54 protein-coding genes and 5 pseudogenes are annotated in these 55633 nt (G+C 47.3%); 13 read left to right on the forward strand and 46 right to left on the reverse strand.

Features of this window, described 5'->3' with window-relative positions; translation table 11 throughout:
* From IPL71_RS21910 to IPL71_RS21950, 9 genes and pseudogenes are all read right to left on the reverse strand, one after another.
* A pseudogene (locus IPL71_RS21910) lies at nucleotides 1–187 on the reverse strand (hypothetical protein); the annotation flags it as partial.
* A 292-nt stretch (nucleotides 188–479) separates the two neighbouring features.
* Nucleotides 480–791 (reverse strand): hypothetical protein, encoded by a 312-nt coding sequence (locus IPL71_RS21915; protein WP_345325343.1) that lies wholly within the window; start codon nucleotides 789–791, stop codon nucleotides 480–482.
* 16 nt (nucleotides 792–807) lie between these two features.
* Nucleotides 808–1167 (reverse strand): ATP-binding cassette domain-containing protein, encoded by a 360-nt coding sequence (locus tag IPL71_RS21920; RefSeq protein WP_514130842.1) that lies wholly within the window; start codon nucleotides 1165–1167, stop codon nucleotides 808–810.
* Nucleotides 1168–1216: 49 nt separating this feature from the next.
* Nucleotides 1217–2059, reverse strand: a pseudogene (locus IPL71_RS21925) (ABC transporter transmembrane domain-containing protein).
* Nucleotides 2060–2065: 6 nt separating this feature from the next.
* Nucleotides 2066–2311 (reverse strand): hypothetical protein, encoded by a 246-nt coding sequence (locus IPL71_RS21930; protein ID WP_345325346.1) that lies wholly within the window; start codon nucleotides 2309–2311, stop codon nucleotides 2066–2068.
* 81 nt (nucleotides 2312–2392) lie between these two features.
* Nucleotides 2393–4213 (reverse strand): ABC transporter ATP-binding protein, encoded by a 1821-nt coding sequence (locus IPL71_RS21935; RefSeq protein WP_345325348.1) that lies wholly within the window; start codon nucleotides 4211–4213, stop codon nucleotides 2393–2395.
* A gap of 89 nt (nucleotides 4214–4302) precedes the next feature.
* Nucleotides 4303–5787: an acyltransferase family protein gene (locus IPL71_RS21940; protein WP_345325349.1), complete on the reverse strand. Its 1485-nt coding sequence runs from the start codon at nucleotides 5785–5787 to the stop codon at nucleotides 4303–4305.
* 37 nt (nucleotides 5788–5824) lie between these two features.
* A complete protein-coding gene (locus tag IPL71_RS21945; protein WP_345325351.1) occupies nucleotides 5825–6298 on the reverse strand; it encodes a LysM peptidoglycan-binding domain-containing protein in 474 nt (157 codons plus the stop codon).
* 59 nt (nucleotides 6299–6357) lie between these two features.
* Nucleotides 6358–6801, reverse strand: coding sequence for a CAP domain-containing protein (locus IPL71_RS21950; protein ID WP_345325352.1), 444 nt, complete (start codon nucleotides 6799–6801; stop codon nucleotides 6358–6360).
* Between the two features lie 81 nt (nucleotides 6802–6882).
* Here IPL71_RS21950 and IPL71_RS21955 point away from each other — a divergent pair, with 81 nt between their 5' ends.
* The 11 genes from IPL71_RS21955 (at nucleotide 6883) to IPL71_RS22010 (ending at nucleotide 15166) form a co-directional block, all read left to right on the forward strand.
* Complete coding sequence (locus IPL71_RS21955) at nucleotides 6883–8337, forward strand: methylenetetrahydrofolate reductase C-terminal domain-containing protein (protein ID WP_345325354.1); 1455 nt, start codon at nucleotides 6883–6885, stop codon at nucleotides 8335–8337.
* Nucleotides 8338–8339: 2 nt separating this feature from the next.
* A complete protein-coding gene (locus IPL71_RS21960) occupies nucleotides 8340–8636 on the forward strand; it encodes a hypothetical protein (RefSeq protein WP_345325356.1) in 297 nt (98 codons plus the stop codon).
* 336 nt (nucleotides 8637–8972) lie between these two features.
* Entirely contained in the window at nucleotides 8973–9704 is a 732-nt protein-coding gene (locus IPL71_RS21965; protein ID WP_345325358.1) for a polysaccharide deacetylase family protein, read from the forward strand.
* Nucleotides 9705–9793: 89 nt separating this feature from the next.
* Nucleotides 9794–10015, forward strand: a complete 222-nt coding sequence (locus IPL71_RS21970) for a VF530 family protein (RefSeq protein ID WP_345325360.1) — start codon at nucleotides 9794–9796, stop codon at nucleotides 10013–10015.
* A 133-nt stretch (nucleotides 10016–10148) separates the two neighbouring features.
* Nucleotides 10149–10952 (forward strand): polyphosphate kinase 2 family protein, encoded by an 804-nt coding sequence (locus tag IPL71_RS21975; protein WP_345325362.1) that lies wholly within the window; start codon nucleotides 10149–10151, stop codon nucleotides 10950–10952.
* 90 nt (nucleotides 10953–11042) lie between these two features.
* Complete coding sequence (locus tag IPL71_RS21980; protein WP_345325364.1) at nucleotides 11043–11708, forward strand: SH3 domain-containing C40 family peptidase; 666 nt, start codon at nucleotides 11043–11045, stop codon at nucleotides 11706–11708.
* Between the two features lie 90 nt (nucleotides 11709–11798).
* Complete coding sequence (locus IPL71_RS21985; protein ID WP_345325366.1) at nucleotides 11799–12629, forward strand: hypothetical protein; 831 nt, start codon at nucleotides 11799–11801, stop codon at nucleotides 12627–12629.
* Nucleotides 12630–12644: 15 nt separating this feature from the next.
* Nucleotides 12645–13622, forward strand: coding sequence for a multidrug resistance efflux transporter family protein (locus IPL71_RS26240; protein ID WP_514130837.1), 978 nt, complete (start codon nucleotides 12645–12647; stop codon nucleotides 13620–13622).
* A 289-nt stretch (nucleotides 13623–13911) separates the two neighbouring features.
* Nucleotides 13912–14058, forward strand: a complete 147-nt coding sequence (locus tag IPL71_RS22000) for an RNA methyltransferase (RefSeq protein ID WP_345325367.1) — start codon at nucleotides 13912–13914, stop codon at nucleotides 14056–14058.
* A 4-nt stretch (nucleotides 14059–14062) separates the two neighbouring features.
* Nucleotides 14063–14350, forward strand: coding sequence for a TrmH family RNA methyltransferase (locus tag IPL71_RS22005; RefSeq protein WP_345325368.1), 288 nt, complete (start codon nucleotides 14063–14065; stop codon nucleotides 14348–14350).
* Nucleotides 14351–14518: 168 nt separating this feature from the next.
* Nucleotides 14519–15166 carry a peptidylprolyl isomerase gene (locus tag IPL71_RS22010; RefSeq protein ID WP_345325370.1) on the forward strand — a complete coding sequence of 216 codons (648 nt, stop codon included), beginning with the start codon at nucleotides 14519–14521 and terminating at the stop codon, nucleotides 15164–15166.
* 260 nt (nucleotides 15167–15426) lie between these two features.
* On the opposite strand, the gene IPL71_RS22015 is transcribed toward IPL71_RS22010, so the two are convergent.
* The 10 genes and pseudogenes from IPL71_RS22015 to IPL71_RS22060 form a co-directional block, all read right to left on the reverse strand.
* The gene (locus IPL71_RS22015; protein ID WP_345325372.1) at nucleotides 15427–15777 is read right to left on the reverse strand and encodes a GNAT family N-acetyltransferase; all 351 of its coding nucleotides are present in this window, start codon (nucleotides 15775–15777) and stop codon (nucleotides 15427–15429) included.
* A 69-nt stretch (nucleotides 15778–15846) separates the two neighbouring features.
* A complete protein-coding gene (locus tag IPL71_RS22020; protein WP_345325374.1) occupies nucleotides 15847–16140 on the reverse strand; it encodes a YgjV family protein in 294 nt (97 codons plus the stop codon).
* Between the two features lie 120 nt (nucleotides 16141–16260).
* Nucleotides 16261–16497 carry a hypothetical protein gene (locus IPL71_RS22025; RefSeq protein WP_514130838.1) on the reverse strand — a complete coding sequence of 79 codons (237 nt, stop codon included), beginning with the start codon at nucleotides 16495–16497 and terminating at the stop codon, nucleotides 16261–16263.
* A 72-nt stretch (nucleotides 16498–16569) separates the two neighbouring features.
* On the reverse strand, nucleotides 16570–19176 hold the full coding sequence (locus IPL71_RS22030; RefSeq protein ID WP_345325375.1) for an FAD-binding and (Fe-S)-binding domain-containing protein: 2607 nt from the start codon (nucleotides 19174–19176) through the stop codon (nucleotides 16570–16572).
* A gap of 116 nt (nucleotides 19177–19292) precedes the next feature.
* Nucleotides 19293–20025: pseudogene (gene gpmA, locus IPL71_RS22035) on the reverse strand (2,3-diphosphoglycerate-dependent phosphoglycerate mutase).
* Between the two features lie 13 nt (nucleotides 20026–20038).
* Nucleotides 20039–20644, reverse strand: coding sequence for a sulfotransferase family protein (locus IPL71_RS22040; protein ID WP_345325377.1), 606 nt, complete (start codon nucleotides 20642–20644; stop codon nucleotides 20039–20041).
* A 1-nt stretch (nucleotide 20645) separates the two neighbouring features.
* Nucleotides 20646–22166 carry a sulfatase family protein gene (locus IPL71_RS22045; RefSeq protein WP_345325378.1) on the reverse strand — a complete coding sequence of 507 codons (1521 nt, stop codon included), beginning with the start codon at nucleotides 22164–22166 and terminating at the stop codon, nucleotides 20646–20648.
* Nucleotides 22167–22172: 6 nt separating this feature from the next.
* Nucleotides 22173–22706, reverse strand: coding sequence for a hypothetical protein (locus tag IPL71_RS22050; RefSeq protein WP_345325380.1), 534 nt, complete (start codon nucleotides 22704–22706; stop codon nucleotides 22173–22175).
* Entirely contained in the window at nucleotides 22649–24517 is a 1869-nt protein-coding gene (locus tag IPL71_RS22055; protein ID WP_345325382.1) for an alkaline phosphatase family protein, read from the reverse strand. Before IPL71_RS22055 ends, IPL71_RS22050 begins: the two co-directional genes overlap by 58 nt.
* Nucleotides 24518–24526: 9 nt before the next feature.
* A complete protein-coding gene (locus IPL71_RS22060) occupies nucleotides 24527–24688 on the reverse strand; it encodes a hypothetical protein (protein WP_345325384.1) in 162 nt (53 codons plus the stop codon).
* 84 nt (nucleotides 24689–24772) lie between these two features.
* Between IPL71_RS22060 and mutS the strand changes: the two genes are divergently transcribed.
* Entirely contained in the window at nucleotides 24773–27322 is a 2550-nt protein-coding gene (gene mutS, locus IPL71_RS22065; protein WP_345325385.1) for a DNA mismatch repair protein MutS, read from the forward strand.
* Here the strand turns inward: mutS and IPL71_RS22070 are convergent.
* From IPL71_RS22070 to IPL71_RS22195, 27 genes and pseudogenes are all read right to left on the reverse strand, one after another.
* Nucleotides 27312–28445, reverse strand: coding sequence for a glycosyltransferase 87 family protein (locus IPL71_RS22070; RefSeq protein ID WP_345325387.1), 1134 nt, complete (start codon nucleotides 28443–28445; stop codon nucleotides 27312–27314). The two genes, mutS and IPL71_RS22070, sit on opposite strands and share 11 nt — an antisense overlap.
* A 77-nt stretch (nucleotides 28446–28522) precedes the next feature.
* Nucleotides 28523–30574, reverse strand: coding sequence for a hypothetical protein (locus IPL71_RS22075; RefSeq protein ID WP_345325389.1), 2052 nt, complete (start codon nucleotides 30572–30574; stop codon nucleotides 28523–28525).
* Nucleotides 30575–30641: 67 nt separating this feature from the next.
* Nucleotides 30642–31451, reverse strand: a complete 810-nt coding sequence (locus IPL71_RS22080) for a hypothetical protein (protein ID WP_345325391.1) — start codon at nucleotides 31449–31451, stop codon at nucleotides 30642–30644.
* Nucleotides 31435–32703, reverse strand: coding sequence for a hypothetical protein (locus IPL71_RS22085; protein ID WP_345325392.1), 1269 nt, complete (start codon nucleotides 32701–32703; stop codon nucleotides 31435–31437). The genes IPL71_RS22080 and IPL71_RS22085 overlap by 17 nt, the downstream gene beginning before the upstream one ends.
* 60 nt (nucleotides 32704–32763) lie before the next feature.
* Nucleotides 32764–34284 (reverse strand): hypothetical protein, encoded by a 1521-nt coding sequence (locus tag IPL71_RS22090; protein ID WP_345325393.1) that lies wholly within the window; start codon nucleotides 34282–34284, stop codon nucleotides 32764–32766.
* A 542-nt stretch (nucleotides 34285–34826) separates the two neighbouring features.
* Nucleotides 34827–35321: a lysylphosphatidylglycerol synthase domain-containing protein gene (locus IPL71_RS22095; RefSeq protein ID WP_345325395.1), complete on the reverse strand. Its 495-nt coding sequence runs from the start codon at nucleotides 35319–35321 to the stop codon at nucleotides 34827–34829.
* Nucleotides 35221–35550, reverse strand: coding sequence for a lysylphosphatidylglycerol synthase domain-containing protein (locus IPL71_RS26245; RefSeq protein ID WP_514130839.1), 330 nt, complete (start codon nucleotides 35548–35550; stop codon nucleotides 35221–35223). The genes IPL71_RS22095 and IPL71_RS26245 overlap by 101 nt, the downstream gene beginning before the upstream one ends.
* Before the next feature lie 289 nt (nucleotides 35551–35839).
* A pseudogene (locus tag IPL71_RS22100) lies at nucleotides 35840–36773 on the reverse strand (glycosyltransferase family 2 protein).
* 15 nt (nucleotides 36774–36788) lie between these two features.
* Nucleotides 36789–37871 carry an N-acetylneuraminate synthase family protein gene (locus IPL71_RS22105; RefSeq protein ID WP_345325397.1) on the reverse strand — a complete coding sequence of 361 codons (1083 nt, stop codon included), beginning with the start codon at nucleotides 37869–37871 and terminating at the stop codon, nucleotides 36789–36791.
* A 48-nt stretch (nucleotides 37872–37919) separates the two neighbouring features.
* Nucleotides 37920–39716: a thiamine pyrophosphate-binding protein gene (locus IPL71_RS22110; protein ID WP_345325398.1), complete on the reverse strand. Its 1797-nt coding sequence runs from the start codon at nucleotides 39714–39716 to the stop codon at nucleotides 37920–37922.
* Entirely contained in the window at nucleotides 39716–40861 is a 1146-nt protein-coding gene (locus IPL71_RS22115; RefSeq protein ID WP_345325400.1) for an FkbM family methyltransferase, read from the reverse strand. Before IPL71_RS22115 ends, IPL71_RS22110 begins: the two co-directional genes overlap by 1 nt.
* Before the next feature lie 2 nt (nucleotides 40862–40863).
* On the reverse strand, nucleotides 40864–42051 hold the full coding sequence (locus tag IPL71_RS22120; RefSeq protein WP_345325401.1) for a class I SAM-dependent methyltransferase: 1188 nt from the start codon (nucleotides 42049–42051) through the stop codon (nucleotides 40864–40866).
* Nucleotides 42048–43094 (reverse strand): NAD-dependent epimerase/dehydratase family protein, encoded by a 1047-nt coding sequence (locus IPL71_RS22125; protein ID WP_345325402.1) that lies wholly within the window; start codon nucleotides 43092–43094, stop codon nucleotides 42048–42050. Before IPL71_RS22125 ends, IPL71_RS22120 begins: the two co-directional genes overlap by 4 nt.
* Nucleotides 43069–44388: a lipopolysaccharide biosynthesis protein RfbH gene (gene rfbH / locus IPL71_RS22130; RefSeq protein ID WP_345325404.1), complete on the reverse strand. Its 1320-nt coding sequence runs from the start codon at nucleotides 44386–44388 to the stop codon at nucleotides 43069–43071. The genes IPL71_RS22125 and rfbH overlap by 26 nt, the downstream gene beginning before the upstream one ends.
* Nucleotides 44372–45373, reverse strand: coding sequence for a GDP-mannose 4,6-dehydratase (locus IPL71_RS22135; protein WP_514130840.1), 1002 nt, complete (start codon nucleotides 45371–45373; stop codon nucleotides 44372–44374). The genes rfbH and IPL71_RS22135 overlap by 17 nt, the downstream gene beginning before the upstream one ends.
* Entirely contained in the window at nucleotides 45358–46125 is a 768-nt protein-coding gene (gene rfbF, locus IPL71_RS22140) for a glucose-1-phosphate cytidylyltransferase (RefSeq protein WP_345325406.1), read from the reverse strand. The genes IPL71_RS22135 and rfbF overlap by 16 nt, the downstream gene beginning before the upstream one ends.
* Nucleotides 46126–46310: 185 nt before the next feature.
* Nucleotides 46311–46862, reverse strand: coding sequence for a hydrogenase 3 maturation endopeptidase HyCI (locus IPL71_RS22145; protein ID WP_345325407.1), 552 nt, complete (start codon nucleotides 46860–46862; stop codon nucleotides 46311–46313).
* Nucleotides 46789–47211, reverse strand: coding sequence for a 4Fe-4S binding protein (locus IPL71_RS22150; protein WP_345325409.1), 423 nt, complete (start codon nucleotides 47209–47211; stop codon nucleotides 46789–46791). Before IPL71_RS22150 ends, IPL71_RS22145 begins: the two co-directional genes overlap by 74 nt.
* The gene (locus IPL71_RS22155) at nucleotides 47208–48131 is read right to left on the reverse strand and encodes a complex I subunit 1 family protein (protein WP_345325411.1); all 924 of its coding nucleotides are present in this window, start codon (nucleotides 48129–48131) and stop codon (nucleotides 47208–47210) included. Before IPL71_RS22155 ends, IPL71_RS22150 begins: the two co-directional genes overlap by 4 nt.
* Nucleotides 48128–49798, reverse strand: a complete 1671-nt coding sequence (locus IPL71_RS22160; RefSeq protein WP_345325412.1) for a hydrogenase large subunit — start codon at nucleotides 49796–49798, stop codon at nucleotides 48128–48130. Before IPL71_RS22160 ends, IPL71_RS22155 begins: the two co-directional genes overlap by 4 nt.
* Nucleotides 49795–50304 carry an NADH-quinone oxidoreductase subunit B family protein gene (locus tag IPL71_RS22165; protein ID WP_514130841.1) on the reverse strand — a complete coding sequence of 170 codons (510 nt, stop codon included), beginning with the start codon at nucleotides 50302–50304 and terminating at the stop codon, nucleotides 49795–49797. The genes IPL71_RS22160 and IPL71_RS22165 overlap by 4 nt, the downstream gene beginning before the upstream one ends.
* Nucleotides 50305–50316: 12 nt before the next feature.
* Nucleotides 50317–50631 (reverse strand): hypothetical protein, encoded by a 315-nt coding sequence (locus IPL71_RS22170; protein ID WP_345325413.1) that lies wholly within the window; start codon nucleotides 50629–50631, stop codon nucleotides 50317–50319.
* Nucleotides 50632–50635: 4 nt separating this feature from the next.
* Nucleotides 50636–52156: a complex I subunit 5 family protein gene (locus IPL71_RS22175; RefSeq protein WP_345325414.1), complete on the reverse strand. Its 1521-nt coding sequence runs from the start codon at nucleotides 52154–52156 to the stop codon at nucleotides 50636–50638.
* Nucleotides 52157–52300 carry a hypothetical protein gene (locus IPL71_RS22180; protein WP_345325415.1) on the reverse strand — a complete coding sequence of 48 codons (144 nt, stop codon included), beginning with the start codon at nucleotides 52298–52300 and terminating at the stop codon, nucleotides 52157–52159.
* Between the two features lie 4 nt (nucleotides 52301–52304).
* Nucleotides 52305–53906 carry an NADH-quinone oxidoreductase subunit 5 family protein gene (locus IPL71_RS22185; RefSeq protein WP_345325416.1) on the reverse strand — a complete coding sequence of 534 codons (1602 nt, stop codon included), beginning with the start codon at nucleotides 53904–53906 and terminating at the stop codon, nucleotides 52305–52307.
* Nucleotide 53907: 1 nt separating this feature from the next.
* On the reverse strand, nucleotides 53908–54219 hold the full coding sequence (locus IPL71_RS22190; protein WP_345325418.1) for an NADH-quinone oxidoreductase subunit NuoK: 312 nt from the start codon (nucleotides 54217–54219) through the stop codon (nucleotides 53908–53910).
* Nucleotides 54216–54710 carry a hydrogenase subunit MbhD domain-containing protein gene (locus IPL71_RS22195; RefSeq protein ID WP_345325420.1) on the reverse strand — a complete coding sequence of 165 codons (495 nt, stop codon included), beginning with the start codon at nucleotides 54708–54710 and terminating at the stop codon, nucleotides 54216–54218. Before IPL71_RS22195 ends, IPL71_RS22190 begins: the two co-directional genes overlap by 4 nt.
* Nucleotides 54711–55320: 610 nt before the next feature.
* Between IPL71_RS22195 and IPL71_RS22200 the strand changes: the two are divergent.
* Nucleotides 55321–55633, forward strand: a pseudogene (locus tag IPL71_RS22200) (pyridoxal-phosphate dependent enzyme); the annotation flags it as partial.

Below are 55633 nucleotides of genomic sequence, written 5' to 3' on the forward strand. Positions count from 1 at the left end.
CGTTATGGATCAAATTCAACAATATCTGCGAAAAGCGGATCGGGTCCGCTTCGATGGTGGGTAAATTCTCGGCAAAGTCATCTTCAAGCGTAATGCCTGATTTGGATTCAACCAATTGATCGGCGATGGTCATCACCCCGTCCAGGATTGCGTAAATATCCACATCCTGCAAATCTGTCAACTCCATGGGCCGGTGACTGTCTCGGCGTAATCCATGAAATCATTCACCTGTCCCACCAGAGGCGCGGAGTGAGGCTTGAATATACTCGATCGGGAGAATCCTTGACCCCGATATAGTCCTCCAACTCCTCGATGCGATACAACGCATTGACATGCTTCTGCACTTCGGCCAGTCCGCCGCGCAGAAAAGTGGATGTTTTATAAAAGGTACTCGCTTTGTTTATTATCGTCTGTCATTTTTTAGCTCCCAAGTTTTAAAAAAGATTACACACTTCAGATACCTCACACACATCGATACATCAGGCAATTCCCAAACCTCGTTCCCTATTCCAAAACCCGTCTTGTATAGCTCGTAATACGATACCCTGCTTCGTCAGCAGCTCACTGTGTTTTCCCTGCTCAATAATTTTACCATCGTGAATCACCACGATCCTATCCGCGCTGGTAATGGTTGACAAACGATGCGCGATGACAAAGGATGTGCGTCCCTTTAACAATTTTATAAGCGCGGCTTGAATCACCTGCTCGGTTTGAATATCCACCGATGATGTGGCTTCGTCCAAAATCAAAATGCGCGGATTCGCCAACAGCGCGCGCGCGAACGAGATCAACCTGTCTGCCCCACGCTCAACAGACGCCGCCTCCCTCCACCCGAAGTATCCTCGTACCATAGCGCAGTCCCAAAATAAACTCGTGCGCGCCCACTGCTTTTGCCGCAGCGAACACATCTGCATCACTGGCATCCAAACGCCCGAACAAAATATTTTCCTTCACCGTTCCGTTAAATAGAAACGGGTCTTGCAGCACCATGCCCATCTGCCGGCGCAGTGATTGCTGAGTCACCGTCCGCAAATCCACACCGTCCACGCGCACACAGCCGTCGGTTGGGTCATGGAAGCGCGTCAACAGCTTCACAATCGTCGTCTTTCCGGCACCCGTCTCACCCACAAAAGCGACAGTCTCACCCGCTTCGACATCCAGATCAATTTGATCGAGGACTAAAGTCGGGTCATCGGAATAATGAAAGGAGACGTTTTCAGATCCGGACTCCGCCGGTAATTGCTTCCCATCTCTTTTGCATTCTCTGCGTCCCGAACTTCGACCTCGGTCTTGAGCAAAGCGAGGATCCGTCTGCCCGCCATTGTGGACTGTAAGGTATCCCGAAGCGGCGGCTGAGATCGCGGATCGGCTCGAAGAAGCGGTCCACATACAATACGAAAGCGATCAACACACCCGGCGTGATCGACTCGCCCAACACAGCCGTCCCGCCGACATAGACCACCACAGCAGTCGCCACCGCGCCGAGCACATCCACTACCGGTGTGTACACCGAAGCCACCTTGGCCGCATCGAGACTGGTCTCATAAAAATAGCGATTAATATAATTCTTGAAATTTAAATAATTATGTTCCTGACGTGAAAAAGCCTGCACCACACGCACACCGTTGATATTTTCAGCCAGAGTCGAGTTTGCCCATGAAACCGCAGCGCACCTTGCGATAATTCTTGCGCGCAATATTTCGAAATGCGATCGTAGCCCAGATCATCAAGGGCAGCACCGCAAAGGTCAGCAGGGACAGTTTAAGATTCAGGTGTCAACATGGCAATGATCCGTACCAACGATTCCAGCAGGTTGCACGATCGCAAGCACCGCCCAGGTGATAAATTCGCGCAATGTGCCCACATCATTAATAACGCGGGTAATGACACGCCCCACGCTGTATCGGTTATAAAATCCCAGCGAAAGTTTTTGCAAATGATTGAACATCGCCGTGCGCACGTCATACAACACATGCTGCCCCACACGAGACATAATCCGCACACGCAGATAATTGATCACCAACTGCACAGCCGATACCGCAAAGAAGATCAGTACGATCTTCTTTTACATCGCCGGATCATTGGCTCTGACTCCATCGTCAATCGCCAGCTTCACAAAATACGGTCCTGAAACCGAAGCCGCCGCAACCAGCACCATAAAGAACAACGCGATCAACATTTGTCCCGTGTAAGGCTTCACGAATTGCAAAAGTCCACGGGCCACTTTGGGATCATAGCCCTTATCAAGAGCTTCTTCTGACTGGGTAATAAAATGTAGGGGAATAATTTTGGTGTCATAAGTTTTAACCACAGATTTACACAGATAAACACTGATGGTCAAAAGTCAATGAAAAAAATCCCTTTTCATCAGTGTTTATCTGTGGACAATTTTTTATGTATTCGACCTTCTCTGCATCAATGTGTTCGCGTGTTCTTCGCGATTCGGGAGCGTACCGGTCAGCGCTTCCATTTCTTCTGAAAAAGTAGCGTGACCCACCAATTGCAGATCGTGGATCTCTTTATACAACCCGCCTTCACGCAGCAACTCATCATGCGTGCCGCGCTGAACAATGCGGCCCTTATCCATCACGAGGATCATATCGGCACGACGCACAGTAGACAGGCGATGCGCGATCACAAACGTGGTACGGCCTTCCATCAACGTATCCAACGCAGACTGGATCAGTTGCTCGGTGTGTGTATCCACACTTGAAAGCGAATCATCCAAAATCAAAATACGTGGATTCATCAACAGCGCGCGCGCAATCGCCACCCGCTGGCGCTGTCCGCCGGAGAGGGTCACGCCGCGCTCACCAACCACCGTCTCATATCCATTTGGAAACCCTTCAATGAACTCATGCGCTTGCGCAGCCTTGGCCGCCGCAACCACGTCTTCAAATGTGGCCTCGGGTCTGCCATAGGCAATATTATTTTTGATCGAGTCAGAAAACAACAGCGAAGTTTGCAGGACAATACCGATCTGTTTTCGCAGCGTCACCAGATCCACTTTACGAACATCCTGTCCATCCACAAATAGAGCGCCTCCACTGACATCATAAAAACGCGGAATGAGATCTACAAGCGACGTCTTTCCCGACCCCGTGGGCCCGATCAATGCGACCAAACGATTCGGCTCGACCTTCAAATTGATTCCGTCCAAGGAGGCTGTTTTTTCGTTTAGATATTTCAGCCCTACCTCGCGAAACTCAACCTCACCGCGCAAAGTATCCAGCTTCACCGCATTCGCAATGGATTGGATCTCAGGCTTCACGTCCAATACTTCAAGCACACGTTGGGCGCCTGCTGCGGCTTCACCGCCCGCATTGACCAGGCCCGTCAACGCCTGCGCGGGTTCGGCCATCATCAAAATATATGCATTGAATGCCACGATGGTGCCGATGGTCAAAATGCCATCCATCACCATTTGTCCGCCGAACCAGAGGATTAACATCGTACTGACCAATGTCAACCAGTTGGTGGTAGGCATGATCTTCGCCCATTCATCGATTACCTTGATCCATGTTTTGAAAACTTTTTTATTTGCCTTCTCAAAACGTTCGATCTCATAGTTTTCACGGGCAAAAGCACGCACCACCTGCACACCGGTCACATTTTCCTGCAAACGATTGGACACATCACCGATCGCGTCATCCACAGCGAAGAACAGGGCGCTGATCTTTGTCCCAAAACTGGAGGTCATAATGATGAGCGGAATGATCGGCAGCAGGGAAATAATCGCCAGAGTGGGATTGACCGAGAACATCACCAGCAAAATACCCACTGACAGAAATACAAAACGCACAAGTTCGGCGATAGATGAGCCTGCAAATTTTTCGATCGAGCGCACATCTTCAATGCAACGCGAGATGAGTTGTCCGCTTTGGATGTGGTCGTGATAAGTGAACGGCAAATTTTGAATGTGGTCATACATGCGGTTGCGCAGATCATAACCAACGGCCACAGCGATCCATTCGGAAATGTAACGGTGAAGCAGATTCAGTATCGCCGAACCAAGCCCGAGCGCAAATAAAAGAAACGCGGAACGGATCAGGTTATTTGTCTGCCCGCCGACCAGTCCGTCATCAATCACAGACTGGATAATGCGCGGCACAAGCAGGTTGAGGCCGGTCAACGTCAACAACATTACAAGTGAAAGAATCACCTGCCCCGTATAGGGTTTAAGAAAGGTGGAAATACGAAGTAGATTTTTCATAATTTATTATGGAGAGAGAACAAAGGGCACCCTTGAGGATACCACAAACAAAAAAGTGGTCACCTCAAAAGATGACCACTTTTGATCTTTTAAACTGATGACAGCTCGTTCTTATAAATTCCAAAAAAACGAAAAACGTATCGGATTCCCAAAGACAGGCCAAGAGTTAACGCCCAGTCCAAAGCGAAGACACTGCGCGGAAAATTCTCAAACCGACCAAGGGAATACCCTACAAGAATGATCCCGGCTACAACGACCGACCCGACCGTGACTGAGATCAGCACAGGACGCACAAACTGTATCAATGTGCCGTACAGTGTCTCAGGACGAAGCGCTTTGAATGCAACAGAGAAAACCGTACGCAAAATAAACGCAGACCAAAACATCATCAAAGCGGTTGAACGGTATGATTCAAATTCACGTCTCACATCAAAACGCAGCCGATAGGAAAGATAAACAGAAAGCGCGATGATCGCGAGATCAAGAACCAACAGCGGCATACTGATATGCTCTAAAATTTTCTTGAGCCAATTTCGCAGCGGACGATCCACATAAAAATGAGCCAACAGTCCCACAGAAATCATCAACGGCAAATAAGTGTAATCCAATACAAGTTGCGGATCGGCAAGAGATGAAGTCTCCAGCGCGCGGATGTAGATCCAGGTCACCGGCACATGCAAAATATACAACGCAAAAGAGGTCTCACCCAGGGTGACCAAAACAGGATGGGAAAATATTTTTGAGAGCCGTGTTTTGTCCAGAGCAAGCGCGACAATGATGAGCGTGAAGATCGGCGCAAGAAGCCCCGACATGGGCTGAAGATCATGCGGCAATTGCGTGAACACGGTGCTTATGATCGTATAACCTGCTGCAAATAAAACACCCGCGGCCAAAACCAACGAATTCGTTACGGGCTTGATCTCCTGTGTCTGCCCCACGCGCATATACCAAATGCCGCCAACCACGCCGGTGATAAAGGAATTCAAATGAAAGAGCGGGAAGTACACGATAAATAATTCCTGCTCGGGGAAGTAACCGATCCACAGCACATAAGAGATCAACTGGCTCACTGTCCACAAAATCAGTGAAACAGTGATTAACTTCTTTGTAGACTGCCGGTATGACCACAAAATAAAAAATGGAAAGACCGCGTAGAAAAAAAATTCGACCGTCATCGACCAGGACGCATAATTAAATGACTGGGCATATTTTGGGATCCAGGCTTGAATCACAAAAATATTCGCCAGTATCTTCTGCGGTTTGATGCGCGAAATATCAAAGTAGTAATACCAGACCATCAAAAAAGAAACGATGTACAGCGGGTAAATGCGGAGGAAGCGGGCTGTCCAATAGCTGCGAATATCAAATTTTTGCGCAGGGCGATAATAAACCAGTACCATGACAAAACCTGAAAGCACATACAGAAAACTGACTGCAGTTGGAGCCGCATGCAATAATGGAGAAAGAGGAAATATATCAAATGACCGTAAATAAATACCACCTGCTCCATGATAGAACAATACCATCAGCAATGCAATAAAGCGCGTAAATGTCAATTGATCGAGTCTTTTCATATTCGTCCTTGTAAACAGATGTTGTGAGCAGGTGATTTTAATTCAATTCTTCAGGTTTCTTTTTACCCAGCCAGGCACCAATACCTGCCGCCAGCAGCGCAGCCAAAATAATGCCTCCCACCACCCTGACCCCGCTTTGAGGTGAAGTAGGTGCTGCAGGCAAGGGCGTGGCCGTGGAAGTAATCGTCGGGGTGACGGGGCGGGTGGCTGTCGAAGTAGGAATCCCAAAAGTGGCAGTGGCAATGATTTCTGGTGTGGCTGTTTTTATTTCAGCTTTCTTAACAACAAGAGTCTGTCCGATAAATATCTCGTCGGTGGCGAGGCCGTTTAAGAGTTTCAACTGCTCAATGGTGATGTCGTAGGCAAGCGCTATACTCCACAGCCCTTCGTCTTTTTGCACCTGATGATAAACCGTTCCATCTTCCAGTGGAGTATTGATCACAACCAACGCAGCCGGAGTGCCTGATGTCTCCGTTGGAGTGGAAGGCGTAATGCCTATCGCACCTTTCACAGATGCGCCTGCATCAAGCACGTAATAAGTAACTCAATCTACAACGGCGATCCCCACCCCTACATCTTCAAACTTTGGCAAGACCATCGCTTTAAATTATCAGCATCTTCCTCCCACATGCTGACAATTTCCACGGCGGTTAAGTCTGTGCCTGATGCAATAATCTCAGCGAACGAACCACCTTGCAGCAGGTCTCCTGCAACTGGATAGCCCGCGACAATCGCGCGCTGAAACGGACGTTTACCATCTGCACTGAAATGCGTAACCACACCGGTGCTTGCAATATAGTCCGCGTGGAATTGGGCAACAGACATTAACACGGCATTCACTTGATAGGGCGGTAGATTATTTGAGGCGCGCAGCGTGTTCACTTCTGCGATCACATCAAGGGCTGAGAGATTGGGAGAAAACTGCACAGGGTAGGCACCCACCTGTTCGGACGGAATCAGGTTCACGGTCAAAAAAAGAAGCGGGGTTAACATCCAAAAAAGAAAACGTTTCATATGGGACAAAATTATACCTTCTCAAAAATTTGAAGTCGGGTGTAAAATTATATATTATATATAATCCTGAGGAGACACCCCATGTCCGTCTTTACTCCAGGTCGTCGTTTTCAACCGCCGTTCATGCCGTTCAAGCGAGTTCCCTTTAAGAAGCGCGTGCTTGCGAAAATTGAGATCGCGATCAAAGGGCCGCTCTTTGGATGCCGTATGTGTGGGAATTGCCTCTTGCAGGAAACCGCTTTTATTTGCCCGATGGAATGTCCGAAGGGTTTGCGAAATGGGCCGTGCGGCGGCTCGACACCTGAAAAATGTTACGTGGATGAATCGCGCCCTTGTATTTGGTATAAAATTTATGAGCGGTCATTTCAACTTGGGCGCGAGGCTTTGCTGCTTGAGGTGCTGCCTCCATTGGATTGGAATAAAACGGGGACGGATGCGTGGAGTGATGTTTTTATTCAAGCAAAAAATATTGGCGTGACGAATATCATCTCGGGTCTTACCAAACGGGAAGCTGGTTCTGCTTCCAATACGCTTGACTCTATCTTTCGGCCTGTTCGTCAACCCGATTGGTGGCAGGGTGACTCGCTGTATCACGCGCCGAAATATACACAACCCGTCTCTGAACTCGAACGCAGACTCAAGGCTGGCAAGTTTGTTGTGGCGGCTGAGATCGCGCCGCCCGCATCGATGAATACTGATAAATTAAATCAAAACATTGAAATGCTTAAGCCGTATGTGACCTCGCTTAATTTTACAGACAGTCCATCGGCCATTCCACGTATGTCTTCATGGGCATGCAGTAAATTTGCGCTTGATCTTGGCGCCGACCCGGTGATGCAGATCGCAGCCCGTGACCGCACACGTGTGGGATTGCAATCGGAAGTGATGGGCGCAGCAGCACTGGGTGTGCGAAACATGCTTTGCCTGACCGGTGACAGCATGGTGCTCGGTCCCGCCCCACACGGACGGATGGACATCGTTGACCTCGATGGAATCCAAATGCTGTGGATCTTGCGGCGCATGCGCGATGAAGGGAAATATCTTGACGGGCGTGAGATCAAGACTCCCCCGCAATACTTCCTCGGCGCAGCGGCTTCTCCATTTGCATCTAATATGAAATTTCAGGCATTGCGCGAAGAGAAAAAGGTTAACGCGGGGGCGCAGTTCTTCCAAACCAATGTGGTGCTCGATGCAGAAGCACTGAACGAATGGCTGAATGAAATTTCCAAACGGAATATTCTGAATAAGGTGTACATCATGATCGGAATCACTCCGCTGAAAAGTTACAAAACCGCCGCATACATGAACAGCAAAATTCCGGGTGTCTTTGTGCCTGAAAAAATCCTCAAACGCATGGAAATTGCCAAGGAAAAAGGCAATGAGCAAGAAGAGGGTGTGCAGATCACGCTTGAACTGATCGAAAAGATCAAGGTCAAGCAGGGCGTGCATGGAATTCATCTAATGGCGGTCGGCTGGGAAGAAGTCGTGCCGAGGATCGTAAAGGAAGCCGGGCTGGAAAAACGGGAAACCCTATAAATATGGCTGCATCTGTTTTTGAAAAGTTGAAAGAGATCTACCCCACAGTGATCGGCATGATGCCGAACGACAGATTTAATTCACATGAGTTCATGCTTGTGCTGGTGCGTGAGCATCAGGAATTATATGTACAGGCTCTGCTCGAACAAAATCAAAGCGACCAGCCTTCGCAGGTAGTGGCTGAAAAAATCGCCAGCGGACTAAAAGAACGCACCGATCTGGTAACACACATTGGAAGTGAACCGATCGAGAACGTCTTTGAGCAGACATATCATTTTGATATATGGCAAAAAGTTTGACCGTAAAGAAGATAGATAATATCCTACGCAAACATTCCTTTCAATTCCTCCCGCCTGAAATAAAAAGAACAACCCCGGTCAACTGAGTTGACCGGGGGTTGTGTATTACAATTTACTTCTTTGGTGGTTTTGGCTTCTCTTGCTTCTTCTTCTTCTTTTCTTTGTTTTTACCCTGTTCTTTGTTTGCCATATTTAGCTCCTTTCCAAAAGCCAACAGAGTTGATTTTTGGCTGAAAATTTAGGCCTTTGCCGAAAATACAATTCAGGCAACGATTTAACTTAATCCGACAACGCAAATTATATCATCCACAGATGGGTGTAGTAGGAATATAAAAAATGAAACTAAAAATACTTTCCATGCTCTTGATCGTATTCTTCATCGCGGCCTGCACAGCGAACATGCCCGCTCCAACGCTCACGCCTTCACCTTCTCCAAGCCCCATCCCAACCGATACACCCGTCCCTACATCCACGCCGATCCCAACCCCGACACAACTGCCGGCTGTGCTCATCACCAGCGGAGACTGGGTCAGCCCGTATGTGGCGCTGACCTTTGACATGTGTCAGGATCCACTATATCCAGCAGGTTTTGATGCGGCGGTTGTGGACGTGCTTCAACGCTATGGAGTATCCGCCACGTTTTTTATGGGCGGCGACTGGATGCGCACCCATCCCGAAGAAACCAAATTGCTGGCGGTAAATCCCAAATTTGAATTGGGCAATCACTCATGGAGCCACGCCGACTTTACTCAATTGAGTGAGGAACAGATCGGCCTGGAGATCGAGATGACCGAGGATATGCTCTTCCAGATCACAGGCAAACGCTCACACCTTTTCCGGCTTCCCTCCGGCCTGTATAATGAAAAACTTTACAAATCATTGCAGCACATGGGCTTTACACCATCCAATGGGACTCTGTCTCCGGCGACCCGGACCCGAATTTTGACGCCGCCACCATTCTGGCCGAGGTGCAACGTACAGCGCGGAAAGGTTCCATTATCATCATGCACGGCAACGGGAGAGGCTGGCACACCGCCGAAGCCCTGCCGCTTATCATTGACTATCTAACCGCCAAAGGGTACACACTGGTGACAGTATCTCAATTACTCGGGCTGGAGCCCTTGCCGCCCGCACAATAAACAAAAGGCCAATCTAATATGACCAACGAACAACCCAACAATGCGCTGCACGGTATTACACTTGAAATGATCCTGAACCATCTGGTTGAAAAATACGGCTGGGATGAATTGGGCAGACGGATTGCGATCAAATGCTTTACCAATGACCCCAGCATTAAATCAAGTTTAAAATTTTTGAGAAAGACTCCCTGGGCCAGAAAAAAAGTGGAAGACCTATATTTAAACTCAATCTCTGAATAAGTCGGAGCGCGGACTTCAGTCCGCGATTTTGGCTGAAGAAGCGGACTAAAGTCCGCAGTCCATTTTTTTATGCGCAAGGTCAGTTATTTAATCGTTTCACATTTATCTTCAATTCATTAAAAGGAATCTATTCATGAAACAGCATATCGTAAAACCCGGCTCGAAGATCAAACTCTCTGAATGGGACCCGAACAACACGGGCAATTTCAAAGGCGGCAAAGAGGAAGGATTGGTAGAGATCGCAAAATTAAATGCAAAACTAAGTGAACTGCAGGAAGTGTTGTACGCCGAGCACAAGCATAAGGTACTGGTCGTGTTACAGGCGATGGATACAGGCGGAAAGGACGGAGCGATCCGCCGTGTCTTCTCGGGCATTAATCCGCAGGGAGTGCGGATCGCCAACTTCAAGGCGCCGACCGCCGAGGAGTTGGATCATGATTATTTATGGCGTGTTCATAAAATGACTCCCGGCAAAGGCGAGATCACGGTCTTTAATCGCAGTCATTATGAAGATGTGCTGGTAGTGCGTGTGCATAATATTGTTCCGCTTGAAGTGGTTGAAAAACGCTACGACCAGATCAATGCCTTTGAAAAACATCTGGCCGATAATGGGACAACCATCCTGAAATTCTATTTACACATCGACAAAGACGAACAAAAAGAACGCCTGCAAGCGCGGTTCGACGACCCCAGCAAACACTGGAAATTCCGCCTTGGTGACCTGCAAGAACGAAAACTCTGGCCTGAGTACATGAAAGCCTTTGAAGATGTATTAAGCAAAACCAGCACAGAGCACGCCCCGTGGACCATCGTCCCGGCCAACCGCAAATGGTACAGAGACCTTGTCATTTGCACCATGCTGGTCAAGACTCTCGAAGATCTTAAGATGAGCTACCCTACATCAGACGAAGACCTGACCGGCGTTGTCGTAGAATAAAAAAGTTGATTGCACGCAGGCTTTGTGCAATAATATAAATCAGAAACTGATTTGACGTTTCCACATCCGCAAGTACAGGAGGATAAGGTTATGTCTCAGGAATGTGAAAAATATCGCGTCTCAGTCAACTCGTTGAATATCCGCGAGGCACCAACCACCGCATCTGCAGTTCTTGGCAGACTGGTCAAAAGTGACGTTGTTGAAAAGCTCGCCGAATCTGAAGACGGCCAGTGGATCAGGATCAACGTCAACGGTGTGGAAGGCTGGTCTTCGAGAAAGTTCATGTCGAAGGTGCCGTATATTCCCGGTCCCGATGAAGATTTTTCATGGATGGCAGTTGCGGAGCAGGAGATCGGCGTAGGCGAAACGCCGGGACATGAGAGTAACCCACGGGTTGTGGAATATCTGCACGCCACGACCAACTTGAGCGAACTAAACATGTCGAACGATGCGGTTTCGTGGTGCTCGGCCTTTGTGAATTGGTGCCTCAAACAGACCGGCTATGAACGCACAAAGAATGCGCTGGCAAGATCATGGCTCGACTGGGGCGAGAAAATTGACACCCCGCGCCGTGGATGCATTGTCATCTTTTCACGTGATGAAGGGCTTGGTCATGTTGCATTTTATCTGGATGAAACAGAAACAGAGATCAGGGTGCTCGGCGGAAATCAACTAAACCCCGAAACGAACAACTACGAAGTCTGCATCAAATCGTATCCGAAATCCAAACTGCTTGGGTATCGCATTCCAAAGTAAAATAAATACATAAACAACAACGTGCGCAAGATCAACTCACCTTGAACAAAAAACTTCAGGTGAGCTGATTATGTTTTACAGGAGAAAATCATGAGTGCAACAGAACAAACGAAAACTGGTAATTTATCGGTATTATTGCGCGCGCTGACATGGGTTGAGGTGCTTGTTCTGATCCTCGCTGGAGGCGGACTTTTCTTTTTCCCTAAATTGGCCGCTGAACAATGGCCGTGGATCATTGCGCCCTTTAACGGAAGATTCGTCGGTGCGGTGTATTTGGGCTCATTTGTATCTGCCGCCTTGATGGCCTTTCACGGACGCTGGTCACCGGGGCGGATTGTGCTGCCCATGATCTTTACCTTCACCAGTATCGTGCTCGCAGTGTCCCTGCTCAACCTCGATAAATTTGACTTTCAAAGATGGCAGCCCTGGGTTTGGTTTCTGCTTTACGCCGCACTGCCGCTCAACAGCATTTATCACATGTGGCTGTATCGAAATCGTCAGCCCGTAGATGCGCACGATACGCCAAAAAACTGGGAAACCTTTCTACTCGCATTAACCGCCTTTCTCGTGCTGTACGGCGCCGCATTATTGATCGTCCCTGCGGCTGCCTCTGCATTCTGGCCCTGGCCGATCGATATTTTTCATGGGCAAATGTACAGCGTGGTCTTTATCACCTCGGCCGTTGGATGTTACCTGATCGCCCGCCGCGCCTCCGCACTGGAATGGAAAACCCTCGGTCTGACTTTACTTGTCATTTGTGCCTGCTCCATCATCGGGCTTTTTCTTGTGGACGCAGTCGTGCCGCCCGAAAAGAAAGTCAATTGGGCATTATCAGGCACATGGGCATGGACTGCATTAATGACTCTGATCGGCGGAGCGGGTGCAGCCATGCTCTACTACGCCAATAAACTACAAAAATAATATCTGGAGCGCAACATGGGTCGTCTGATTTCACTGGGAATATTATCAGCCTTATTTTTCAGCAGCACATTTGTCTTAAACCGCGCCATGAGTCTGGCCGGCGGGCACTGGGCGTGGACGGCCAGTCTGCGTTTTGGGTACATGCTGATCTTTCTTGTCTTGATCCTTCTGATTACACAAGGCAAAAAATCATTGGTAGATGTAAAAAATATTTTTATCAAACACTGGTTCTTCTGGATACTTTCAGGCAGCATTGGCTTCGGCATCTTTTACTCGCTGATCACATTTAGCTCCATGTATGCCGAAGGCTGGATCGTAGCCACCACCTGGCAGACCACCATCCTCGCCACGCCGATTGTGCTGGCCTTCTTTGGCAGAAAGGTCCCAACCAGAGGATTGCTATTCACAGCCGTGATCTTCGCCGGCATTGTACTGGTCAACATTGAACATGCCAGCGCCACAAATCTGCGCGGACTTTTGTTCAGCGCCCTGCCGGTCTTGATCGCCGCCTTTGCCTATCCCATCGGCAATCAACTGGTATGGGAAGCGAGACTCGGCGAAAGCAAACGTATTCCGCATATCGAGCATCCCATTTTGGAAAATGGCTTCGCCCGCGTCTTACTCTTAACCGTTGGCTCGCTCCCGTTTTGGGGGCTGCTTCTCCTGTTTACATCTCCCCCGCCCCGCCAGTGGACAGTTTCTGAGTACGGCGCTGGTCGCCCTGCTCTCAGGCGTGATCGCTACAACGATATTTCTCTACGCCCGTCATTTAGCCAAACAACCCTACGAGATCGCCGCCGTCGACGCGACTCAATCGATGGAAGTTGTCTTTTCGTTGATCGGCGAGATCGCATTCTTAAATGGCGCACTGCCCGGCACACTTGGCCTGGTCGGCGTGGCGTTGACGATGATCGGTCTGGTGGCGTACATGGTGATGCAAACCAGGTCATAGCGGAGTCCAATGTTTGGGTTGGGCTGGCAGGCTTCAGTTAAGTGTGATGCGAAAATGTTTGAGATGAGTAAATATTTCTTAAGTTGAGTTCTGTTCGAGTGTTGAATCAATTTTGAGAGTCGAAATCCAATAGGTATAATTACCTGATGAGCAGTATATTTGAAATTCGTATTTGTGAAAGTTGCGGCCTGCGTTATCCTTTGACCGAGGGACATTCCTTTGGAGTACGTTGTCCGGTTTGTTTGGGTATGACAAATGTGGTGATGAAAAAACAAATGGGAGCCGAAACATTTTGAAGGAAGAAAGAAAAAGAAGAAAGAAATAAAAGCGGTGCTATTGGATAACATCCGCTCGGCGTGGAATGTGGGTTCGATCCTGCGCTCGGCAGACGGGCTTGGGTTTTCGCATACGTTTCTATGCGGCATTACGCCAACCCCCGAAGTAGACGCGGTAAAAAACCGCACTCGGCGCGGATGAATTCGTGACGTGGTCATATCACAAGGATGCGGTGACTTTGGTAAAGGGGTTAAAAAAAGAAGGCTGGATGATTTGGGCGCTTGAGGAAGATGAAAGATCAATACCATTGTCAAAAGGCGGAAAGCAAAAAGCAGAAAAAACCGTATTGATCGCCGGCAGTGAAGTAACCGGTGTTGACCCCGAACTGCTTGATCTGTGCGATAAGATTTTCTACATCCCGATGCTGGGTGGAAAAAAATCTTTCAATGTTTCGGTGGCCTTTGGAGTGGCTGGATTTGTGTTATCTTCATAAGAAGCCTGTTAGCCACCAAAGTCACAAAGGAATACGAAGGAAATGCTTAATCATTGAACGTGCAAAATTTGCACGGCGTGACATAAAAATATTTCGAGGAGAATCTGGAATGAATAAAAGATATTTTGTATTATTGGCGGTCAGCGCTTTGATCGCCGGCACACTGGCTTGTTCACTTACCCCGCGCAAGAAACAACTCCGCCGCCCGAAGTAGGGACGATCCCGGAAGTAACAGAACCTGCCGCTGGAGCTGCCGTTCAACCCGCGGATAGCTCAGCTGCCTGCGCTGTGTTTGATTCGATCTCTGCTTCAAGCCAATATAATTCAGCACCTGAGATGTTGATTGACACATCAGCCAAATATTTTGCGACATTCAAAATGCAAAAAGGCGGCGAGTTTGTAATTGAGCTGTATGCCGATAAATCCCCGATCACAGTGAATAGTTTTGTGTTCCTGTCTTGTAAGGAATTTTTCAACGGCGTGACCTTTCACCGCGTACTTGAAGGATTCATGGCACAAGGCGGTGACCCAACCGGCTCCGGCATGGGCGGCCCCGGCTATGAGTTTGTGAACGAGAACAGTGACTTAACTTTTGACAAGGCCGGAATCATCGCCATGGCAAACGCCGGCCCCAACACAAATGGAAGTCAGTTCTTCATCACCTTTGGGTCTGCTGAATTCCTGAATGGCGGATACACCATCTTCGGTCAGGTCATCAGCGGCATGGACGTGGTCAATGCCATCACATTGCGCGACCCAGATCAAAATCCGTCCTTTACGGGAGATGTGATCGAGAGCGTTACGATCACGCAATAAAGAGTAGTAAGTGGGGGGCGCCCCCCCCCCCCCCGCAGAGCCGCACAGCCCCCTCTTCACGGTTCTCTTTTCACTTGTACCTTGGAAATATTTTGACCACGGATTACAGAATGAGGAAAGCATATCAAACCATTTTTGGGGGGGGGGGGTCGAATTCCACCCAGATTCCCAAGTGGTGATCGTGGAATCGGATGCGTAACTTTGACCATCTCAAGCAGACTGCGGATATCCCAGGCCTGAGTCATCTCCGTCACCCTGGGTCAGGCTGTCGCCGGGCCACGGAGGGAACTGGGCTCCCACGGGTTGGCAGCACAAATCAACAACATTCTCTTCATCGTTACAACTCCATTTTTTGGCTGGACGGCGCGATAGTAGTTGCCGTTTTCCAGCTGAAACCCCATGCGCCGCAAATAAGATTCGTGACGCGGATTGCCAGGTTCGGAAACAAGGCGTTTGATGCCCTGTGATTGAAAATAATCTGCGCTTTCTTCGAACAAAAATTTCCCCGCACGAAAATCGCGATAACCGGGGATCACAAAATCGAGGAACACATCAGCCTGATCGCCTTTGGGACGGACGATCAAAAGTCCAGCCGGGACCATGTTGCGCAATACAAAAACCGCGAGTTGATCTTCCTGCGGTTTAAATAGATAACTTGGAAAGAACTCTACAATTTCCTATTATAAAAAATCAACAAAGTTCTTCAAATACGGGCTATTGTATTTCACTTCCATTAATTTGAAATAATCTTTTTGATTCAGCATTCGCATTAAAAAATAAATATTTACGCCCACGATCAAAGCATTCAATAAAGCCACCGGCACCGCGCCGATCAACACGCCGTAAATGGTGAAGAACAGAGCGCCGATCAAATTAATAATGCGCAGTTTCAACAAAGATTTCATCATCAGCGAGATCGCAACCAGCACTGAGCCCGCATAACCGATCAATTCAAACACAAAAGACATTTCCATTTTTTACCTTTTTCGTTAAGTTGTAGAAAATTCACCATGATGAACGGGGATGAACAGAGATTTTTTTATTTCTGTTTAGATTGTGTCCGTATGGGTATCACCGGTGAAATTTTATTTTTCTTATTTTAATCTCTTTGCCATCAACACCAGCGGATGCTCCGCCTGAATCCCTGCGCCCTGCCTGATCTGCAATCTGCAAGCCGAGCCGGTAGACACAACTTCACGATTTGCAATTTGCGCCTCGCGCACTTTGGGCAGAACCCCCAACTCCCCTATTTGCATCGAAAGTTCGTAATGCTCCGCATCATATCCAAACGTACCGGCCATGCCGCAACAGCCCGCATCGATCACGTCCACTTCAAAACCAAATTTGCGCAGTAACTCAGCAGTGGCGGCAGTGCCGATGGCAGGCCGTCTTCTGCGAGTTTTTCAGCGCGCTGATGGCAGTGCGGGTGCAGGGTGATTTTTTTGGGATGGAAAATCGGAAGAAGGGTCAGACAGCAAGCTGTCTGACCCCACAAAACCCGTAGTGCCTACGCGCAGGATAAATTCTTCAACCAGCCAGACTTTTTTTGTGATGGATTCAATTTCTGCGCGGCGTTCGGGCATCAGTGAAATATATTCATGTTTGAGACAATACACTTCGGGCGGCTCACATCCGACTATGCTGACATCTGCTCCGGCTGCGAGATGCTTGATCTCGGCTAAAACTTTTTCCGCGTGTGTGCGTGCTGCATCGAGAAATCCTTTTGAAAGCAGCGAAGCGCCCGCTCCAACTACAGACATAACTTTTACTTCATAACCATATGCACGCAAAATATCAAAAGCAGCCTGCTGTACCTCAGGCTCCAGATAACTTGAGAAAACATCCGATAAAAATATCACTATCTTCTTTTCACTGCCATTTACTTTTTTAGCTGTATACCTGTCTACTTTTCCGCTCTTCACAAACACAGGGAAAGGTCTCTTCTCAGTAATACCCATCACACGCGCAATCAACTTCTTCGACCATGCCATCCGCATAAAAGAGTTTGCAAGCGGAGCAAAAGGCATCATCAACTTTGACACTACATGAAAATATCCGAACAAATAATCGTGCAGCGGACGGCGATGCGTTTTGTAGTATTCGTTCATAAATTCATATTTCAACTTTGGCATATCCACGCCGCTGGGACATTCCGAAGTGCAGCCCTTGCACGCGAGACACAGATCAAGCGAGCGGTAAACCGCAGATGATAGATCATGATCGGCCGCTGAGCCTGAGATCAATCCGCGCATTAAGTTTGAACGTCCGCGTGTGCTGAAGGCTTCGTCTTTTGTTGCTTGAAATGACGGGCACATCACGCCGGTTGTTTTTCGGCATACGCCCTGCCCATTACAATGCTCGATCGCGCCGGCCAGTCCGCGCTCGTGTTCAAAGTGTAAGTTTGACTCCCAAACCTTCACTTGATACTTTTCGCCATAACGCAAATGCGTATCCATCGGCGGCGCATCCAGCATTTTCTTCGGGTTCAATAAATTATCAGGGTCTGCGGCACGTTTCAGCAAGCGCATGGCTTCTGTCACTTCGGCGCCGTATGTGTTCTTGATCCACTCGCCAGAGACGATCCCGTCACCGTGTTCGCTGCTCATTGACCCGCCAAGACTGAGCGTCAAATGCAAAACCTGCTCACCGATACTTCGCAGAGCACGCACGCCTTCACCTTTTTGCAAATTCAAAAGCGGTCGGATGTGCAAACACCCCGCAGATGCGTGGGCGTAAATTCCGCCTTCGGTGTGATGCTCATGCATGATGCGCTCGACCTCACGCACAAAATTACCCAAGTGCTCAACAGGCACAGCGCAATCTTCAATAAAGGCCGCCGGCCGCGCCGCCTGAGGAAGGGAATCCAAAATACCCAAACCCATCTTGCGGATGTTCCATACCCGGGACTGATCTTCAGCAGACTCGGCAATCGTCAGAAGTCCGCCCACGCGACGAACCGCATCTTTCAAAGCCGACGGTTGGTCGCCGCTAAATTCAATGACCAGCACCGCAGCCGGATCTCCCACCATCCAACCCATTTGGCGCGCATACGCCGGAATGCCACGAGCCAGTTGAATGATCAACTGCGGAATCAACTCAATGGCACTGGGATTAAATTCCAGCAAACGCGGCACATCGTTGCAGGCCTGCACAATACTTTCATAGGCCAGCACGCCCAAAATCGTATGCTTCGGCTTTGCAATCAGATTGACTTTTGCACTACGCATAACAGCCAACGTCCCTTCGCTGCCGGCAAGCAGAGATGCCATATTCACAGCAGACTGCGGACGATAGACCGTTGACGACAGACCGTAGTGATTCACATCCCATTGCGGCGGGACAGAAGGCGACCAGGGCAATAAGTAATTGATCCGATACCCGGCTGAGTTGCGCCACGAGCTGGGAAAGTTTTGTTTGATCGCATCTGTATATTTTTCACGAATATTGGAAATCGTTTGAGATAGTTTTGATCTCCCGCTTTCGTCCCATGTTTCAAGTGAACCATCACCAAGGATCACATCTGCTGAAATTAAATGGTCCACGCTCATGCCGTACAAAATGGAATGTGCGCCCGTGGCATTGTTTCCGATCACACCGCCCATTGTGGCACGTTCGGCAGATGCGGGGTCGGGGCCAAACATCAGACCAAACTTTGCGACCGCTCGGTTTAAATCCGCGAGGACCACGCCCGGCTCCACGAGTGCGGTATGAGAGTCATAGTCAATTTCAATGATGGAATCCAAATAACGGGAGCAATCCAAGATCAAGGCTTCACCAATGGCTTGCCCGCCGAGCGAGGAACCTGATCCGCGCGGCAGAATGGGAACTTTATATTTTGCAGCAAGCTCAACTACGGCTTGCAAGTCATCTTGATTTTTGGGGATGGCAACTCCCAATGGCTCGATCTGATACATGGATGCGTCAGTGGAATATAAAATTCTCGAAGCACGATCAAGCCGCAGGTCGCCTGTGAAACGTTTCTTTAATTCGTTTAAAAAGTCTGGAATCATAAATGGATTCTACTCTGTTTAAATACAAACGGCGCAAAAAATTTTCTTTCGCGCCGTTTGTATTCAGTGTTACAAGGTAATTACTCAGGGTAAGTCTTTTTCTATTTTGCTTTTGCCTAATTTGCCACAGCCGCAGCTTTCTTTGCAGCTTCCTCGGCGTCGCCGAGATAATAATTCTTGATGGGTTTTAAGTCTTTATCGAGTTCGTATACAAGCGGCAGGCCGGTGGGGATATTAAGCTCGGTAATATCAGCTTCAGAAATATTATCGAGGTACTTGACCAGGGCGCGGATCGAATTCCCATGTGCCACGACCAGCACACGCTTGCCGGATTTAATTTCAGGAACGAGCGTGGAATGCCAATAGGGAAGAACACGCTCCAGCGTAATCTTAAGCGACTCGGTGGCTGGCAGTTGTTCGGGGAGTCAGAGACGCATAGCGCCGGTCAAATTTCGGATGACGCTCATCAGTCAATTCCAAAGCGGGAGGCGGAACATCATAGGAACGTCTCCAAATCTTAACCTGCGCCTCTCCAAATTTTTCAGCGGTCTCTGCTTTATTTAATCCCTGCAAGGAACCATAATGGCGTTCGTTTAATTGCCAGGCGCGGATGACAGGCAGCCACTCGCGTTCCATTTCTTCCTGAACCAGGCCAAGTGTTTTTATGGCGCGTTTCAGCACAGATGTGTAGGCGATATCAAAATCATATCCGCCTTCACGCAGTAAAGTTCCTGCTTCGCGGGCTTCTGCCCGGCCAAGATCGGTGAGGTCAACATCGGTCCAGCCTGTGAAACGGTTTTCAAGATTCCAGGTGCTTTGCCCATGACGGACGAGAACTAATTTATACATAATACAACTCCATTTATGAACGGTTTCGATACAGAGATTGGCTTGGTACCGACTGCATGGCTTGCAGATCAAGAGGAATTTCCAAAAAATCAACAATTGACTTGCAGAGTGATTCAGGGTCTTTCACCATCTCACTGTATTTGACAAATAATATACGCATATTGGTTTTTCGTGCAGCCCAATATTTTACCGCGCGCAGGTGCTCTCGAAATTGAGCTTCCATTTCAGCATCTGAGTGCGTGGATTTTTCATTTCGTCTCTGCAGCATTTTTTGCTGCGACGCGAGTATTTCGCCGATCTCGCGTTCCATGAAAATAATATCGTAGGAGAGATCATCAGGCAAAAATTCAAGCAGGTAGGAAATGACCTTTACAACTTTGCCTTGTGCATCATAAAGCCATCTTTTATCGCCATCTTTGAGCGCCTTACTTGCTTCAATCTCAAAGTAGCCATTGGGATTATCCTCGTCAGCCTGACGGAGGGAATCCACAACAGCAGACAAGCCGCCTTCGGTCAGCATTTTCATCATCATGGAAGTACCGGAACGCGGCAATCCTGAAACAATGACGATATTCTTTTTACGAACTTTATCGGTATGTGAAAATAATTTTTTAAACATATCAGGGTTTGCGGTACTTTTTATTGACCGAATCCATTTTTTCGAGCAGTTCATCCTCCAATGCTTTAAGAAAAGACGGCTGGCTCGGGTACAGGTCTTCCAATTCTTCGTAATCGTTCTCAAGATCATAAAGCTCAAACGAAACCTCTGCCTCATAACCCGAATAATAGATCAGTTTATGGCTGCCTTTCACCATTGCCACAGTGGCTTGCGTGAGCGGAGCATAGGCGGGGTTGCCTTTTGCCTCCACAGTAAACTGACTGCGCTCCATATCCTCCACGCCTCCAAAGCCCGGAAGAAGCTTACCTTCTGTCCAATCTGGAATCGGATGACCGGTGAGTTTCAGTAAGGTGGGAAGAATATCCACGTTATTTGTGGGGGCATAAATATCCTGCCGCGCTTGCTGGCCGGGCGCAGAAATAAGCAGGGGAATATGCGTCAATGTTTCGTAAAGCAGTTTGGTAACATGCTCCTCAACGCCGCGTTCAAAACTTTCGCCATGATCAGACACCACCACCACATAGCTATTATCGAGCGCGCCGTTCGCTTCAAGGGTGTCGATCAAGCGTCCGAATTCGGCATCCACATTGGCAATGAACTCATCGTAATTTTGACGACGGTTATTTAATTTATAGTATTCGATATGTGTGCCAAAACGATGATCTGGTTTTTTAGCCGGGCGATAGTTATCTTGAAAAATCTTATCGAATTGTTTTGTGGGCTTATAAGGTGTATGTGGAGCCCATAGATGCAAATATGCCAGATAAGGTCCATTCGCATCCAACTCGCTGATCGTTGCCTGCACTCCGTCAAACACATCCTTAAGCTGAAAGAATAAAGCATGATCGCCTGCGCGCGGCAAGCCTCGTGGATAATCATTCATGTTGATGCGCGCTTCTTTGCTGCGGAGAAGAATGCGGTCTGCGAGTCCAAAGACCAGAGATGCGGGCGGAGAACCATCCTGAAACAGGAAATTATCAAATGAACGATAGGCAGCCACAGAATCCTTCGTGAACATTTCCCCGGTTACCTGCTCGATGAGACTAAAGGAACTGGCGGGCAAAATGGTTTCAATGTCCTTTGCAAACTGTCCAAAGAAATAATTGGGAAGAAGATTCTGCGAAAATGCCAGACGGTGATATTGATCGCCAAAGGCCGTAAAAATATTATGGTCAATGCGTTCACGTTCGATCAATCCGGCGATATTGAATGCGCGATGTGTCCAGGGATATGTACCGGTCAACAGAGAAGCGGTGCCAGGCGTGGTGAAATTTCCGCCGGAATGATGGTTATGATAGACATTGGCGCGCTCAGCAAATTTTTGAAAATTCGGCGTAGTCTCGCGTTTATAACCATACAGAGACAGGTTGCGGGCTGTCATGGCATCGAACACAAGGATGATGACATTCGGAGCGCCGTCAATTTTTCTGCTTAAAAATCGCGGAGCCATCTGTGACATGGCAACCGCCCCCGAAGCAAGCCCGGCCACTTTAAGAAAATCTCGTCGTGAAAAATTAGACATTTTTACCTAAAAAATATTCCGTATCAAAACCGCAACCAATGAAATCAGACTAACGGGAATCGCGATATAAAGAAAGATGATCGCGCGATCTGCAAAAAACTCAATGGCGGTGCGCGTACGCTGTATACGTCCCAGAAAATAAACAACAAACCCTATTAAAACCAAAATGGCCGGAGACCAGCGGATAATCTCTGAAAGATAATATTGCTTAATGTTAAACTGATCTGCAATATACATCATCAGTCCCAGCACAAGCATGGACAAGCTTGCGCCGCGCGCCACAAACCATTCTCCAAACCATTTTTTCGGCAAGACAATTCCAGCCGCAATCACTCCAAGTAAAACAAGCAAACTTTCCAGTAAGTTTACAGTCATCGAATATGTAAAAAGGTCGAAAATCTCACCGATGTTAAGAAAATATAACCAACCAGTCACGTTATAGTTAAATTTAAGAATTGTCCAACCATAGATCATTAACACGATTACAGCATAGACCGGCAGGATTTCCTGCTTTTTGGGGATGCGGTTATAAATAGCCAAGTCCTTTCAACCTTTCTTCCAAATCTTTTTGCCCATGACCTGTGATCTGTGAAGGCGGCTTGATATGAGACTGGTCGAGGTGCTTTCCAATGGCAAGGAAAGGGAATATCACGGAAGGATACACCGCCAAAGTTTTGTAAATCACGATTGGCAAAAAGCACGCCAGGGACAACCTCTGCATCCACACAATGATCTGCGCCCCAATGATCATGATTGGGTTCGATCAAAGATTGAGGCACTTTGCCGAGTCCTGTTTCAGACGAGGCGCGGTATCCGGGAGCATAACCAACCAACAGGTCGGGACCGAAGCGGGTGTAAGGTCCGTTATAAATTTCGTGCTTGAGCCGTACACGATGAGTGACTGGCTTGCCGTCGGCACCTTTCCAGTCCGCTAATTTTTTCTGAAGCTCAGCCAGAAGAGTTTCGATCTCGCTCGCGCCTACCACTCCCTGACCTTCGCGTCCGGTGATGTTTAAGTAAAGGCTATTCAAACCCACTGCGTAGGCTTTTGTTCGACTCCAATCAACTGTCGAAAGATCGCCATTGGACTGCCCGTCTTTTAATGCAAGATAATTATTTTCCAATAGCCAGCGATTTAAGTGGATTTTATGTTTATAAGTTGTAAATCCGTGGTCAGACATCACAAGATAATTATACTTACCAGACCATTTTTCCACCCGCTGACTGACTTCTCCTACAAACGAATCGAGTTTTTGATACCATGCTTGCGCAACATCAAGACGGTTGTGATAGAACATGTGCTGCACACGATCGAGGTCATCAAAGATACTGGCAAGCACGCCTTCCTTAAAGGTATCAAGCAAGTGAAAAAATATTTGTTTGCGGCGTTCAAAGATCATATCGCACAAAACGAGAAACTGGTCATCAGTAATACAGCCATCTTCAAGGCCGGTGGTGTCCTGCGGCCAGCCAAGTGTCAGGTAAGGCCCGACCTTTTGCCATAAGTTTTTGGCAAAAGATTGAGAAGATGCGTAATGAGATAAAGCGTGAAGCGGATGAATTTGCAAAGGCAAAGTATACAAACGCACAACGCCATTCAGGCTTGTGAGGATCACCCGTGTTATGGCATGAACATTGAAAAACAAACCTGCTTTAAATTTAACTTCAACAATGTCACTCCACTCCCCCACACGCAACTGGAACTGCTGATCGCCAAGTGTTAATTTGGCAATATTTGAATCTATGACATCCACTGTCACAGGTAATGTTGCGGATTGCGGTCCCGCTTTGCTTTGCACTTGTGGCCCATTTAGTAAAGCGGTAAATCTACCCTTTCCCGCAGATGAAAACTTTACAACAGCGGTCTTGCTTTTCTTTTCGTCTTCGGTGGAAAATAATGTCCCCACACCAAGCTGACCACGAATATCAGGCGTGCCGAGTCCGGGCAATGTGTTAACGGGCAATTCAGGACGCGCGGGATACATGGCGGGCCACCATAAAGCTGTGGCGGGGTAGCCCATCTCAGCCGCTTCTTCGAAAAGCGTTTTTGCCATATAGGGAGGTACAAATTGCTCCCCCATTGCTGTCTTCTTCGTCGGCAAAATGGAAACATAGGGCGCGTACGTGGAAGGGTCACGATGCACAAAATCGAAAATGCCATGACCGCCCGGGTCGGCGCCAGTTGCGATACTCGTCCATGAAACTTCAGTTTGGGGGGGTGAACAAACCTCAAGCCGTGAATAACCGCCAGCATCTACAAATTTCGAAAGATTCTTTAATTTTTTTTGTCCGGCCATATCTTCAAATACAGCGGGGTCAAAAGAGTCAAAGCCAAGAATGATGGTCTTCATGCAGCTAAATTATTTTTCCTGTTCTTCATCTTCTTTGCGCATTTTACGGCGCAGCTTTGCAATCCCTTCACGAATGTTGCGAGAGAAGAACAACAATACGCCTGAACCTGCTACTACTAATGCGGCCAATGCCTGAGCCAACATTCCACCAGTATTTGGGTCTATATACATATTTACTCCTTTTATATCGAATTAAAGATTATAGCTGACATCACATCCCTTGTCCAATTCAGGTCTTACACGTAGAATGTGAACATGGTAAACAACAATGATGATGTCACCCCGGTTCGTCAACAATATCTGGATATCAAACGCGAGTACCCTGACGCAATTGTTTTTTTTCGACTCGGCGATTTTTACGAGACTTTCGACGAAGATGCTGAAATTACCGCACGCGAATTGGACATTGTCCTCACATCCCGTCCCATCGGCAAGGGTATGCGCACACCGCTGGCCGGAATCCCCTATCACGCGGTTGATAATTACCTGGCCCGCCTGATCGAAAAGGGATACCATGTTGCCATTTGTGAACAGGTTGGCGACCAACCCGCCAAGGGGATTTTTCCGCGCAAAGTGGTGCGAGTCGTCACCCCGGGGACTGTGACCGAACCGGGACTCCTGCCCGGCGATGCGAATAATTACCTGACCGCGGTCATTCTTGACGGGTCAACTGCTTCTGTTTCTTATACAGATGTGACCACTGGAGAATTCGCCGTCACCGAACTTCCACTCGAAGCCCTGCGCGCCGAGTTAACACGTCTACACCCCGCTGAAATTTTATACTCAGATCATCAAACCCTGCCCGATGGAATCAGCGGCCACTTAACTGCTCTGCCCTCATGGAAATTTGAACCGGGCAAATGCAACGAAACCCTGCTGGCTCAATTCAAATCATCCACGCTGGACGGTTTCGGATTAAAACAGAACAGTCTTCCTGTAAGAGCAGCAGGCGTAATTGTGCAATATCTTAAAGAAACCCAGCCAGATGCATTAAATCTACTCACTACGTTACGCTCCTACAGTCTCAATGAATTCATGACTCTGGATGCTCCCACCCGCAGAAATCTTGAACTCGATGAAACCCTGCGCGGCGACCGCAAAGGCTCGCTGCTCGGCACACTGGATTTTTCGATCACACCGATGGGTAAACGATTGATGCATCAATGGGTTAGCCAGCCCTTGCTGCAAGTCGCTAGAATCGTCAAACGGCAGGACGGCGTGCAATATTTTGTCAGCAATGGCATGATCCGCGCGGAATTACGGGATGCACTAAAGCCGCTGGCCGACCTGGAAAGATTGGTCAACCGGGTGATCGCCGGGCAGGCACAGCCGCGCGATCTGGTGGCGATGAGAAATACTTTGGGGCAAATGCCAAAGATAAAGCAGGTGATTAGTGAACAGTCATCAGCAGGCAGTGGAAAGTGGTCAGTTTGTGAGGAGCAGTATTCTTTATTGCAAAACGCAATTGACGACGATCCGCCTGCAACGTTGCAAAATACGGGCGTGATCCGCGCCGGATATTCAACAGAGTTGGATGGCGTCATCGAAGCATCCAAACACGCACGCGATTGGATCGCAAACCTCGAAGGCATTGAACGCGAGAAGACCGGCATCAAAACTCTTAAGGTTGGTTACAACAAAGTCTTTGGATACTTTATAGAAATCTCACGCGGCGCCGCAGATCGAGCGCCTGAGAATTACATCCGCAAGCAGACATTGGTCAACGCGGAGCGTTTCATTACCCCAGAGATGAAAGAGTATGAAACGCTTGTCTTGAATGCAGAAGAACGAATTAAAGAAATTGAGACCCGCTTATTCCGTGAAGTATGCGCGGAACTCGCAAAGGCTGCAAATACATTACTCACCACTGCTCGCACCATCGCTGAACTGGACGTGCTTTCTGCCCTGGGCGAAGCAGCTGCCCTCGGAGGCTACAACAAGCCTGAGGTCCACGAAGGAAGCGAGTTGGAAATCCACGAGGGGAGACATCCGGTTGTGGAGCAGTATCTAAAAAACGACAGATACATTCCCAATGATGTCATCTTCGAAAAAGGCGAAGTGGTGCGAGTGATCACGGGACCGAATATGGCGGGTAAATCAACTTATCTGCGCCAGGCAGCATTGATCGTGTTGATGGCGCAAATGGGATCGTTCGTGCCGGCCGCGTCAGCAAAGATCGGGCTGGTGGATAGAATTTTCACACGCATCGGCGCGCAGGATGAAATTCACGCGGGGCAATCCACGTTCATGGTGGAGATGGTGGAGGCGGCGAATATTTTGCATCACGCCACATCACGCTCGCTGTTGATATTAGATGAGATCGGGCGCGGCACTTCAACATATGATGGACTGTCGATTGCGTGGGGCATCATTGAATATATTCATAACCATCCCCAGCTGCGTGCAAAGACTTTGTTTGCAACACACTATCACGAGCTAACTCAACTGGCAGATTTATTGCCCGGCATTCGGAATTACAACGTGGCCGTGAGTGAAGCGGATAACACTGTGGTGTTCCTGCACAAGATCATCCCCGGCGGCGCAGATCGTTCGTATGGAATTCATGTGGCACAACTTGCGGGATTGCCCGCTCCTGTCATCGGGCGTGCAAATGAAATTATGGCCGAACTTGAAAAGACATCTGGCCGCGCTGTGAAAATCAATCCGCAAGCCGCACAACAAGCAGCATTATTCCCTGAGACAAGTCCGCTATTGGATGAGTTAAAAGAACTCGATGTAAATGCCTTGTCCCCGATCGAGGCTTTGAATAGATTGTTTGAATGGCAGAGGAAGTTTACGAAGTAGGGTTGCCGCCCAGCCAATCCGCCTTCCAATCTGTTACAAACACGAGTACCGCAATGAAACACAACGGCACCCACCAGAACAAAGAATTGTCGCCCGCTTGCTGCATTTGTACGAGCGCCATCCCATACCACGCAACGCCATAAAAGGTCAGAAGAAATAGCTTTCGTTTCCAATCCGCCCGCGCAAATGTAGATATCCAAATTGGCAAAAGCAGGACAAAATCCCAACTCCAAATATAGGGTGTGATAATTGTTGTAATTCCCAGACTCCATAACATAGCAACGGCAGGTGGAAATTTAATCCATAATTGGCGGGCAACCCCCAATGCAAGTATGAAGATTGCAGCCCAAATAAAAACCCCGAATATTCCCATGGAATGATTGAGTATTGAAAAAAGAGATGGATGCAACCAGCCGTGGTTAGACTGAAAACTTCTGACCCAATCGGGAATCCATACAGGATAAAAAATAAAAAGTGGCAGACTCGTCAATAAAGCCATCGTGAAAGTCTGTAAGCCAAAGCAAAAAACTCCCTTGAAACCATTACGTTGAAAATAAAATACGCTTAATCCAAATACGGCAACTATCCCCAACTGTGGCTTGGAAAGAGCGAGCGCAAGAAAAAATGCTGCCAGCCAATCTCGCCGGCTATCTGCAAAATACGAAGAGAGCATCATACACAACATTGCAGTAATAGAAAATTGCCCAAGATTGTAGTTATTAAGAACAAACGGAAAGAAGAAACACAATAACGCCAGTATTATGGTATTAAATAAAGACCGCCTATCTCCCTGGGCTAAATAAACAATACCACATAGCTCAATGATATTAAAGATGAACCAAACCTGCAATGAAAGGTTTTCAGAAAGCCAGCCTAAAGGAAAAAAGACACCAATAACCATTGGGAACCAAATAGCAGGCAGGATAGGATTAAGACTGGTTGTTTCATACGGACTTTTCCCCTGCACCAATAAATGCACAGGCCCCCATAGATTATTATAAAAATCCATACGAGGCATCATTAAATTCCAAAAAAGATAGCTGACAAGCGCTGCAACTAAAGTCAGCGCAAAAATAGATGTATATGTCTGAAAAGCATTTCCGTAACTTAGCTTTTTTATCATACAGATCATTCCATAACAAATCAAAATTTATCAATAGCAGCTAGATAAAGAAAGCCCCAAACAGTTTACAGCGAACATCAAGGAACAGGCAAAGGCTGAAGACGACTTCCACAGAAAAAGACGGAGTTGTAATCATCCCTATAAAGCGCGACTCTTTGCTTTTCGAGCAGGTTGAGTGATTTCCACAAAGGGTCGCCATTCACGATCACAATCACATCAATGAAGTGTTCATCGCAAAGAATGTCAAGGGAATCCCAATTTTGCACATTTTCCATATTGAAAATCATGCTGACCTCAGCCACTTTCGCAGAATATAGATCTGACGGAACACCATAGGCTGTACGATCGGAAATCGCAGATTGGCGCATCCCATATAACCCAACTGGATGATTAACAACTTCTGACGGATTGTATTGCACGACTGCATCTTTGGGAAGCACTTCATTGATAGTAGAGTAGGCAAGCCGCGCCGAATAAAATTGATGACCTGCCTCGCTACCAAAAACAAAATAGTACGCAAAACGCAGCAAAGTAACATCAAGTATGGATGTGGATACACCCAGCGCTGCCAGCAAGATCAGATTGTATTTTGTTCGTTGAGAAAAAGCGAAACGGGGAAACGGAGACGCAAAAAAAGCATCCAACACATCCACCCCCCAGATCAGTAAAACAAATTGTCCTGGCAGCCAGGAGCGCCAACCAAGGTCGTTATTCTCAATAAGGGTAGATCTCATGAATGTGCCAATAAAAAAAGAAACGCCGAGTAAAAGAACTTCAGCAAGATAATATGGGTTTTCACGGAGATAACTCTTGTTGCTCCTTAACCAAATCAATGCAACAAGAAAGTAAAACCCAAACTCAAAGAAATAATTAATGGGAAGGACAACAAGGCGGATAAATAATCTCCATAAATATGAAGAGTTGACTAAAAGCGCATCCACCAACCGAAACGAGCGAATATCAAACACAATGGGTAATGAACTTCCTTCACTGCCAGACATCAAGCCAAATAAAAACGGACCCGCGAAAAGAAAAGCAGCCACTCCAGCAACAAACATCGGAAAGAGGATGGCACGCTGTCTTTTTTGGAAATACAAAAGCAGCATCCAACTCCCCCAAAAGGACACAAAAACAAACGTAACCCATACTGAAAGCCCCAAAGCGGAGGCAAAAGATATTCCTGAGAATACAAGGATGGTAAATTGTCTTGTTCGTACTTGTGTATGCGCTGAATGGACAAGCATTACAGCCACCATTCCAGCCACAAGACCTGCAACGTGATGTGGAACCCATAAAAGAGAGCCGACCCAAGCAGAAATAATTTCATTCCAGTGCTCAATATCACCGATCGCACCATGACCATAAAGCATAATAGCAACAGCAGGAATAATATCCAATCCACTGATAGAAAGAGACGCCATACCAACAAATGTGCGCCGCCAAATCTTCCCTGCATTACGCCCATCACGCAAACGAAGATAGAAGGCAATCAACGCCATAAGAGCAACTCCACACCAAATACTGCTGGCAAACAAAGCGGCTCTCGCATCAACAAGCTTTCCCCCGAAAAAATCAACCAAACTGCCAAGTATGTACCAAAAGAAATAAAGAAAGGTTAATTTTACAGAATGACCCGGATAATAGCTTGGATTTACAGGCGGCACACCAGTGCGCGTCATTGCATCAATGATGGAAACGCGGGTAGTGTGGTCGAAGGAAGCTACGCTGAAATATAGTTCACGACTTCCCCACTGAAAGTCGACCAGGGAAAACATAGCCAAAACAAACCATCCAAGAAAAATCCCCAAAAAAGTGCGCCAGGGCCAATCTTGAGGCAGGGGTGGTCTTTCGTAAATAACAAGGATAACAAAAACAAGAGCAATCAAAATCGTAAGCACCAACGCAGCGTTAAGGGAAAACCAACTAGTTACAAGGTAATAAAGAATAGGACTAATTGCAACGGAAAGTATTAACGCAATGGCAAATCGCGCAGGCAAAAGACGCGCCCTGAATTCAAAGAGTTCAAATATCCAGCCAAAAACATATCCGGGAAAGACAATCACAAAAGGAAAGAGGCAAAACGCAAAAGTTGTGCCAAGAATATCCTGCAGGGTGAAATTTGAAAGCATATTTTTTCCGGTTTATTTTTTGACTTTAATGATTAAAGTAGAAATTACCAAATAGGCGCCATTAAGATTATGGAACAGGATGTGATGTGTCATAATTTCCACAGAAAAAAATAGCCGTGTAGTCATCTGCATAGAGTGAAGCCCTCTGGTCTTTTAGCGTGTCAATTGATTCCCATAGTGGATCGCTGTCTGTAACTACAATCACATCAATAAAGTGATTCAAGCAAAGTTTATCCAATGAATTCCAATTTTGTACATTTTTCTGGGTGAATATCTCGCTGACCGCTGCAACTTTAGCTTCGTATATATCCAATGGTATTCCATAGGCTGTGCGATCTGAGATGGCAGACTGTCGCATACCGTATAGCCCGCTCGGACGATTTACGAAATTTGCCGGGTTATACTGAACAATTGCATTCTCCGGCAGTATTTGATCTGCAACGGAGTACGCCTGCCGTGCAGAATAAATTGAGTATCCCACTTCTGGACCAAATGCAAAGTTGTATCCAAAGCGAAGCAAGGTAATATCCAACACTGTAGTTGCCAGACCAAGCGCGGCGACTATAACAAGATTAAACTTCGTTTTTGGAGAGAGTATAAGTCTTTTTTGAGAAGCGCTCATGAGTTGAAATAGTACATCCACGCCCCAAATCAATAAAATGAATTGACCAGGAAGCCATCCACGCCAGCCGAGATCATTATTTTCAATCAGTGTTGATTTCATAAATGTGCAAATAAAAAACGAAACTCCCAACAATAAAATCTCTGAAGAGTAATAGGGATTTTCGCGAAAATCATCTTTGTGTGATTTTAACCAAATAAATACCACGAGAGAAAAAAAGCCAAGTTCAAAAAAATAATTAAGAGGCAAAAACATGAGGAGAATAAAAGATTTCCATAATACAGAAGAATTCTCCAAAAGTGCATCCGCAAAGCGAAAGGAGCGGACGGTTAATGCAACAGGAAATGTTCCTGCTTCTGCTCCGCTGCCGGCAAACAATAAACCAAATAGAAATGGGCCCGCTAATAAAAAGTGCAACAACTCCCGCGAAAATCATGGGAAAAAGAAGCGGTCGCTGCCCTTTTTGGAAAAATAAAAATAACATCCAAATCCCCCAAAATAAAACAAAAATAAGTGTAACGTATACTGAAAGTCCAAGAGCGGAGGCGAAAGCGACACCCGAAAACCCCAATGCCGTAAACTGTTTGACTCGCGGCTGACTGCGCACAGAATGAACTAACATAATGCCCACGAACCCTGCCATCAAACCTGCCACATGATGAGGAACCCACAAAAGGGACCCAACCCAAGCGGTAATTTGCTCATTCCACTGTTCAACATCACCTATCAACCCTGTTCCATACCGAAAAAAGAATAAGACGGGAATAACATCCAGCCCGGTAATGGTAAGGGAAGCAATACCAAGAAATACGCGCCGCCATATTTTCCCATCACCGTGACCATTACGCAATCGAAGATAAAAAGCGATCATTGCCATGAGTGCAAGTCCACACCAGATGATACTGGCAAATAAAGCAGTACGCGCATTTACAAATGAACCACCCATAAAATCGATCACGCTTCCTAAAATGTACCAAAAGAAATACAAAAACGTCAACTTTACATAATGACCAGGATAATAACTTGGGTTAACAGGAGGTACACCTGTTCGAGTCATCGCATCAATGATGGAAACGCGTGTCGTATGATCAAAAGACGCAACGCTAAAGTAGAGTTCATGTTCACCCCACTGAACGTCAACAAGGGAAAATATAGCCAAAACAAACCAGCCAAGACAAACAAAAAAAAGAGTGCGCCATGGCCCGTTTTGCGGAAAAGCCAGCCTCTCGCGGAATAAAAGAAAAACAAAAACGAGGGCGATCAAAATCGTAACAATCACCGCCACATTTAGCGAAAACCAACTGATTAAAAGATAATAAAGAATAGGGCTGATCGCAACAGAGAGTATTAGAGCGATGGAAAACCGCGCAGGCAGAAGTCGCGCCCGAAACTGAAACAGGTCAAAAATCCAACCGAAGACGTATCCAGGAAATACAATCACAAACGAAAAAAGAAAAAAAGCAAGACTTGTACTTAAAATATCTTGAAAGGTGAAATTTAAAAGCATATTTATTTCCTTTGAAAATAAGTTGTCAGAGCAAAAAAATGTCAATTATTAGGGTCAAATTCAGGGAGCAAGAATCGACATGTCATACTTTCCACAAGTAAAAATAGCATAGTGGGTATTTTTGTAAAGCGGAGGCCGCTGCATTGTCAGCAATGGGACACTGTCCCATATCAGATCTGAATCTTCTATAATTAATACGTCAATTAAATATTCCTGACAAATCTGATCCACGGCTTTCCAGTCAGTCATATTTTTAGCGGCGAACAACTTACCAACTTCACCAGACAAATCATTGAAAATATCGATTGGCACACCGTACGATGTGCGATCTGAGATCACCATTTGGTGCGTGCCGTAGAGTCCGCTGGGACGATCTATAAAATTTAAGGGGTTATTTTGCGTGACAACATTGGCAGGGATGTAATCGCGTAAATAATCATACGCGAGACGGGCGGAATAATATTTCCGGGTTACATCTGCACCCGTCATCACAGGCCATGCCGCCCTGAGTAAAACAGCATCCGTCACTGATGTCAACACTCCGATCGAAAAAAATATTAATAATAGACTTCGATTTTTCCTTGCCTCTCCTGCCAGCGAAGCAACAGGTTGGTAAGTAAACACCAGAGATGTAAGTACATCCACGCCCCAGATCAGAAGAATAAACTGACCCGGCAGCCAGGCACGCCAACCAAGATCATTACTTGTAATCAAAGTGGAACGCAAACAAGAGCCGATAAAAAAAGCAGCTGCCAACAAAAGCATTTCAGCAAGATAAAAGAAATTGGAATAAAGTGTTTCTTTATTTTTTATTTTAAACCAATATAAACCTGCCATGAAAAAAAATCCGAGCTCAAAAAGATAGTTAATTGGTAAAACTACCAGCATTACCAGCGAACGCGCAATCAGCGGCCAATCCTTTACAAAAGATTCCAATTGCAAAAATGAGCGCACCTCAAATGTGATTGGAAATTGCCCTGCCCCGCCTGCGCCGCTCTGAAATAATCCAATAATAAAAGGACTCGCGAGAAGTATGGCAACAACTCCAGAGAAGACCATTGGTAAAATCAAGCCGCGATCTGTTTTCTGAATTAAGATCGCAATAAGCCAGAATCCCCAGAAAATAACAAATACAAACGTGACATACATCGAAAGTCCCAAAGCCGAGGCGAGCCCGAAACCTGCAACGGTCATAATAATAAACTGTTTTACAGTTGACTTTTCACGCGCAGAATGAGCAAGCATCATTGCCGTCAACCCTGCAATCAACGATGCAACATGATGTGGAACCCACAGAACAGACGCAATCCAGGAGGGAATCCATGTATTCCAAACATCAATGGAGCCGATGACAAGACCAGTCCGTAACATGAGCAGGGTGGCGGGAAAGACATCCAGACCGCTGACTGCCAGCAACGCAACGCCGATTCGTGCGGACCTCCAATCTGCTCCGCCACGATTTGCATTTCTTTGGCGAAGATAAAGTGCAACACTTGCCATGAGGCCAAGCCCGGCCCAGGCAGAACTTGCATTTAATGCGGCGCGAGCATCAACATATTGTCCGCCAATTGTATCGATCATGCTGCCAAGGATATACCAAAAATAATACAGAAAAGTAAGTTGCACTGGATACCCTGGATAATAACTGGGGTTTACAGGCGGGACGCCAGTACGGGTCATTGCCTCAACAATAGAGACCCGCGTAGTTTGATCAAACGAAGTGACACTGAAAAATAAATTATCACCCCACTGTATATTTATCAAGGACAAAATTACGAATGCGGTCCAGCCAAAACCAATCCAAACAAAAGAAGTTATATAATATTTTTCTTCCTGTGCCGTTATAAATTTTTCTTTTAGAATTAAAACAAAAAATGCCGCAGAAAATCCCATCAGAGTAAAGAGTGCGGCATTAAACGAGAGCAAGCTTGAGGTTAAGTGAAGAACGATCGGGCTAATCGCAAAGGATAAAACGAGGCCAATTCCAATTCTTACAATGGGCCGGCGACGGCTAAAATCAAATAAATCCAATGCCCAGCCGGTAACATATCCGGGGAAAATAATGACCGTCGGAAAAAGGCAAAAGGCGAGAGCAGCCCCAAAAATATCTTGAAAAGTGTAGTTCATGCTGCGATATGTCTATTGAATTGCCAAAAACTCAACAAGCCCCAAAAGCCAATTATTATATAGCCAAGTATTTGACTGATCAGAATGTAAGCAAGTGCATCCGCCTGCAAAACTCCAAAGGGCATGAGCGTGGTAACAGCCACAAATTGATAAACACCAACATAACCCGGTGTAGATGGGATGGCGCTGGAAAGTCCTAATGCAGCCAGAAGAACGAAAGCTTGTTGAAGCAGAAGTGGTATCTTTAGAATATATGCCAGGAACACTGTGCCAATGGCATCCATCAGCCATATTAGTCCGGTAAGACCCGCAAACTGCATAACACGTGAAAAATTATGCAATGACTTTAATCCAACGAGAAATTGTTGAAGAAATTGGTCCAGTTTAATCCTACCAGTGTCCTTCAGCAGAGGGAAAGTCATAATCAATTTTCTGGTTAATCCTCCAAAATAAGGCAAAATAAAAATGGCGGCCAAACCAATCAATCCCAAAATGGAAATACCTTTTAATGCACTTTGAAAAACAGGGAGAGACAATTCCGGTAGTGGATAACGCCAATGAGCCTAGTACGATCAAAGCGATCAAATCCATTAATCGTTCCACCAGCCCGACCGCCAAAGCGTAGGATACGCTAAGACTGTTCTGTCGTGAAAGATACGCAGCGCGAACAAACTCACCCGCGCGCGCAGGAAGAATGCTGTTGCCCAAATAGCCCGCCATATTTGCCCAAAAACATTGAATATCGATATTTCTTTTTCACTGGTCAACAAAACGCGTAAACGTAAGGCGCGGATCAGAAAACTTGCACTACTCCAAAGAAAAATAATTGGTAAAAAAGCATATTGAGCGTTTTTGAGTGTGTTAAAAAATATTTCCCAATCCATATCGCGCAAAGCAAGATACAAGAACAACACCGCCAAAATGACGGAAATAATTATCAGCCAACGATTGCCAGTAGAGGATTCCCCTGCTTTCGCTTCGGGTAAAATGGAAAACAGACCTTTGGGTTTCAAAAGTTTATCCGCTCTTTTTCAATCACCAGTGGTCTATGCATAACTTGAGTGTAGATCGCACCAATATATTCGCCTACGATCCCCAGAAACATCAACTGGACAGAGCCGAGGAAAAACAAACCAATTACCAACGGCGCCGAGCCAAGTGAGAATTGAAACCAAAAGATTAACTTATATATCAGATATGCCAGGCCGAGCAAAAAGCTGATGAGAGCCGAAAGAAAGCCAAACATGGTGGCAAGACGTAAGGGGACTTTTGTATAACTAGTGAGACCAAGCATGGCAAGGTCATATAATGTATAAAAGTTATTCTTACTCAGACCACGTTTCCTCCTTGGCTGGGTAAAGATAATTTTTGCAACATCAAAACCAAGGTCGGCAACAATACCACGGAAGTAAGGATATGGATCGTCGATTTTCCGAACAATATCCATTACCAGGCGGTCATAAAGGCCAAAGCCTGTGAAATTTTCGATCAGATTTACATCAGATAATGAACGCAAGATACGATAATAGATCGTACGAAGGAGATGAAACAAAGCAGACGCTTCTGTTTTCTCTTTAACGCCGATTACAACTGGATATCCTTCCTCCCATTTGCTTAAGAATTCTGGAATTCGTTCGGGGGGATCCTGTAAGTCTGACGCCAGGGCGATAACAGCATCTCCGCTTGCCTGTAAAATAGCGTAGACTGGCGAACGGACATGTCCAAAATTTCGAGTATTCAAGATCACCTTGACTCGTTTGTCTCTGGCTGCAAGAGTGCGCATTTTCGCAGCAGTCCCATCGGTAGATGCGTTATCAATAAAGATATGCTCATATTGATATTTCAATGTGGACATAACCTTATTAATTCTCTCCATAAAGCTCGTCTATATTCTCTTCCTCGTTGAAGCAAGGCGTAACGATGCTAATCAGTTTCTTTTTCATCTTTCTTTGCTCACCTTACATACCACGGCCGGATAGTTTCTTTTTCAAACCTTCATCGCGATTGTAGAGACTATCTACAGAGTCAACCATCAACGGGGAGTCTGCTTTGATCTTTCTGGCAAGCACCTGATCATTCAGTAATTCGCGGCATGAAAGCTGACCTTTTTGCAAAGGAATGGCAAGATAATAATCATCATGAGTTAAAACATGACCTTCGGACAAATCATGTTTTGCATAAACACCTCGAACAAGGGACGTAAGGTAATCCATCTCTTTTTGAGATGATGGCGCTTTTTCTGTACCGGGAGCACCGCACATCTCACGCGCCTTATGAAACGCTTGAAACCATTCGGCAATTTGCTCGGGTGTAGAGCAATAAGGCGAAATCGACTTGTCATCAGTCTTAATATCAATATGGCGTTCAAAGGTGCGGGCACCTTTTGCGTAAGCAATTAACATGGATGAACGCCAGTCGTGATATTCATGTGTGGAGAGACCGACAACATGCCCGGGGTAACGATGCTTTAGAAAATCAATCTGATTAAGTTGTAATTCAGCGTCTTCGGCGGGATAAATGGAAACACAATGATTGATGGCAAGCGGAATATTACGGTTATCAAAAAAAGTCACCATATCATCAATGTCTTTTAGCGACGATCCGCCTGTGGAAACCAAAACAGGCTTTCGTGTTTTGGCAATCTTTTCCAATAACGGCCAATCTGTAATATCTGAACTTGCAATTTTTATGATTTCAACGCCGAGTTCCATGCATAAGTCTACTGATTTTTCGTCGAATGGGGTAATTAGACGAACACAACCTGCGCGGCGCAAAGCCTCCACTAATTGAGCGAGTTCATCGCGTGACAGGCGTGTATCAAGTGTCTTCTTGATATAGCGAATATCTTCACGATGCAAAAATTTCTTGTGAATGAAATTATCCACATCACGAAATTGCAATTTGATGGCGGCACGCACGTTGTTGTAACGCACAACTGCACCAAACTCCTTCACGATCCGCAAACCGCGATTAACATCGCCCCAGTGATTATTTGCCAATTCAAGTACGAACAAATCTTCAAAAATATCACGATTGATCATAAAAGCACCTCCAAGTAAACAATGAGAAAGAAAGCGGTTGAGGTTATTTTACTCTTCCCACAAGGGGATGAGCATGTTTTTCGCCAGTTCGTCACGTTCCAGAAAGGGAAACATATCCTCAAGCGGAGCAGAGACAATGCGGCCATCGGATAATTGTCGTGAGCTCTGACGCGGCTCAAATCCCTGTGCAGGGTCAAGGACAACTTCGCAGACCACTGGTCCAGAAGTGGACAATACCCCACGCAAACCGAGAAGGAAATCAGCCGAGTCAAGTCTTACTGTGGAAAACCCGTAGGCCTTTGCAAGTTTGATCATGTCTGGAAATGAAACGCCTGAATCAGGACTTTCTCCGACAGTGTTTCCAAAAAAGCCCTTTTGCGAGGTTCGAATGGAAAGATAACCATTATTATTGAGCACGAAAATCTTAAGCGGTAATTGATACTGAATAACAGTTTGTAGTTCCTGAATATTTAACTGCAAACTTCCGTCACCAGCAAGGCAGATCACCTGACGGCCATCACCAGCCACCGCTGCACCAATGGCCGCGGGCAGGTCATAGCCCATGGAAGCAGAGCCAGAATTGGAAAACAAGCGCTGACCTAATTTTAATTTTCCTGCTTGAAATGAGATGATACAGGCTGAGGCGTTTCCAGTAACAACAACATCATCTTTACCAAGGTTTTCAAACAAGGTGCGCATAAAATAATATGGATTTATCTTACCGGTAAATTCGCGATGCTTCGGCAGCACAGCTGGATATTTTTCATTTAATTCCCTGCACCATGCCAGCCATTTCGAGTGTTGACTTGTATCCCAATCACCAAGTTGTGTCTGCATTTCCTTGAAGAAATCGCGTAAATCCGCATGGATGGGCATATCCGGTTTTATAGTCGGTTTATTTAATTCAGCGGAATCTACGTCCACCCAGATTTTATAGGCGGCGCGCGCAAAAGATTTGAATGCATAGCCTGTTTGGCGAATATTTAAACGGCTTCCTAAAATCAGGAGAACATCTGAGTTTTGTACTGCAAAGTTTCCACCGCGCGTTCCTATCGTTCCAGGACGACCGCAGAAAACAGGATCATCTGAAGCGATAGTGTCATGCGTCCAGCCGGTTGTGACAGGAATGCCGAGCTTATGCACAACCTCAAGAAAGGCGTTTATTTCTCCAGAAATGCGAACACCACTTCCTGCGAGAATCACGGGACGCTGTGCGTTTTTTAGTTTATCTAATGCTTGAGCAACAGATTCGCTCAGGTGGACTGGAGCAGGTTCGGGCGTCATAAATGAAGCGAAGCCTTCCAACGTCGATTCATCTATTTGACTGGATTGTACATCAATGGGAATATCCAGCCAACATGGGCCGGGCCTTCCCATTTGCGAAAGATGCCAGGCCTTTTCCAGGTGGTAACGGATTGTTTGCGGGTCGGTGACGGTCACTGCATATTTTGTAATTCCGCGGACCATTGAAACAATATCCACTTCCTGATCGCCAAGTTGACGAAGATCAGGAAGATCATACGTGCGGACATAGGTTTCACGCTTAACCTGACCAGAAATAACCAGCATGGGAATCGAATCTGTGAAGGCGCCATAGACGCCATTCAATGTGTTAATTCCGCCTGGCCCCGTAGTGACATTGACCACACCGGGTTTGCCGGTGACACGCGCATATCCCTCGGCAGCCATGGCACTGGCCTGTTCGTGATGATTGAAAATGGTTTTGATCTGCGGATGTTTTCCAATGGCGTAATTTAAAAACATGGAGCCGCCGCCGGTAAGCATAAACACATGGCGCACACCAAATTCAGAAAGTCGATTTGCTATATATTCCGAGACACGCATTATTTATTTTTCTCCACGGGCACGGCATATAAAACCAACTCAAAATCATTCATGGCGTGAGAACGGGTGTAAAACCTATATTTTCCAGGAGCGATACTTTCTACAAGCATGGGAAGTTGCCAAAGATGTTCGGGACGATGATAAAGAGAGACGGCAAGCCCGGGCGTGTGGGTGCTAATAATTTGACGCGCCCCCAGCAAGGCATCGTATTCCGCGCCTTCAATGTCCATTTTTATTAAGTTGGGTGCCATGGTTGGAATGGCATCATCAAGCGCCACACATTGGATCACAGTGGTGCCTTTACTTGAAATATTACTCGCCATCCCTTGTCCTGTTTCAAATGACAACTGTCTGGTGGATGAAAAAACTCCGCATGGGAACAAATTTGCATCAGGCAATTCTTTTTTGTGTGAAGAAATAAATTTCGAGAGCTTCGCGTAATTGGCCAAATCGGGTTCAAAAGCGGCTACAGATTGCACTTCAATTTTATTTTTTATCAGGTCAGCCAGTGTATCACCATCGAATGCGCCGCAATCTACAAAACGCAACGGCGTTTTCCAGGATGGGATATTTGTAGGATGATAAGGATTTATCAGGTCTGGTATGGGTAGTTTTGAAGTATCTCCAGTGAGACGAAATTCCATAACCGATTGAAACAAGGATTTACTTGCATCATCTGCCCAAAGCTCGTACATTTCCTCAAGCACTGTTCGTAAAGAAAAATAATAATCGCGTGAGGTTAACCAGTAACGTACACCAAGCTCCCGCCCAAAGAAGTCGTAAAGATCCACTGAATTAAGTATCTTCTTGAATCCAACATTTGTAAGATGGGCAATAATCTTCAAATTATCAGCTTGATAATTGTGAATACCAAGTACAACCACTATTTTTGCGGATACACCATTAATCTCCGCAGCTTTTTCAGGCGTGTAAACCGGCATCCCGTGCAGAAAGGGAACTTCGCGCGGCATATGGTCGATAAAACCATAGACGGGCAGGCCGTTATCAATCAGCGTTCGATGCACATCCTGTGCAAAAGTTCCAGTGCCATATATAAAAATGGGGGAAAACCCATCAAGCCATGGCACCTGAATATCCTTTTGTTTACCTGCCATTTCTATTAATGGTTCAAGCCAGCTGGTCATAATTACTCTCCTTGAAGAAAAATGATTTCATTCAGCAATCCCATAGCGCGTATTTGTTTTGCAATTGACTGGTGATGCAAAAGTGTGGCAATCAAAATCGGGGAATCCATTTTCACCAACCCTTGCGGGGCAAGGATGGGTTTACCATGCAGTATTTTGCCTTGATTAATGGGGTTATTATCCACAAAAGCGGCAATGTTTGCGCGAGCGAGGGATGTTTCAGCCAGCAATTTCATAGAGAGCTGCCCTGTGCCCCAAACAATGATCGAAGGGGTATGCGCAAGGAAACTGCTTAATCGAGTATCAATATCGCTCATTATTTTTTTGGAACGTACGATATATTCTTCGATCTTCAACTTTAAATTTTCATCTTTCTTTAGTGGGGCATCCGTTAACGCATCGCTCTTTTTCCAAAAACCAAATACAGCCGGGTAAAACATATCCACGCCAGCCGTCAGAGCCTTTGCGCCGCCGCTGATCAATTTGAAACCATGCACAAGCATTAAATTTTCAAGGCAGGCAAGTGAAAAGTGATTTACATGTTCTGTATTGAAATCCTGCAAAGGTGCATAAATGAAATCTACATAACGTACTGCATCAGGTGTTTCGATATAAACGATCCCGTTTGGTTTTAGCCGTTTGGTGATCCACTCCACCGCACCGCGTACATCCTGCACATGCTCCAGTGTATGCGACAAAATCACACAGTCATAAGCGTTCTCTTTGAATGGTAAAAATAACGAACCTTGATGTGCCTCAATTCCCAATTGCCGTGTATTCTCTACACAAACTGGAGAAGGGTCAATGCCGCACAATGTTTCATACCCCAATTCTTTCAGCGCCAATAACATACCGCCATTTGCACAGCCAACATCCAATATACTTGCGTTTGTATTTTGCAAAACGTCTACGATCTGTAAAACAGTCTCCTGCTGGCGTTTCCAGTCAAAAGGATTTTCCACGCCGCCAGTGCCGGTCTTTGAATCTTCATACTTCGAGTGTTCGGCATAAAAGCGATCATAATCGGCTTGTGTCACCGATGTATCGGCATAGACAAATCCGCACAAGGAACAAGCCACAACATCATAGCCCGATGAAAGCGGATGCCCTTCCGGTAATTCAAAGCGCTGCGTATGTAATAATTCAACAGTTACGGCTTCGCAAATAGGACAGGGTCGCCTTGCTATCATTTATTTTTTCCTTGTATGCAGGTAATTGTGCGATTAACACTTTCGTCTAAAAAAAACGATTGGGTTAATCCCAGTTCATTTTGTGCGCGCTTTGTAGATGGGACATATTGCTCTGCCGGAATTGCAGGATTTGGGACACCTTGAATTTCAACGTGGATGTTGGGGCTCTCGCTTCGCGCTACGGCGTGAGCTGTTTCAGCGATACTGACACTTTCTTCGCTCCCGACATTGTACACGCGCCCCGAGTCGCCGCGCAAGAGAATTGTCCATAGCCAGATCGTGAGATCCGCAGCGTGGAGATAGGAGCGGCGCGGGGTGCCGTCGCTTTTGATGATGATCGGTCCGCCGTTGAGCGCATCGCGGATGAAGTTGCCGATGGCGAAGTGAATATCCAGCGGAAGGTATGGACCTACAAAAGCAAAACAGCGGGCAATGGATGATGATAGTCCATGTTGTTTGGCATATAAGGCGCATAATTGTTCGGCTGTTCTTTTTCCTGTACCGTAGGCAGAATATGGATCAAGCGGATTGGGTGCGCCCATATAATCTTCTGGGATGTGGGTCATGTCAGCGGGTTGTTTGCCATAGACAGCACCGGAGCTGGTTAGTAAAAACTTTTCAGACTTACATTGCACGGCAAAATCAAGTGTGTGACGCGTGCCTTCAATAATGGTGTCCATCATCAACAAAGGATTTTCATTATTAAGTTTTGCACTCGCATCTGTCGCGGCGTGGATGATGTGCGAGTATTGACCTTTTGGAAATTCAAAGTTTCGCACATCTCCCTGATATAGGGTGACAGCGGGGTTAAGCATCAGGTGCGGAAATGTTTGTTGGACAGTATCAGGCCTACGAGTCAGAACAGATACGGATGCTTTTAAGTCCAGTTGCTGATTGGCGAAGAGAAAACTTTCGAGGAGCCAGCATCCAAAGAATCCTGTTCCGCCTGTGATAAAGATGCGCGCGCCGCGCAGGTCTTCCCAGAGATCACGGGTGTGGTCGAGGATGTGATTCAGATCAGCGGAGAGCGGATTTTGCGTCATGGAGAGTCTCGATCACATAATCTAACATGGGGTGCGTGAGGCCGGGATAAACACCAAGCCAGAAAACCTGGTTCATAATAAAATCTGTGTTGTCCAACGGACTAGCAACGCGATACTGCGTGTTGCGATAAGCAGGCTGACGCACAAGGTTGCCGCCAAAAAGCAGGCGGGTTGCAATCTTGCGGCTGTCTAAAAACTGAGTGAGTTGATTGCGCGTGAAGGGCGCTTCGGCACGGACTGCGATAGGAAAACCAAACCAGCTTGGCTGGCTATTGGGTGTAGCTTCTGGAAGAATTAAATATTCCTGCAAGTCTTGAAGATTTTCATGCATGTATGCAAAGTTTGCGCGGCGGGTTTCGATGAAGCCCGCGACCTTTTGCATTTGAGCAAGACCAACAGCCGCCTGCATATCGGTGGCTTTTAAGTTATAGCCAATATGCGAGTAGGTATATTTATGATCATAGCCATAAGGCAGTTCGCCGAGTTGATGTTCAAAGCGCTTGCCGCAGGTATTATCCTTGCCCGGCTCGCACCAACAGTCACGCCCCCAATCGCGGAAAGATTCGGCAAGGGTGCGTAATTTTGGTTTGTCAGTTAATACTGCGCCGCCCTCCCCCATGGTGATGTGATGAGCGGGATAAAAACTTGTAGTGGCCAGCGCGCCAAATGTACCGACCTGGCGTCCGTTATACGTAGCGCCAACTGCATCACAGCAATCTTCGATCAACCAGAGATCGTGTTTGCGTGCAAACTCAGTGACCGTATCAAGATCGAAGGGATTCCCCAATGTATGGGCTATCATGATGGCACGCGTACGCGGGCTGAGCGCGGCTTCGAGATAATTCACATCCACGTTATAAGTGGGGATCTGAACATCGATAAAAACAGGAACTAGATTGTTTTGAATGATCGGGTTGACAGTGGTTGGAAACCCTGCCGCGACGGTAATGACTTCATCACCGGGCTTGAGCGCCTTGTCCCCCAACTGCGGCGAAGTAAGTGTTGACAACGCCACAAGATTTGCAGAAGAGCCAGAATTAACCAGAATGGTGTGGCGCACTCCCATAAATTTTGAAAATTCTTTTTGGAACTGATCGGCATATCTGCCTGTGGTCAGCCAAAAATCAAGAGACGAATCAACCAGGTGCTGCATTTCGATCTCGTCAAATACTTTTCCTGAAACTGGAACAGAGGATTCGCCGGCGATAAATTCGCGCGGTGCAAAAGCCTCTGTGAAGTATTCAGCGGTAAGCGCGCGGATCTGTGCGCGCAGTTCTTCAGCTCTTGGATTCATTATTAAAAAAGTTCCTGTACCAGTCAATGGTCATGCCCAACGCTTGATCTAAATTAAAGAGCGGCTTCCAATTTAACATGTTCCGCGCTTTTTCTGCGCTCAAATATTGATGACGGATTTCATTACTGGCTTCGTTTAAAATCGTTGGCGGAATATCTGACCCCATTATTTTGATGATGCTCTCGACAATCTCCCGCACGGTTACCTGAATCTCGTTCGAGAAGTTAAAAGCCTGCCCTTTGAGTTCGGGACGCGCGGCAAGCTGTTCTGCCAATAACATGTAAGCCGCCGCGCCATCTTCCACGTAAAAATAATCGCGGATATATTCGCCGTCTGAGCGGATAATGGGAGCCTGTCCACGCAAGATCGAGCGGATGGTGCCGGGGATGATGCGATTCCAATTTAAGTCACCGCCGCCGTAGAAATTTCCGCAGCGGGTAATGGCCACGGGCAGGTCGTAGCTTTTTGCATAAGTAGCCGCGATCAAATCCGCAGCAGACTTGCTGACATCATACGGATGTTGTCCTTGCAAGGGAGTATCTTCGTTGTACGGCAAAATTTCCTGATCGCCATAAGCTTTATCAGAGGAAGCCATCACAATTTGCTTAACCTTTGGGCTGCGACGGCTGGCTTCCAGAATATTCCATGTGCCCGCGATATTGGTCTCAAATGTAGAGATCGGGTTGCGATTGGCGATGGTGACGATCGTCTGCGCGGCCAAATGAATAACGGTATCTATTTCAAATTCACCTAACGCGCGCTCAAGCATGTCGCGGTCACGGACATCGCCGCGCACGATCTTGACATGTTCGATCAACCCAGAGCGCACCAGTTCACTTTGCGGCACCCAATCACGAACAAGGCAAACGACATCTGCACCTGCATCAACGAGCCGCTGGACCAGCCATGAGCCGACCAGTCCTGTTCCACCTGTGACAAACGTGGGACGATCCTGCCAAAATGAACGATTTACCATATTTTCCATGGGGCTTTTTCTTCCTGCCATAATTTATTAAGAAGATGCACATCACGCAGCGTATCCATGGACTGCCAGAAGTCTTCATGCTGATAAGCGGACAACTGCCCGTCTGCGGCAATATTCTCAAGTGACTCAAATTCCCAGGCGGTTTGGTCGCCTTCGATATATTTAATGATCTCAGGCTGAAGCACGAAGAAGCCGCCATTGATCCAGCCTTCACCGATCTGGGGTTTCTCTTTGAATTGCACTACACGATGATCTTCAATGACCATTTGACCAAAACGGGCCGGCGGGCGGACAGCTGTCATTGTGACAAGTCTATTTTGCTGTTTATGAAATTCGAGCAAAGTGGGAATATGCACATTGCTGACACCATCGCCATAGGTTAACATAAATGTCTCATTCCCAACAAATTCGGCAACGCGTTTAACACGGCCGCCGGTATTGGTCTCTGCGCCTGTATCAAGCAGATGTACGATCCAATCTTCGCCTTTGTCATTATGTATTTTCACATCGACGGTTTTTAGCTTCACGGTTAAAATACGTGAGTGATAGTTATAATTCAAGAAGTAATCTTTGATCATCTCGCCCTTATATCCCAGCGCGACGACAAATTCCTTATACCCGAAAGAGGCATAAATATTCATAATATGCCAAAGGATTGGCTTACCGCCTACTTCGACCATAGGTTTTGGCTTAAGCGTTGTTTCTTCTGAGAGGCGTGTCCCTAATCCGCCGGCGAGAATGGCTACTTTCATAAGAATAAATTCCCTTCAATAAAAGATAGCATGATTATACATGCACTTACAATCAGGACTGCCTTACAAATTTTCAAGCAAAACCCCATCAAAATTGATGGGGTTTTGCTTGAAAATCGCTTTATTGCCAGATAGTTTAATAAAGTTGAAGCGCAAAGCTATCGAAATATATTTAAGGAAAACATTCAATATGGAGATTTAAGCGTAAAACAGGCATTACAAATTTCATCCACAACGACATCAACCGCGTGCAATACTTCTGCGCTGACGATCTCGCCTACGTCATTGGACTTGGGTTGAATACCAATTAGCGCCACCATGCAATGAAGTTCCAGAGTCAGGTAACGCGCCAGCATGGATAACGGCAAACTGTGCGTGGATGCGCTCATGCCTTCAATGGACTGGATCGGCACCCAGCAAATGGCACCAGGGACATCACGCATTTCTGCCGCGTCGATCAATAAAATTATTTGGGGCGCAAAGCTGCGTAATTCACCGGTCACATTTTCGGGAGCATGACCAGCTTGAATGACGAGCAAGTGAGGTGTATCGGCGGCGCACTCGCGGTGCAGTAATGCACGCGCCACAAGCATGCCGGCCGCATCGTCATTGCGGAGATTGTTTCCGATGCCTACAATTGCAACTCGCGGCGGTTCGCCGGAATTACTTTTCAGTTGACTCAGCAGCTGGTGGAGCGAGGTTTGCCATGAGATGTTCGATATCTTCATCTTTTCCATAATAAATTGTAAACTCCTCTTTATTGAGTGAAGCATGTTCCCAGTCGGTATTAGACATGCCCATACATTTAAATCTGCAATTGATGGCGCATTGCCCACAATAGATACAACGATCCATGTGATATTTCAACACGAAGCGTTTGGCGGCACGATCAATGGTGACAAGTTCAATGGCTTTGGACGGGCAATCTTTAACACACAAACAGCAGCCCGTACAAGCGGCGGGGTTATATTGCAGATTGCCGCGGAATCTTTCCGGCGTAGGAGTTCTTTCCACTGGATAGAGTTGAGTGCTGTTCTTTTTGAAAAACGACTCAACAATATCCTTAAGCATGGTTCCAATTTTCATAATGCAAATCCTTTCCACAAGATCATGACCAGTAGTTGTGCCAAAACCAAGATCGCACCAAAGCGCCACCAAAGCCCAACAGTCTGGTCGATACGCAGGCGGGTTAATAAAACCTGGAACATGGACATTACCAAAAGCAAGGCCAGCGATTTGAATAAAAATGATGGGATGCCATTCAATCCGCCGAGATAAAAAGACGAGACCAGCGACAAGCCAATAATTAACTCAACAGACCTGCCTATTTTAAACATCGCCAGACCACGTCCGCTGTATTCGGTTAGCGCGCCGGCGACAATTTCGGTTTCTGCTTCGGGCGCATCGAAGGGCGGAAGTTCGAGCTTGCCCATCAAACCGATCAACGCAACTATAAAACCAACGGGCTGGGTAAGAATTAACCATTTACCTTGAGCAAATTCATTAATCGTGCTGATCTGCCAACTACCCGCGACGAGAGCCGGTCCAAGCATGGCCAATAGAAACGGTGCTTCATAGGCAAACAACTGCGTCAGCGTGCGTGTGGCTCCGATCAATGAGAAACGTCCGCTGGTGTTCCAGCCGGCGAGGCCGACACACATCGTCGGCAGGCTGAGCAGATAAATGGTGACGATCAAGTCACCGGGAAAACTATAAGCGGGGTTTAATCCCATTAAGGGAACATACAGAGCGGCGGTCAATGCGCCAGAGAGCGCGGCAATTGGCAAACCAAAGAATAGATATGGATTAACGATCGCAGGCTTGATCTGTTCCTTGGCAAAAAGTTTGAGCGCGTCTGCAAAGGGTTGGAACCAGCGCGGACCGACACGATTCTGAAAACGAGCCACCAGTTTACGGTCGATCCATTCGTAGAACATGCCGACCAGTACGAGCGTCAAGCCTGCGGGGAAAATCAAGAGCGTGAAAAGTGACGTGAATGTGTTCATCGTTTGTAATACTCAATTCCATACTCGCGCAGTCGACTCCATGACCAGGTCTCGCGGCTGTCAGGGCGGGCGACGGTGACAAGGCGATCATTGCACGAGAAGCACGGGTCCATGCCTGCGATCAACATCGGCACATCGGCCAATTGACGCCCGACGGCTTTCTCAAGCACAGAGACCCAATTGCACAGGCTGGGCGTGCGGATGTGAATTCGCGCGGGGGTTTCTCCGCCGTTGCTTTTTATAAAATAGAACAATTCGCCGCGCGGCGCTTCGATGCGTGAAACAGTTTCACCCGCAGGAATTTTGCGCGGCATACGAACGGTCAACGGACCTTCGGGAAGGTTATCCACAATGGTGCGCATGGTAAAACATGAGACCAGCAATTCCTTCAAGCGAACTTCACAACGGGCTTCAAGGTCGCCATTGGTTTCGGTTACCGCGCTGACCGGGAAGTGGAAGTAAGCACCGTAAGGAGCTTCAACACGCACGTCACGCACCAAGCCTGAGGCGCGCGCCGTCGGGCCAAGCAAACCAAACTTTACAGCTTCATCAAATGAGATCGTGCCGATACCGCGCGTCCGATTCAAGAACATCACATCGGTTGTGACCACTTCGAGATAATGACGAATGCGTGTTTCGAGATAGGTTAATCCTTCCTTGATGGCTTTGGCTTGTTCAGGACCAATATCACATTTGACTCCGCCCAATAAATTCGCAGAATAATTAACTCGATTGCCGGTGATCTGTTCCAACAGATTCATCACAGTTTCACGATCACGCCATGAGTACATGAATAACGTATCAAAGCCGGCTTCGTGAGCGGCAACTCCCAGCCAAAGCAAATGACTGTGCACACGCTCAAGTCCTGCCACCAATTCACGGATGGCTTGCGCGCGCGGCGGCGCTTCGACCTGCGCCAGTTTTTCCACGCCAAGGCTGTAGGCCATCGCGTGTGTGTGTGAACAAATTCCGCACACACGTTCGAAGAGATATAAATTTTGAATCCAGTTGCGGCTCTCGGCGGCTTTCTCAATGCCGCGATGAGCATAACCAAGCCGCATACGTGCGGCGGTGACAATTTCTCCATCCACTGTAAATTCAAAATGGCCGGGTTCTTTGAGCGCGGGATGCTGCGGGCCAATCGGAATTACAAACGTATTGCCGCCAACAACTCCCTGCTCGGGTAATTCGTCAGCATGGCGGCCAGCTACCGGCGCGGCTTGATCGAGCGTGAAATCCGCCCGCATTGGATAGACATCATCAGGCCAGTCATCGGGCAGAAAAAGCCGTTCGCTGATATTTAATCCACTAAATGTGAAGCCTAACATTTCCTGCATTTCACGTTCAAAAAAAGATGCGGGCGGAAGAATATCTGCGATGCTTGGCAGGCTGGCATTGGTATGCGGCAAACGAATGCGCAGGGATGTGATGGCGGGTCCGCTGCAAAAGTGATAGAGCGCTTCCAGTTGAGCAGAATCAGTTCCAAGGTCCAGACCGGTGATCGCGGAAAGATATCCCCAATGCGCTTCATGCAAGACGGTCACTGCCGCGCGCAGATCGTCACCAGTGATAACAACATCCACACGATTTGATTCAGGATGAATGGTTTCCTTATTCCACGGAGCGAGAAGCTGTTCGGCTTGCGCTAAAACTTGTTCGATGTTCATGCGGGAATCTCCTCGGTGATGACGGGTCTTTGCTGCTTGCGCGCCTGGCCGCCCTTCAAACTCGTGAGCAACTGAACGATGCCGTCAATGATGGCTTCGGGGCGCGGCGGGCAGCCAGGGATATACACATCGACTGGAATGACATCATCGACCGAGCCAACGCAGTTGTAGCAGCCTTCGAAGACGCCGCCCGAAATACTGCATGACCCAACCGAGATGACAAATTTGGGATCAGGCATTTGTTCATAGGTGCGGATTAAACGCTCCCTTGCCTGACGGGTAACGGGTCCGGTTACGATCAGCACATCAGCATGACGGGGGCTGCCCTGCAATTTGATGCCGAAGCGTTCGACATCGTAACGCGGTGTCAGCGTGGCGAGAATTTCAATGTCGCAGCCGTTGCATGAGCCGCTGTTGAAATGCACCGCCCAAATGGAATTCATCCGCGCCCAGGTGCGGACTTGATTGATGACCTTTGTCCAAAGTTGATCGTTATTTGTGTTCATGTTTCACCATTATTATCCGAGGATCAAAGCGACCAGTGCCAATATGAGTCCGAGCAAATAAACAACCGTGACCGATGAAAGGTCACTGCTGCCGACCATAATTACACCGAGATGTAATACCGCAAAAAATAACGCGATCACAAAAAACTGACGATAGCCCGGCGCGGCGGGAATTGGGTCGTAATCTTCTCCGCTGGCATAGGGTTCTGATTTGAATTGAGACTTGCGTCCTTTGGCTGCGAATAATCGTCCGAGGCCAGAAACGGCAGAGACGGCTAATCCGTAAACGAGGAACGCGATCAAGGGGGTTAGGAGAAAGTTTGTCATAGGGTTATTTTCCAAACATCGTCATCAAAGTTTGCGCGGCGGGGATGGTGACCCAATCCATTAATTGCGGCACAAAACCCAACACGATGACAGCAGCCATCATGAGTATGAGCGGCAACACAATCGCAAGCGATAATTGTTTGCCCGCCAACACTTGCACAGAGGGCGCTTTGCGATACATCATATTCACGAGCGGCGCATAATATGCAAGCGAGAGTACGCTATTGAGCGCCATGAAAATCATCAACGCAATGATCCAGTTATCGTGAGTTTTAAAGCCAGCCACAAAAATTTGCCACTTAGACATAAAGCCAGCTAATGGCGGCAGTCCGCCAAGACCTAAAACGGCGATACTTAATGCAAGCGCAACCAGCGGATATTTCTGCGCGGTGCCAGCCAGATCGTTGATCGTCAGCGAAGCGTGAGAATTATTCTGCAGGAACAAGCCATAGATCAACGCGCCGACAGACAAAAACGCGAGTCCTTTCATTAGTGTGTGATTGAAGAGATGAAAGAATGCGCCTTGCGCGCCAAGTTCCACGCCAGAATAAAGCGCAATGCCGAGGCCTAAAAGAATATAGCCAATGTGACTCAAACTCGAATAAGCCAGCATACGTTTGACCATCGTTTGGCGCAAAGCCAATAAATTTCCATATAAAATATTTAACGCACCAAAAGCCATGAACAGGAGTCCCCACGAAAGCGAAAAGCCCGGCAGCACCGAAAGCGCGCGCAGCATGGCAACCAACCCCACTTCGATGACTACACCTGAAAGCATGGCGCTGATTCCGCTGGGTGCTTGTGAATGCGCGTCGGGCAGCCAGGTGTGCAATGGGACAATTGCAACTTTGACTCCAAAACCGATGATGAATAGCGCGCCCGCGCCAAGCAAGGCAAAGCGGTTCATATCCGCCCCGTTGACTGCTTCGCGAATCCCGGGCAGATCCAACGTCCCGGCATTTGCAAGAACCAGAGCAATGCCCATCAAGACCATCACAGAACCAATTGCGCTTTGCACAAGATATTTCATACCCGCTTCCAACGAAGCAGCTTGTTCACGATAAAAGGCGACCAATAGATATGAGGAGATCGCCATGCCTTCAAACCAAACCCACAAGTTGAATAAGTCACCGGCGCAGGCGAGACCGATCATCAAACCGATCATAGCCAGCAGCATGGCGTAATATTTTTCTTCGCCCACTTCGCCAGCCATGTATGGACCAGAGAACAGGATGACCAAAGTACCGAGTGTCAGGATCATCGCGGCGGCCAGCAGACTGATCCCGTCCACGCGCAGCCAGATGGCTTCAATATTGAATTCCTGTACATTGCCAGCGAGGAAAGTTTGCACAGACAGCACAAAGGGAATCCACGCGAGCAGGATGGCGAGCAGAGCCAGTCCGCGCACGAGGAAGGAACGGCGATGTAAGATTGTTTCGTGTGTGCCAAGGCGGCCGGACAAATATACAAGCGGAGAGGAAACCAGCGGAATTACGATCATGCCGATGAAGGTCAGGAGTGTCATTTACGCACCGCCCCACAACAGCACTGCCAGCACAATAAATAATGCGCCGATAATGCCAAGGATATTCCAGTTCAATTCGCCAGTTTGTGTGGCGCGTAAACTTTCAGCAAACTTACTGACCGTATTCACAACAAAGTGATTCACTGATTCAAACCCGAAAGATGAATCGGTAAGTGAGTTGAGCCAGCCAGGACTTTCTGTCAGCGCAAACTTTCGGCCTACAGTGAAGAATAATGCCAGACCAAGAATTACCACCAGTAAAGCGAACCAGGTAGCGGGTGCAGAGCTGATCGATGACCATCTCCAGGGTGGATTCTTCTTTGATGGCATGAAAAGGCATGGACGTAGATAACAGCTTATTTAATCCGCCAAAAAATAGCCATGTTGTAAATGAACCAATGGATAAGATGGCGAGTGAAATTTTCATCGCCGTGCCGGTTTCGTGAACGTGTAATTCTTCGCGTTGTGTGCCGAAGAAGACCAGCCATGTCATGCGGAAAGTATAGAAGGCTGTGAGACCCGCGCCGATGAGCATGAGGACATAGGCCCAGCGCGGAGAATGTTCGAGGCCGACTTCAAGAATGAGCTCCTTGCTCCAGAAGCCGTTGAAGATGGGAAGTCCCATCAGGGCGAGTGCGCCGATGATAAAGACATTGCGGGCGAATGGCATTTTTGCGCTGAGGCCGCCCATGCGGCGCATATCGCGTGTGCCAACGGCGTGAATGACCGAACCCGCAGTGAGAAAAAGCAACGCTTTGAAAACTGCATGACTCAGCAAATGAAATTGACTCGCCAGCACACCGCCCGCGCCGATTGCATAAACCATGTAGCCCAATTGACTGACAGTTGAATAAGCCAGCGCGCGTTTTAGATCGGTAGCGGTCAACGCCATGACGGCCGTGATCAATGCTGAAGTAACACCAACCAAGATGACAGCGGTCTTCCAATTTGGAACAGACTCAAACGCGGGATAAAAACGCGCCAGTAAATAAATACCGGCATTGACCATCGTCGCGGCGTGAATCAGTGCGCTGATCGGAGTCGGCGCCTCCATCGCGTCTGGCAACCAGGTGTGAAATGGGAATTGCGCCGATTTCGCAGCGGCGGCGATTAGAAAACTAAAAGCCATGAAAGATAGTGCAGCCACTGGAATTGCACCTGCATTTGCAAGCACATCTGAAATTTGAAAACTTCCAAGATTTGCATAAGCGATCAACGTGCCGGCTAATAACCCCACGCCGCCGACTTGAGTAATGATGAGCGCCTTGATACCGCCCGCTACCGCTTTGGGATCGTCGTTGTAGAAGGAAATTAATCCATACGAACAAAGCGCCGTGATCTCCCAAAAGAAAAATGTGAATAATAAATTCCCACTTAAGACCAGGCCAGCCATCGCGCCGATGAAGAACAAGACCATAAAGTAATAGCGCCCAAGTTGGGCTTCGCCACGCATGTAATCGACTGAGAACAAAACCGCCAGCGAACCGATAACAGTTGCAATGACGGTCAAGGTCACTGACAATCCGTCAGGGACGAAGGTCAGGTTGCCGAAGACAGGAGCAAGTGTCAGATTAAGCGCGGGGCGTGAATCTACATACGCCAAAAGAATCAGGGCAGCGATTCCAGATAGCAGACTAAAAATCACAGCCAATATATGTTGGGCTTTTGCGCGCTTGTCGCCAATTGCCCAAACCACGAGCGCACCCAACCAGGGAATTCCGATGATGAGAAGGATTAAGTTGCCAGCCATATCAACCTTTTAGTGTGGAAATCTTCGGCACGTCCAAAGTACCAAAGCGACGACGCACTTGCACAGCCAGCGCCAAACCAACAACGGCCACGATTGTATCGGCCACGATAACGGTCGCGGCGGTGGATTGTCCCAACCCTAAATTGCCGCTGACTTTTCCCGCAAAGACCAAGGCCAGCACCACGGCTTTGATCAAAATCTGCAACATCATCACGGTCTTGATTAAGTTGCGCGTGATGAGCAATCCATAAAAACCGACGCCGAGCAAACCAGCGATTCCAAACAGAATAATATCGAGCGGAGAAAAGTTCATGCATGCACCTCTTCGCTATGGCCAGGCGTTCGTTCAGATAACAACCCCAAAACACCCATCACACCTGAGAAAATCAAAACAATTTGTATCCACACATCCAACACACGGCTTTGCCAGAGAACACTGGCGAGGTCCACATCACCCGTCACCAGTGTGACTTGAATCGCGGGGTACACCATCCAGCCCAATAAGATCGTCACCGTGGCGACGAGTCCCATGGCGAGCGGTTTCGGAATTACAGAACTTGGGTCAAGCGCGTCTTCGCCCACCACGCTCAAGGCGTAGACCATCAACACCGTCACCAGCCCCGCACCCACCGAGAGCTCCATCACTGCCACCTGAGTAGCACCCAACATAAAGATGACCACTGAAGTCAACGCGCTGATACAAGCCAAATATAAAGTTGACGAAAGAATTCGTTTGGATACAGTAGCTCGATACGCGCAAAACATCGCCCCCGCGAGAAGTAGAAAATACTCAACACTTTCCATTTGTATAATCTCCAACTTAAATTCAGTATGGGCGTTTACAGCTCATACCTCTCACCTCCATTAAGTTAAGTTAACCATGCTCAATTGTGAAATATACCACAAATTATCGTTTTATCCGCCTTTTAACTACGGATTGGAAGATTCGACGACGCCATATCAGTCAGCCCGCCATCAAAGTTTTATCTCATCCCTATTTATTTACCGCCCCGTTTCAATGCGGACCTCGAACCTGCTTCTGTTTCCTTCAACATTCCCTGCTTTTCAAACATTACTGTCATACAATTTGACAACTCACCTAATATTTGCTAACATGGCAATAACAAACACAAAAAATATTCGGGTAAGATATTCGGACTTCACACTTTCTAAACGCTATGAAAATAATTTACATTGCACATGTACACGGCGGGGTCTCTAACCACCGCCTCTTCCCAGAGACAAAACGGCTGACTGCCGTAAACGGTGGGCTTGACCCCGCAAAATCAAAAGTCGCTTTTTAGCGGCTTGCGAATTGCCCCCACCGTTTGCGAACTGAGATTTTTTCTTAGTATGCAGACAGCCGTTTTTTTATTTTAATATTGGCACTTAGCCGAATCCAAAGGAGAACAACATGAAAATCGCAAATAACGTAACAGATCTAATTGGCAACACTCCCCTTGTAAGACTCAACCGTGTGACTGAGGAGCAAAAGCCGAAGTGGTAGCCAAGCTGGAATTTTACAATCCGGCTCATTCGGTGAAAGACCGCATTGGTGCCGCCATGATCGACGCAGGCGAAAAAGCTGGTTTGATCACGAAGGATACAACCATCGTGGAGCCCACCAGCGGAAATACCGGCATTGCTCTGGCAATGGTCGCCGCCGCCCGTGGATATAAGATCATCCTGACCATGCCTGAAACCATGAGCAAGGGAACGCCGCATGT

It is taken from the genome of Candidatus Villigracilis proximus (assembly GCF_016717045.1).
Taxonomy (GTDB): domain Bacteria; phylum Chloroflexota; class Anaerolineae; order Anaerolineales; family Villigracilaceae; genus Villigracilis; species Villigracilis proximus.

What these genes read in the sequence shown, in the direction of transcription:
- IPL71_RS21935 (WP_345325348.1), bottom strand. Translation starts at nt 4,213, where the DNA reads ATGAAAAATCTACTTCGTATTTCCACCTTTCTTAAACCCTATACGGGG.
- IPL71_RS21940 (WP_345325349.1), bottom strand. Translation starts at nt 5,787, where the DNA reads ATGAAAAGACTCGATCAATTGACATTTACGCGCTTTATTGCATTGCTG.
- IPL71_RS21950 (WP_345325352.1), bottom strand. Translation starts at nt 6,801, where the DNA reads ATGAAACGTTTTCTTTTTTGGATGTTAACCCCGCTTCTTTTTTTGACC.
- IPL71_RS21955 (WP_345325354.1), top strand. Translation starts at nt 6,883, where the DNA reads ATGTCCGTCTTTACTCCAGGTCGTCGTTTTCAACCGCCGTTCATGCCG.
- IPL71_RS21960 (WP_345325356.1), top strand. Translation starts at nt 8,340, where the DNA reads ATGGCTGCATCTGTTTTTGAAAAGTTGAAAGAGATCTACCCCACAGTG.
- IPL71_RS21965 (WP_345325358.1), top strand. Translation starts at nt 8,973, where the DNA reads ATGAAACTAAAAATACTTTCCATGCTCTTGATCGTATTCTTCATCGCG.
- IPL71_RS21970 (WP_345325360.1), top strand. Translation starts at nt 9,794, where the DNA reads ATGACCAACGAACAACCCAACAATGCGCTGCACGGTATTACACTTGAA.
- IPL71_RS21975 (WP_345325362.1), top strand. Translation starts at nt 10,149, where the DNA reads ATGAAACAGCATATCGTAAAACCCGGCTCGAAGATCAAACTCTCTGAA.
- IPL71_RS21980 (WP_345325364.1), top strand. Translation starts at nt 11,043, where the DNA reads ATGTCTCAGGAATGTGAAAAATATCGCGTCTCAGTCAACTCGTTGAAT.
- IPL71_RS21985 (WP_345325366.1), top strand. Translation starts at nt 11,799, where the DNA reads ATGAGTGCAACAGAACAAACGAAAACTGGTAATTTATCGGTATTATTG.
- IPL71_RS26240 (WP_514130837.1), top strand. Translation starts at nt 12,645, where the DNA reads ATGGGTCGTCTGATTTCACTGGGAATATTATCAGCCTTATTTTTCAGC.
- IPL71_RS22020 (WP_345325374.1), bottom strand. Translation starts at nt 16,140, where the DNA reads ATGGAAATGTCTTTTGTGTTTGAATTGATCGGTTATGCGGGCTCAGTG.
- IPL71_RS22030 (WP_345325375.1), bottom strand. Translation starts at nt 19,176, where the DNA reads ATGATTCCAGACTTTTTAAACGAATTAAAGAAACGTTTCACAGGCGAC.
- IPL71_RS22040 (WP_345325377.1), bottom strand. Translation starts at nt 20,644, where the DNA reads ATGTTTAAAAAATTATTTTCACATACCGATAAAGTTCGTAAAAAGAAT.
- IPL71_RS22045 (WP_345325378.1), bottom strand. Translation starts at nt 22,166, where the DNA reads ATGTCTAATTTTTCACGACGAGATTTTCTTAAAGTGGCCGGGCTTGCT.
- IPL71_RS22055 (WP_345325382.1), bottom strand. Translation starts at nt 24,517, where the DNA reads ATGAAGACCATCATTCTTGGCTTTGACTCTTTTGACCCCGCTGTATTT.
- IPL71_RS22060 (WP_345325384.1), bottom strand. Translation starts at nt 24,688, where the DNA reads ATGTATATAGACCCAAATACTGGTGGAATGTTGGCTCAGGCATTGGCC.
- mutS (WP_345325385.1), top strand. Translation starts at nt 24,773, where the DNA reads ATGGTAAACAACAATGATGATGTCACCCCGGTTCGTCAACAATATCTG.
- IPL71_RS22070 (WP_345325387.1), bottom strand. Translation starts at nt 28,445, where the DNA reads ATGATAAAAAAGCTAAGTTACGGAAATGCTTTTCAGACATATACATCT.
- IPL71_RS22075 (WP_345325389.1), bottom strand. Translation starts at nt 30,574, where the DNA reads ATGCTTTCAAATTTCACCCTGCAGGATATTCTTGGCACAACTTTTGCG.
- IPL71_RS22080 (WP_345325391.1), bottom strand. Translation starts at nt 31,451, where the DNA reads ATGTTTTTGCCTCTTAATTATTTTTTTGAACTTGGCTTTTTTTCTCTC.
- IPL71_RS22085 (WP_345325392.1), bottom strand. Translation starts at nt 32,703, where the DNA reads ATGCTTTTAAATTTCACCTTTCAAGATATTTTAAGTACAAGTCTTGCT.
- IPL71_RS22090 (WP_345325393.1), bottom strand. Translation starts at nt 34,284, where the DNA reads ATGATCGATACAATTGGCGGACAATATGTTGATGCTCGCGCCGCATTA.
- IPL71_RS26245 (WP_514130839.1), bottom strand. Translation starts at nt 35,550, where the DNA reads ATGGCGGGCTATTTGGGCAACAGCATTCTTCCTGCGCGCGCGGGTGAG.
- IPL71_RS22105 (WP_345325397.1), bottom strand. Translation starts at nt 37,871, where the DNA reads ATGATCAATCGTGATATTTTTGAAGATTTGTTCGTACTTGAATTGGCA.
- IPL71_RS22110 (WP_345325398.1), bottom strand. Translation starts at nt 39,716, where the DNA reads ATGCGTGTCTCGGAATATATAGCAAATCGACTTTCTGAATTTGGTGTG.
- IPL71_RS22115 (WP_345325400.1), bottom strand. Translation starts at nt 40,861, where the DNA reads ATGACCAGCTGGCTTGAACCATTAATAGAAATGGCAGGTAAACAAAAG.
- IPL71_RS22120 (WP_345325401.1), bottom strand. Translation starts at nt 42,051, where the DNA reads ATGATAGCAAGGCGACCCTGTCCTATTTGCGAAGCCGTAACTGTTGAA.
- IPL71_RS22125 (WP_345325402.1), bottom strand. Translation starts at nt 43,094, where the DNA reads ATGACGCAAAATCCGCTCTCCGCTGATCTGAATCACATCCTCGACCAC.
- rfbH (WP_345325404.1), bottom strand. Translation starts at nt 44,388, where the DNA reads ATGAATCCAAGAGCTGAAGAACTGCGCGCACAGATCCGCGCGCTTACC.
- IPL71_RS22135 (WP_514130840.1), bottom strand. Translation starts at nt 45,373, where the DNA reads ATGGAAAATATGGTAAATCGTTCATTTTGGCAGGATCGTCCCACGTTT.
- rfbF (WP_345325406.1), bottom strand. Translation starts at nt 46,125, where the DNA reads ATGAAAGTAGCCATTCTCGCCGGCGGATTAGGGACACGCCTCTCAGAA.
- IPL71_RS22145 (WP_345325407.1), bottom strand. Translation starts at nt 46,862, where the DNA reads ATGGAAAAGATGAAGATATCGAACATCTCATGGCAAACCTCGCTCCAC.
- IPL71_RS22150 (WP_345325409.1), bottom strand. Translation starts at nt 47,211, where the DNA reads ATGAAAATTGGAACCATGCTTAAGGATATTGTTGAGTCGTTTTTCAAA.
- IPL71_RS22155 (WP_345325411.1), bottom strand. Translation starts at nt 48,131, where the DNA reads ATGAACACATTCACGTCACTTTTCACGCTCTTGATTTTCCCCGCAGGC.
- IPL71_RS22160 (WP_345325412.1), bottom strand. Translation starts at nt 49,798, where the DNA reads ATGAACATCGAACAAGTTTTAGCGCAAGCCGAACAGCTTCTCGCTCCG.
- IPL71_RS22165 (WP_514130841.1), bottom strand. Translation starts at nt 50,304, where the DNA reads ATGAACACAAATAACGATCAACTTTGGACAAAGGTCATCAATCAAGTC.
- IPL71_RS22170 (WP_345325413.1), bottom strand. Translation starts at nt 50,631, where the DNA reads ATGACAAACTTTCTCCTAACCCCCTTGATCGCGTTCCTCGTTTACGGA.
- IPL71_RS22175 (WP_345325414.1), bottom strand. Translation starts at nt 52,156, where the DNA reads ATGACACTCCTGACCTTCATCGGCATGATCGTAATTCCGCTGGTTTCC.
- IPL71_RS22185 (WP_345325416.1), bottom strand. Translation starts at nt 53,906, where the DNA reads ATGGCTGGCAACTTAATCCTTCTCATCATCGGAATTCCCTGGTTGGGT.
- IPL71_RS22190 (WP_345325418.1), bottom strand. Translation starts at nt 54,219, where the DNA reads ATGAACTTTTCTCCGCTCGATATTATTCTGTTTGGAATCGCTGGTTTG.
- IPL71_RS22195 (WP_345325420.1), bottom strand. Translation starts at nt 54,710, where the DNA reads ATGGAAAGTGTTGAGTATTTTCTACTTCTCGCGGGGGCGATGTTTTGC.